This is a genomic window from Aliinostoc maniaoense (genome assembly GCF_058172895.1).
On record NZ_CP187952.1, the window covers coordinates 4,323,745 to 4,381,415 of the forward strand.

The following is a 57,671-nucleotide window of genomic DNA, read 5'->3' on the forward strand; positions in this document are numbered from 1 at the left end:
TAATCCTAATTAAATCAAATCCGAGGAGAATCTCATGAGTACAATTGCCCAAATTCAACCTCTAGATGTACCCAAGGCTATTATTCAGAGACGTTCCATTAAGACTTTTAAAACAGACCCCATAGCACCAGAATTACTAAAACAACTAGTAGAGTTGACTGTAGCTGCACCTAGTAGCTTTAACATGCAAGACTGGCGGATTATCTTAGTTCAAGACGAAGCGCAAAAAGCCGCCCTATCAGCTGCATCTTGGAATCAAAAGCAAGTCATTCAAGCACCAGTTACCTTTGTATTTGCTGCCGATCCCAAGGCTGGAGAAGGTGATTTGACACCAATATATGAAAAAGCTTTGCAAACTGGCGCATGGAATGAAGGCACAGTCCAATACTTTAAAAATTCTATTCCTCAATTCCAAGCAGGTTTGGGAGATAAACGCCGGGAATATGCGATTAAAGACGCGATGATTGCTGCTACTCATTTAGTGTTAGCCGCAGAGAGTTTGGGATTATCAACTTGCTTTTTGAATGGTTGGGTAGAAGAGCAAGTTAAAGAAGTAATTGGTGCAGCCAATAAGCCTGATTTAGCGATCGCAGTTTTAGTTCCTGTAGGTTATGCCGCCGAACCCCGCTTAGATCCTGGTCGCTTGCCATTAAACCACAACGTCTTTGTAGATAAAATTAATCACCCCTATCAAGGATAATTTGTCTTAAGTCCCCATTCCCTAATAATGAATATTGATTTTGGTTTAACTGCTGGCGATTACGCAAAACACCGAGCTGGTTTTCCTAGTTGTATTTTTGACAAACTTGCTGAATACAATATTGGTTTACCAGGACAAAATCTAGTTGACCTCGGTACAGGTACAGGAACATTAGCGCGGGGTTTTGCTGCTAGAGGTGCGAGCGTAATTGGCATTGACCCATCAGGCGCACTATTAGAACAAGCCAAGCAACTAGACCAAGCTGCTCAACTCAAGATAGATTATTACATTGGGACTGCGGAAAATACTGGTTTACCAGATGCCAGCATTGATGTAGTTACGGCTGGTCAGTGTTGGCATTGGTTTAACCGTCCTGTTGCGGTGCAAGAAATAGTTCGGATTCTCAAAGCTGAGGGGCAAATTGCGATCGCTCATTTTGATTGGATACCCATCAAAGGCAATGTAGCCGAAGCCACCGAGAAATTAATCCAAACGCATAATCCAACTTGGAAAATGGGTGGTGGTAGTGGTTTGTATCCCCAATGGTTGCGAGATATTGCCGAAGGCGGATTTCATGATCTTCAGACATTTTCTTATGATATTTTTGTCCCTTATACCCACGCAGATTGGCGCGGACGCATCCGTGCTAGCGCAGGTGTTGGCGCAAGTCTCACACCAGAAAAAGTAAAAGTTTTTGACCAAGAACTAGCAACATTATTGCAAGCACAATTCCCGACAACAATTTTGCAAGTTCACCACAGAGTTTGGGCAGTAGTCGGCAAATTAAAAAACAACAGGTAAGTACTTAAGTCCCTCATCAACCAGGAAACATCACCATGATTGACCTATATTATTGGACAACTCCCAACGGTCATAAAATCACCGTTTTTTTAGAAGAAGTTGGCTTACCTTATAAAATTATTCCTGTGAATATTGCTGCTGGCGACCAATTTAAGCCAGAATTTCTCAAAATTTCCCCTAATAATCGCATCCCAGCAATTGTTGACCATGAACCACAAGGAGGCGGTGAACCGATTTCTGTGTTTGAATCTGGTGCTATTTTGTTATACTTAGCAGAAAAAATTCAGAAATTAATACCGTCTGATATCAAAGACCGTGTAGAAGTTTTACAATGGCTATTCTGGCAAGTCGGAGGATTAGGGCCAATGGCTGGGCAAAATCACCACTTTAGCCTGTATGCACCTGAAAAAATTGAGTATGCTATTAACCGCTACGTTAATGAAACAGCACGTTTATATGGAGTGCTAGATAAACGATTAGCATATAGAGAATTTCTTGCTGGTGACTATTCTATTGCAGATATTGCCACCTATCCCTGGATAGTACCCCATCAACGTCAAAGCCAAAACTTAGATAATTTCCCTAACCTAAAACGTTGGTTTGAAGCCATTCAAATCCGTCCAGCAGTCATCCGCGCCTACCAGAAGGCAGAAACTTTCAAATAATTCGTAATTCGTAGTTGAATTAATTTACGCTTGATGACTTCTCACCAACCCCTGTCGGTATCCGAGAGGGGTTTCAATATCTTCAATTTGTCAAACTCACTGCAATTTACTGCTGAATTTGCTTGTATTATTCTACTTTTTGATTACTACACTTATATCTCTAGTATGGTTCAAAACCTGATGAATGATTGTTAAGGTTGCTAATGAAATTCATGACAAACACAATCATTATGACTTATACACAAACCAGCGATCCAACTATTCGCCAATATGTCCAAGCATGGCAAAAATTGGATACAGACGAACAGCTTGCTTTGTTTTGGTTTGTCTACACAGAAATGGGAGATGCAATTACACCAGCAGCCCCTAATGCCAGCACTGTTTCCCCAGAAATTGCCGAGGGTTTATTTAATCAAGTCAAAGGTTTAAACCATCAACAACAGTTACAGTTGCAACGGGACTTGATTAACCGTGTGGATAATCAAATTAGTCGTCAATATGGCTCATTAAGTGATACCACAAAATTACTATTTTGGTATCGTTTAGCCCAAGGAATGGAAAGTAGCACTATTGTGCCTATGCCATCTGAATACCAACTTGGTTCTGAGGCAAAAAATTTATTGGCTAAAATCAAAACATTGTCATTTCAACAGCAAATTACTGTCTTCCGTGATTATGTTTCCCCAATGGGTGCTGAGGCAAAATCCGGTGCTGAAATTTAAAGCAATTTAAAAAGGCGTAAAATCAACTTTATTTGAGATTACGCTATATTTGTGTAGGAGTGATTTATCAATTTCACCCCTACATAATTGCAAAAATGTCAATAATTAAATGACTTAAGTAGTAGCGTGGCAAGGCTAAAGTAGTTCATTAGATGTAGGTTGGTTTGAATGCAGTGAAACCCAACACCAATATCTATGTTGGGTTTCCTTACGTCAACCCAACCTTGTATATTGAGGGAAGTAGTCCAGTAGGGTGTATTAGGCGTAAGCCGTAACGCACCACAGGAATTGGTGCTAGGTGTTGTACTCTCGCTGCTAACACAACGGCAATATTGCAAAAGGAAAATCCACACTGCAATTTGCCTTCTCTACGTATCTGTTCAAAAATCAAATATGAGTACTATAGACTGAGTAAATATTTTTAATTGGGCAAACTAGTAAACCTCAAAAATAAATAAACACAGAGTAATAGTCAGAAGTTTTCCTCTGTGTTTACTAAGTTGCTCTTTGGGTCAGATGCACCCAAAACTCGTAACGCCCTTTGCTTCTTATCCCGATAGTTTAAATGAATTAATAAAATATTTCCTCTGTCTTGCGGATGGTTTAATTTTATTGATTATTCTCATAACGTCTATCTTTTTATAGTGTTTTATAATTGGCTATTTTTTTAACTTAAACGAAAGTATAGTTAATGGCTATGCGATTAATAAGAGAGTAGATTTAATTACCTGATAAAAAACAATTCTTCTTGAAAATACTGTAAAAAAAATACATTCATCTTCGCAAATAAATAACAATTATCAAGGAGGTTTTTATGACTTCTACAAATGTAAATCCTGTAGAGCAAGCCATATCAGATTTTAAGCAATTAGATATAGACGATCGCCTGGTAATATTTGGCTCATTATTTAGCAAAGTTTCTGATACAATCTCCACCAGCGATATAGATAAATTACCAACCCAAAAAGCTGCGGAATTAGTAGCACAAATTCAGCAAGTTTCCCCAGAAGAACAACTTTATGCCTTGCGTGATTTACTACCAGCTTCCAGAAATGATCAAAATGAAACCATGCTAGATCCCCATCCTAGTAAGGCAATGGTTGAACTAGCTCAAGGTGGCACAAAAATTCCCACTGGAGAGTATGGCGCACTTAATGCTGAGGGTAAATTAGCTTTTTGGTATTTTTTAGGACAAAGACTAGGCACTACCATTATTGACATCCCCCGCGACTATACCCCCTCAGAGCAAGCTAGGACAGTTTTGAACAATTTGCAATCATTAAATACTAATGATTTAGTATCTTTCTTGAAACAAGTACTGCAAACTACAGTCAAAGCATAAAGAATTTCAGTGTTGCTGAAGATCGGGGAACGAGGTACTTTACCTTTGTTCCCCCTTTTTTATCAGTATGAGTAGAGTTGTACTCAAAAGTTGTAAGTCTTATACCAAATATTGAACTGACTTTTCACGGGATATGGAAAACCCCTCTCCATAGAGCAAAGCTCTTCTCGTAGAGTACCTCTCTCCTGCAACTGTAGAGACGTTGCATGCAACGTCTCTACTTTGATTCTTGCTCCCCTTCCCTGGTAGGGAAGGGCAGGGTGGTTTCATATTAACTTTTGCACATAGCGTGAAAAGTCAGAAATATTGAAAAGACACATTCAGTAATTACGAATTACGAATTACGAATTAGTATTACGGCTTCGTTATCATGTATCAAGAACCGAATTATAAAGACGCAACTGTGACTAATCAAAATCGTTCTCAATGGGACTTAGGCAGATTTATTCAGACCTTGAGCTATTTTGAGGTAATTCCTTTCCTCAACTGCATACAGCGATTAATTCAAGGTCGTCCCCAGCAAAATCAGTATGTAGCTAATGGAGAAAAAAGTGTGGGTGTAATACTAGTAGCAGGCGCAACCGGTGGAGTAGGTAAACGAGTAGTCAAGCGGTTGTTAGCACAAGGTTATCAAGTCCGTGCCTTAGTGCGAGATATTGATAAAGCTAGGACAATTCTGGGTGATGAAGTTGATTTAGTAGAGGCGGATATCACTAAACCAGAAACTTTAACTCCTATAGTTATGAGTAATATTCAAGCCGTAATTTCCTGTACAGCCGTGCGTGTACAGCCAGTAGAAGGAGACACAGCTAATAGAGCTAAATACTACCAAGGTGTCAAATTTTACCAGCCTGAAATTGTAGGCGATACTCCAGAAAATGTAGAATATCAAGGAGTAAAAAATTTAGTTGATGCAGCTAAAAAATATCTACCCTCAGCCGACGAAAAACTTATATTTGATTTTACAAATCCCTCTACACAATTAAAAAATATCTGGGGTGCGCTCGATGATGTTGTGATGGGTGGTGTAAGTGCTAGTAATATGCAGTTATTAGATAAAACAGCTGTGTTTACTGGTAATGTTTCCACAGCCAACTCTGGCGGCTTTGCATCTGTAAGGACGAAAAATTTTGAGCCACCTTTGAATTTATCTGGTTATACAGGTGTGGAGTTACGTGTTAAAGGTGATGGGCAGCGTTATAAACTCTTTCTACGGACTGATAGCAAATGGGATGGATTAGGTTATAGCTATTCATTTGATACTTTAGCTAACACTTGGATTAATATCCGCATTCCTTTTACTGATTTTGTGCCAGTATTTCGAGCTAAAATAGTTAAAGATGCGCCAACAATTTCTGCAAATAGCATTGCTTCTTTGCAATTGATGTTAAGTAAGTTTGAATATGATGGGGCGTTAAATCCTCGTTTTTCACCGGGTATCTTTGCTTTAGAGTTGGCATCAATTAAAGCTTATGGTGGCACAACTACACCCCAATTTGTACTTGTGAGTTCCGCAGGTGTCACCCGTCCAGGTAGACCAGGAATTAATTTAGATGAAGAACCCCCAGCCGTAAGGTTAAATGATCAGTTAGGTGGAATTTTGACTTGGAAATTAAAAGGCGAAGATAGTTTAAGAGGTAGTGGGATTCCCTACACAATTATTAGACCTTGTGCCTTAACAGAAGAAGCAGGAGGTAAAGAGTTAATTTTTGAGCAAGGTGATAATATAAGGGGCAAAGTCAGCCGTGAAGATATAGCTGAGTTATGTGTACAAGCTTTACAACAAAATCATGCGTCTAATTTAACATTTGAGGTCAAAGAGGGAACGAATACTGCTAAAAATGTAAACTGGCAAAATTTATTCTCTAACTTAAAACCTGATCAATAAAATTATATTCTGAGGTTGGTTGACCATTAAAAATCAACAGTCAACAATAAAATGTTTCGTAGATTGTTTCTTGCTATATTGTTAGTCATAATTATTTGGCTGGGATTGCTATCAAATCCTGCTGTATCACAGCAAGTTGAATCTCGGCTGAATAATTTGCAATTTGATTTAAATCGTATTGAATCGCGGTTAGATCAAATAGAATCCAGATTGAATCAAAATCGACAGTCTCCATCCCCAAGAACACCAATTACAGTCCCTCAAGGTTCTAGAAGAACTCTTTCACAAACACAACGAGATCAGATGTTTGATAAGCTAGCAACTTTAGTAATTGAATTAAAGCAACAAGTTAATAAATTAGAAGCGCGAGTTTCTCAATTAGAATCACGTTAATTAATACGCGATCGCGGTATTATCTGCTATATCAAGGTTTTCAGGAATTGGATCAGGATGAATTGCCGCGATCGCCTACAATAAAGCCAAGGTATCACCCCACCTTCGATTATGGATGGGGAATGGCTTCACAATCAATATATATACCCAAATTTTTGAAGAAGTCGGGTATCTTCACCACAGGCAATCGCAAAGTGTAAAATTAATTTTGTCACCACACAACTCAGTTTCGTCACGAACCTAATAAGCTGGTTCAAAAACAATATCTACTAACAATTCTCAAAGCGCATAGTCCTTCATTTAAAAAATAAAGAGACACCATTATCAGGTGCCTCTTTGATGTGTGTATGACTATTACAAACCGTCAACAATTAACCATCAACAGTCAACAATTGAATATTAGAGAAAACAAATTCTTGAACGGATGTTTTCCCGGCTACTTCTGTACGAATTTCACGACGATTGAGAATGAAATAAGCTCCCACCTTTTCGTACTCATCGACAAAATTATTGACTCCGCCTTTTTGTTCCCCAGTTTGAGGATCATGGTACACAGAATCATAGGTATGAGATAAATAACCTTCCCCAGTCTCATGAACACTGAAGGTATTAATAGTCACAACAACGCCGTGAATGTGACGATGAACCAGAGTGACTATATTATTGTGAAGTTTATAGCGATCGCCTTCCGCCTTGCCACCCATCAAAATTTCCACAGCCCCACTTTCGTCTGTCGCACCATAACGAAATGTATTTGCACCGTGGGTTTCTTCAAAGGTGCGGCGTACACGGTGAATAGCAATTTCCCATGCTTGTCCGTGAATCGCTTTCTTGACTGACTCATCATCAACACCCAAAACTTCCGCCTTGAGTTCAGCGTTGATGATCACTTTACCTGTAATTACCTGCCCATCATATTTATAGGTAATATCTGCTGTATAACCGGGGAAATTCTTGTCCCAAGTATAACGGTTGTCATAAGCAGCCCGGAAAAGTTCCTGAGCAGAGAGTTGTGTAACTGTCATGTGCTTCTCCTAGCGCAATAATTAGTTATAGTCGCTTTTTAGTTGTGCTGGTATTAGCATAGAAGTAATTGTTGAGTCTCGCATAGACCCCAACTGGGTACACTTATGCCTATTTCTCTCCATGATGTATTTGATGCGATCGCCAATATCCATAGTGAGCAAGAATTAAAACAAACACTCATGGATAAAATTGCCGCATACTTTCGTGTGCAAAGTTGGGGTATCCATCTCATAGATAGCCAGACAAACAAAGATACCGATACCCCAAGCATTCCAGCCGTCTGCTTAGAAAGTAATCCTATCGGGCAATATGTAGTAGAACGTCACGCACCCACCCATGAACAATTGCTATTAACCCCAGAAGACTGGAAAGATTTATGTCCGCGCCATGACCACGGCCACGTTATGACAGGGCCAATTGTTTGCGATGGTAAACTTATAGGCACACTTAACTTTGCTCGTGATCAAGACCATCCCCCCTTCAACGCCAATGATTTAGCTGATCTCAGCGCACTTTGTATTCATTTATCTGCTAAACTTGCCACCCTGCGAACCACCCCGAAAACCTTTGCTACTTCATCATCTAATCCCTTAACCCCACGAGAATTACAAATTGCTGAACTAGTAGCCCAAGGATTAACTAACGCCGAAATCGCTCAAAGACTCTGGATTACCCAAAACTCAGTTAAGCAAGCTTTAAAAAGAATGTTCCGCAAACTAGGAGTTTCCGCCCGTGCTGAGATGGTAGCCCGATTGCAAGACTTGCTGATTCACAAATAAATTGCCAAACCCCAGATATTTTTTAGAGGCTGAAACGCCTTCTATGCAAGGAATTGGCGAGTTAAAACAGAAAATGCGATCGGAAATTTCAAAAAAAACTTCATTTGCCCCTTGACGAACCTAAAAATACTCGCTAATCTAGATAAGTGTCGAGGCGAGAGAGCTAAGACAACCGAACCGAGAAAAAAGAATACTTTGAAAGCGAAGAAGTAACCAATCCTCGTCAAAAAAATTGGATTTGGGACTTCCCAAAGACTTTTACAAAATTATAGCAAGGAATCTGAAAGACAAGCTTTCAGATAACAAACTCCGAAATTAACAAAACGGAGAGTTTGATCCTGGCTCAGGATGAACGCTGGCGGTATGCTTAACACATGCAAGTCGAACGGAATCTTAGGATTTAGTGGCGGACGGGTGAGTAACGCGTGAGAATCTAGCTTTAGGTCGGGGACAACCACTGGAAACGGTGGCTAATACCGGATGTGCCGGAAGGTGAAAGGCTTGCTGCCTAGAGATGAGCTCGCGTCTGATTAGCTAGTTGGTGTGGTAAGAGCGCACCAAGGCGACGATCAGTAGCTGGTCTGAGAGGATGATCAGCCACACTGGGACTGAGACACGGCCCAGACTCCTACGGGAGGCAGCAGTGGGGAATTTTCCGCAATGGGCGAAAGCCTGACGGAGCAATACCGCGTGAGGGAGGAAGGCTCTTGGGTTGTAAACCTCTTTTCTCAAGGAATAAGTTCTGAAGGTACTTGAGGAATAAGCATCGGCTAACTCCGTGCCAGCAGCCGCGGTAATACGGAGGATGCAAGCGTTATCCGGAATGATTGGGCGTAAAGGGTCCGCAGGTGGCACTGAAAGTCTGCTGTTAAAGAGTGAGGCTCAACCTCATAAGAGCAGTGGAAACTACAGAGCTAGAGTGCGTTCGGGGTAGCAGGAATTCCTGGTGTAGCGGTGAAATGCGTAGAGATCAGGAAGAACACCGGTGGCGAAAGCGTGCTACTAGGCCGTAACTGACACTGAGGGACGAAAGCTAGGGGAGCGAATGGGATTAGATACCCCAGTAGTCCTAGCCGTAAACGATGGATACTAGGCGTGGCTTGTATCGACCCGAGCCGTGCCGGAGCTAACGCGTTAAGTATCCCGCCTGGGGAGTACGCACGCAAGTGTGAAACTCAAAGGAATTGACGGGGGCCCGCACAAGCGGTGGAGTATGTGGTTTAATTCGATGCAACGCGAAGAACCTTACCAAGACTTGACATGTTGCGAATTTCCCTGAAAGGGGAAAGTGCCTTAGGGAGCGCAAACACAGGTGGTGCATGGCTGTCGTCAGCTCGTGTCGTGAGATGTTGGGTTAAGTCCCGCAACGAGCGCAACCCTCGTTTTTAGTTGCCAGCATTAAGTTGGGCACTCTAGAGAGACTGCCGGTGACAAACCGGAGGAAGGTGGGGATGACGTCAAGTCAGCATGCCCCTTACGTCTTGGGCTACACACGTACTACAATGCTACGAACAAAGGGCAGCGACACAGCGATGTGAAGCAAATCCATGAAATCGTAGCTCAGTTCAGATCGAAGGCTGCAACTCGCCTTCGTGAAGGAGGAATCGCTAGTAATTGCAGGTCAGCATACTGCAGTGAATTCGTTCCCGGGCCTTGTACACACCGCCCGTCACACCATGGAAGCTGGTCACGCCCGAAGTCATTACCTCAACTCTTCGGAGAGGGGGATGCCTAAGGTAGGACTGGTGACTGGGGTGAAGTCGTAACAAGGTAGCCGTACCGGAAGGTGTGGCTGGATCACCTCCTTTTTAGGGAGACCTAACCCATTACAGACTGAATGCAAGTATAGAAGTCGTAATGAGGTCATCCTAGGTCGTTCGAGATTGGTGAAAGCTTTCAAAGTATTACTATTCCGGTTTTAAGAAAGGAAAAGTCAGCAACTAACGGAAGTTAGACTGCTGGGTAAATCCAGCCAGAACCTTGAAAACTGCATAGAAACGCGATTATAGCAGGCAGACACAGACAAAACAATTCAAAATTAAAAATTCACTCATTCAAAATGAAGAAAAAGTTTTGGATAGAGGAATTGTTAGTGGACAGTTGGAAAGTGTTTGCAGGATAGAAACCAATGTAAAGTGGTCAAGCTAATAAGAGCGAACGGTGGATACCTAGGCACACAGAGGCGAAGAAGGACGTGGTTACCGACGAAAAGCTCCGGGGAGTTGGAAGCAAACATAGAGCCGGAGATATCCGAATGGGGAAACCCTAAATACTACCTGTTGAATATATAGACAGGAAAGAGCCAACCCAGCGAACTGAAACATCTTAGTAGCTGGAGGAAAAGAAATCAAAAGAGATTCCCTAAGTAGTGGTGAGCGAAAGGGGAAGAGCCTAAACCAAAGGATATATCTTTTGGGGTAGAGGGACAACGATATCGAATCTAGAGGTTAGACGAAGCAGCTAAATACTGCACCAGAGGAGGTGAAAGTCCTGTAGTCGAAAACTTAAGGATAGTAGTTGAATCCCGAGTAGCATGGGGCACGAGGAATCCCATGTGAATCAGCGAGGACCATCTCGTAAGGCTAAATACTACTGTGTGACCGATAGAGAACAAGTACCGCGAGGGAAAGGTGAAAAGAACCCCGGAAGGGGAGTGAAATAGAACATGAAACCGTGAGCTTACAAGCAGTGGGAGTCCGATTAAACGGATGACCGCGTGCCTGTTGAAGAATGAGCCGGCGAGTTATAGGTACTGGTAGGTTAAAGCGGTGTAGCTGGAGCCAAAGGGAAACCGAGTCTGAAGAGGGCGATAATCAGTATTTATAGACCCGAACCCTGGTGATCTAACCATGTCCAGGATGAAGCTTGGGTAAAACCAAGTGGAGGTCCGAACCGACCGATGTTGAAAAATCGGCGGATGAGGTGTGGTTAGGGGTGAAATGCCAATCGAACCAGGAGCTAGCTGGTTCTCCCCGAAATGTGTTGAGGCGCAGCGGTAATGAATATATCTAGGGGGTAAAGCACTGTTTCGGTGCGGGCTGGGAGACCGGTACCAAATCGAGACAAACTCAGAATACCTAGAGAACACATTGCCAGTGAGACAGTGGGGGATAAGCTTCATTGTCAAGAGGGAAACAGCCCAGACCACCAGCTAAGGTCCCCAAATCATCACTAAGTGAGAAAGGAGGTGAGACTGCAAAGACAACTAGGAGGTTTGCCTAGAAGCAGCCACCCTTGAAAGAGTGCGTAATAGCTCACTAGTCAAGCGGTCTTGCGCCGAAAATGAACGGGGCTAAGTGATGTACCGAAGCTGTGGGATTAACTAAACATTAATCGGTAGGGGAGCGTTCCGTGGTAGGAAGAAGCAGTAGCGGCGAGCAGCTGTGGACGAAACGGAAGTGAGAATGTCGGCTTGAGTAGCGCAAACATTGGTGAGAATCCAATGCCCCGAAACCCTAAGGGTTCCAGAGCCAGGTTCGTCCACTCTGGGTTAGTCGGGACCTAAGGCGAGGTCGAAAGGCGTAGTCGATGGACACAGGGTCAACAATCCCTGACTAATGTACTGGAGCATTGCTAGGGACGCATGAAAGATAGCCACACCCTGATTGGTTTGGGAGGAGTTTACGAACTCCGAGTGGGGAAGGATAGTGCCAAGAAAAGCTAGGAATGTGATGAAAGTAGATTACCCGTACCCGAAACCGACACAGGTAGGGAGGTTGAGAATACCAAGGGGCGCGAGATAACTCTCTCTAAGGAACTCGGCAAAATGGCCCCGTAACTTCGGAAGAAGGGGTGCCAGCGAGAGCTGGTCGCAGTGAAGAGATCCAGGCGACTGTTTACCAAAAACACAGGTCTCCGCGAACTCGAAAGAGGAAGTATGGGGGCTGACGCCTGCCCAGTGCCGGAAGGTTAAGGAAGTTGGTCAGTGGTAACATGAAGCTGACGACCGAAGCCCCGGTGAACGGCGGCCGTAACTATAACGGTCCTAAGGTAGCGAAATTCCTTGTCGGGTAAGTTCCGACCCGCACGAAAGGCGTAACGATCTGGATGGTGTCTCAGAGAGAGACTCGGCGAAATAGGAATGTCTGTGAAGATACGGACTGCCTGCACCTGGACAGAAAGACCCTATGAAGCTTTACTGTAGCCTGGAATTGTGTCCGGGCTTCGCTTGCGCAGGATAGGTGGGAGACGAAGAGATATTCCTTGTGGGGGATATGGAGTCAACGGTGAGATACCACTCTGGCGAAGCTAGGATTCTAACTTGCTACCGTTATCCGGTAGAAGGACAGTTTCAGGTGGGCAGTTTGACTGGGGCGGTCGCCTCCTAAAAGGTAACGGAGGCGCGCAAAGGTTCTCTCAGCACGCTTGGAAACCGTGCGGCGAGTGTAAAGGCATAAAGAGAGCTTGACTGCAAGACCGACAAGTCGAGCAGGTACGAAAGTAGGCCTTAGTGATCCGACGGCGCAGAATGGAATGGCCGTCGCTCAACGGATAAAAGTTACTCTAGGGATAACAGGCTGATCTCCCCCAAGAGTCCACATCGACGGGGAGGTTTGGCACCTCGATGTCGGCTCATCGCAACCTGGGGCGGAAGTACGTCCCAAGGGTTGGGCTGTTCGCCCATTAAAGCGGTACGTGAGCTGGGTTCAGAACGTCGTGAGACAGTTCGGTCCATATCCGGTGCAGGCGTAAGAACATTGAGAGGATTCCTCCTTAGTACGAGAGGACCGGGAGGAACGAACCGCTGGTGTACCAGTTATTGTACCAACAGTAGACGCTGGGTAGCCAAGTTCGGAGCGGATAACCGCTGAAAGCATCTAAGTGGGAAGCCCACCTCAAGATGAGTGTTCTCACTACGCAAAGTAGGTAAGGTCACGGGCAGAACACCCGTTCATAGGCTCTAAGTGGAAGTGCAGTAATGTATGTAGCTGAGGAGTCCTAACAGACCGAGGGCTTGACCTCATTATTCATTGGCAATTCGCGTTTCTTGCAGTCTTCAGGGTTTCTGAATGGGTGACAGTTGTTTGATAACTGATAACTGATAACTGCTCACTGTTCACTGTCTTTCCTGGTGCTTATGGCGCGGTGGAACCACACTGATCCCTTCCCGAACTCAGAGGTGAAACGCTGCTGCGGCTACGATAGTTGGAGGGTTGCCTCCTGCCACAATCGCTCAGTGCCAGGTTTTTATTGAAAATAAAACCTCCTAACTCACATCATTGTTAGGAGGTTTTATTTTATTTTGAATTGGGAAGAATCATCATATTTGCAATAATCCTTCTGGATTTACAGAGAGAAGCGATCGCCTTTGCAAACCTTCACGGTGTAAAATCTCGTTGGCTGCTAATAAGCCACTACTAACGGCGCGTTCCATTAAACCACAAGGAAAGGGCATTTTCACCCAGTCACCAGCAAATATTAAATTAGGGATATCTGTGCTAGTTTCTGGTCTGTTGGTATAACTATTGGGTGGATAACCAGAAAAGTTATGTTGATTTACCAATTCTCGATGTAATACCTGAGCTTGTTTTAACTCAGGAACTATTTCATAGAGTTCTTGTTCAAATGTGCTTAATAAAGCTTCTTGGGTGGGGAATTGTTTTTCCTTATAGCAGTAAGCGTGTAACTCAACTACACTACCACCTGTGCGTTGCGCCCAATCAATGAATTGTTGTTGAATGCGATGATACAGAGTGATGCTATCGGTTAATTGATAACCAGAGAGAGATGTAAAATTACTCTGTTGCCACTCAAAATCGCGGTCAAACCAAAAACGACACACTGCAAAAGGATCAGCAATACTGAGTTTTTCTACTTGCGATCGCGCATTTTCATCAACATTACCACTAATCTGCTTAAATAATTGTTGTACTCCCGGTACATCAGTAGCAAACACATAATAATCTGCGGTGATTGTTTGTGGTTGTGATGATTGAGAATTGGCTGCTACTAATTGCAATTCATGATCTTTTGTGTCTACAACTCGCAACTTTTGTAAATTCCGTTGAGCAGGCCCCTTTAAAAGTTTACCATCGGCTGCAAAGACTGCCCCATGACAAGGACAATGAAAATTACCATCGGCGGCTTTTTTGACAGTACAACCTTGGTGGGTACAAGTTAAAGAAATTGCTTCTTTACTTCCTGGTGTTAAAGCAAAAACTTCATCGGCTGCACCAAAATATTCTGTTTGTTGATCACTTGTAGCTGAATTACGTTGCACCCAAAAAGGTACAGCACTATGATTGCTACCTAAATAATATTTGATGCTATGAATCTTACCATTTTCAGTGACAATTTCGCTGACTGTTGCATCAGTAAAAATTGTACCTTGATGTTTTTGAATTGACTTAGCAATCGGTTGGACTAAACTTGTTCCCATATCATCTTTAGTACCATTAAAAGCCAAGCCTTCGGGGTTGCCAAAAAAATAGAAATGGAAGAACTGCATTAACTCTCCCACACTCATCACATCGGGGGCATTTAAACTCGATTTAGCAAAGGGGAGAAAATATAAATCATATAAACCTTGAGGAAATTCTGTAGCTACCCAATCAGCCACCGAGATATGATCAAAACGTTGATAGTTTTTCTCACGCTGAAATCCTGTGATAGCTTGGAATACTTGTAAATGCTTGATTTTAGTTAAATTAATTCCCCATTGAAACCGATTTGGAGAAGCGATCGCTAAGTCGATAATATTCCAAGGAAAGGCTGAACTACTAGGGCGAAATACTTCCGGTTGGTATTGATCACCACGATAAACAACGGCATAAAAATTTAAAGATTGAAAATTATCTTTGATGCCTAATTCTGTAACTATGCTGTTTAAATTATAATACTGGGGAAAAAATCCATGAAAGCCATGTTCCATCATAAAGGTTTCGCCAGCCGCTTCTATTTGCCAGCTAGCAATTTTTCCTCCCAATTGGGGAGATTTTTCTAATAGGGTGACAGTAAATCCCCTCTGGCTTAATTCATATGCACAAGCTAAACCCGCCAAACCCCCACCAATCACGACTACAGTTTTTGATTGGTTTAATGTCCTTGGTAAATTGATAGTATCCTGTTGAAATACTGCTGGTTTTGGCTTAGTAAACCGGGAGTAACCTGTGATTCCGGCAATTGTACCAAAACCAAACACCTTCAGTAAAGTGCGACGGGAGATAGTCAAAGATTCCAGCGAATTAAATGGTAGACTCATTGGTTCAAACATTAACTTTTGAGGGCGGAATTACTGGAAAGAAATGCTAACTGTAAATCAGTAGATTTCTAGAGGTTTCGTAAAATATACCCTGCGATCTCAAGCAGAATAGAGAACATTGTCAACCCCTGGTAGTAATTCAAAATACAAAAAATAAAATGCAAACTTTGGTATTCTAATGAATAAATTGAGTATCTGCAAACCTTGCTTTTTTGAATGAATTTTGCTGATTAGTAAATAATTGCCTAAAATTCTAGTAATTTGCTATTCGCTGTCTGATACCGAGTCAGTAATTGGCTACGTAATTGCTTATACTGAAGATTTGAGGGAAAATTAACTACAGTAACTTGTTGCTAATATGCGTGTTCCAATATTTGTAGTTTTGCTAGTAGGAATCTTGGTGAGGTGGGAACAGCTAGTGCTGGCGAACTCACCAAATGGGACTAATGCTGTAGAAATCAACGGGTACGCTAAATATGGAGGTTATGTAGAAGTACCAACAACCATTGAATTTTCCCAGAAAATTGTCCGAGATATTCAAATTCGATTTATTGATGAGCGGGGTAGGTTACTTGATGACCAAAGAAACCCAATTCGAGGACGTACACAAACAGATTTTCTTCTCGGTATTCTTCAACTCAAACCGGGAGCAGTATTTCAGGAAGAAGCACTAGCAACAGACTTGGAAAGATTGCGGACATTAGAATCTGTAGAGTTCGTTAGAGCCTTCCCCCAAGAAAACAACCTGGGCGTAACCATTGTTTATGATATTAAAGAAAGAAATTTCCCGACTTGGAATTTTGGTGCGGGGAGTAACAGCGATATTGGACTATACGGTCAAGTGCGTTATCGAGATGCCAATATTAGTGGTGTCAATGACCAATTAACTAGCACAGTTCAAGTTAGTGGTAAAGATGTGCAGTATTCTACTCAGTTTATCAGTCCCTATCGTACAACAGAACCAGACCGCTTTGGTTATAGTATCAAAATTTTCCGCGATCGCAAGTTATCCCCCGTGTTTGATGATGATATCAGACTAGCCAACGGCGACAGAACCAGGGAAGGTAGATTTGGCGGAAGTTTGAGTTTATTGCGCTCCTTTGATGAGTGGGATACGGCTTTAGGGCTGAACTACACGAGAATTAGCTTACGTAACCACAATTACGATGTCGTCTCAAAAGATGAATTAGGAAATTCCCTTTCTGTGAGTGGTACAGGCATTGATGACTTATTTACTGTATCTTTTAGTGTAAATCGAGATCGACGCGATCGCCCCAACAATCCCACAAAAGGTTCAATTCTCACCCTCAGCACCGCTCAAGCAATTCCTATAGGATTAGGCAAAATTTTCAGCAACCGACTACAGGGCAACTACGTCCAGTATTTACCAGTCAATTGGTTAGGCAATAATAAGTTTGCTGACACGCCTGAAATGGTAGCTGTCAACTTTCAACTGGGTACAATTCTGGGTGATTTCCCCCCTGCTGATGCTTTTAATTTAGGTGGCGCAAATTCTGTGCGTGGTTACGGTTACGGAGAACTTGCCAGTGGTCGCAGTTATGGTTTAGCGTCTGTAGAATATCGCTTTCCGATTATTGAGTCCATTGGCGGAGTTGTCTTTACAGACTTCGCCTCAGACTTTGGTTCTAGTAAAACCGTCATCGGAGAACCTGGAGTAGTCAGAGATAAACCCGGAAGCGGTTTTGGCTACGGTTTAGGCGTGCGCCTCAATTCTAACTTTGGCATATTACGCGGCGACTTAGGAGTTAGTGACCAAGGAGAAATAAGATTAGAATTTACCACCGGTCAAAAATTTTAGCCTGTTGAATTAATTACAAATTACGTAGCTTACTTCCGCGTAGCGGTATTACGAATTACGAATTACGAATTACGAATTAAAATGAAGTATTGGCGTGAAACTATAGCTGTAACTCGACGCATTTTAACTGAACTACTACGTCGCCGACGCAGTTTAATTTTTTGGAGTATCTTTCCTATTTCCGTCTTAATTCTCAGTGGATTCATTTTAGCAGAAAGAGCAGAATTACCCTTAGCCGATGCTTTTGCTTATGCTGCACCCTCAACCTTAGTAGGTGCGGCGTTATTTTTCAGTTGTTTAGGTGGAACTGTGTCTACTATAGTTGCAGAAAGAGAACAGCAAACTATTAAACGTTTGTTTCTTTCTCCCTTGAGTGGTACATCATATTTTTTAGGAATTTTTTTGGCTCATAGTTGCATTGGTATGGGACAAACTATTTTAATTTATACAATTGCGGCTTTTTGGGGTGCAACCTTCAGGGGAGCTATTTTATTAGGGCTAACAATAATTTTGATGAGTATTGCGGCTTACGTTGGTTTAGGATTTATTTTAGGCACACAATTAGCACGACGCATTGAAGATGTAAATGCTTTAGTTGCTGCTTTTGGTGTGCCTTTATTAATTTTAGGTGGGGCATTTTTACCTGCTAGTCTCTTCCCTAAAACTTTGGTAAATATTGCTAAATTTAACCCAATTTATCATATGAATGAGGCTCTTGTAGCTGTTTCATCCCAGGGTAAATTTATGAATGAAATCACATTGCATTTAGGATTTTTATTCATTTTCACTGTGGTGATGGTTTTAGGGGGCTGGTTATGTTACAGACGGATGTTAATTTTAGAAAGAAATTTATAAATATGCTCAAAATTTCTAATTTAAATAAGAGTTATAAAAATCGTCAAGTGCTGCATGATTTAAGTTTAGAAATTAATCAGGGAGAAGTTTACGGATTATTGGGTGCTAATGGTGCAGGAAAAACGACAATCATTAATATTATTTGTAATTTACTCAAAGCTGATAGTGGGGAAATTAAAATTAATCATCAACACATTTCGGACGATACTAAAAAGATAATTGGTATTGCACCCCAAGAGAATTTATTATATAAAAGTTTATCTTGTGAGGAAAACTTAAATTTTTTTGCAGATATTTATGGTTTAAACAAAGCAACACGCCAAAACCAGGTAAAAGCAGCACTGGCATCTGTAAATTTATTAGAAAGAGCCAAAAGTACTGTAGAAACATTAAGCGGAGGGATGCAACGGCGTTTAAATATTGCCTTGGCTTTAGTACATCAACCAAAGTTAGTAATTTTAGATGAGCCAACAACAGGATTAGATATTGCAGCTAGGTATGAAATTTGGGAGTTAATTAAAAATCTCAAAAATCAGAATATCACAGTTTTAATGACTACTCATTTATTAGATGAAGCTGAAAAGTTATGTGATAGAATAGGCATTCTTAAACAGGGTAAAATTATAGTTGAAGGTAGTTTAGGAGAGTTACGTAATTTAATTCCAGCCCAAGCAATTGTTGTCATCCAAACCCCAGAAGAACAAACTGCGATCGCACGCGCTCAAGAATATGGTTTTACTTATAGATATTATGGTAGTGAGTTAGCTTTTTGGCTACCAGAAACACTAGAATTAGCCGAAATTATTCATAAATTCTCTGGCATAGAGATAGAGTCAATTTCTCGCCGAAATGTAGGTTTAGAGCATATTTATCTAGAAATTAGTCAGGGGAATGCAGGAGTGTAATACCAATTCTCCAAAATAAACCTACACATAGACGGCAGGGGGCAGGGGGCAGGGGGCAGGGGGCAGGGAGCAGGGGGAAAAAGGGTTTTAGCCTTGTTTACTTTCGTTGACATAGTTTGGATTTATTCTGCCACCTACTTAATAGTGGTGCGTTACGGCTAGATATGATTTGCTCACACGCCCAAATCCTAATACAGCCGTAACACACCCTACTAAATAGTTATTTTATAAATAGGGTTTTAGGTTTCCAAAGTTGCTTGAGAAAACTTTTTGTGCAAATTGGTAGTTTGTTTTCCACTAGCGGCAGATACGGTGATCAGGTAATCAATTACTTCCTCCGAGAAGGGAACACGCAAATGAAATGTCCCATCTGGTTTGAGTGTGACAGGTTTACCAGCAATACTGACTGTTGCGCCTGGTTCAGTTGCGCCGTGGATAATTAACTCTGCATCAGCGACAAACCAAAAGTCTCCGTAGGGACGACTGAAGACATGAACATTGGCTGAACGGGCTATATTTATCCAACGTTCTCCATCGGTAAAGTAGCCAATTTCTACCATGTAATCACGATCGCTCTGGGGAATGGCAATATAGCGATCACGAATAATTTCTTCACATTCGTATTGCTGAATTAATTGAGGAGTTTGATAACTGAGGTCGATATTAGTCACATCATACAGTCTTAGTGCTAATTGAGAAATTCCAGCATCCTGTAGTATTTTTTGACGCGTTTCGGAAATTTCCCAGGAAATATAAGACCATTTAGGAGTGCGGGGGGTAAAGAAAATCTGACTGTCTTCGTCTGGTATGGAGTCATCTGCAATCAGGTTATCTGTGTAAGGAAGACTGAAGACGCGGACAATATCAGAACGGGCAATTGTTACCCAGCGATCGCCTGTTGTGATATAACCGATTTGCGCTAAATAATTGCGATCGCTTTCTGGAATCGATACATAACTATCTGTGATAGCTGGTTCATACTCATGCTGTTGGACTAAATAGGGATCTTGATAACTCAAGTCAAGTTCTGTCACATCATAGAGTCGCAATGCTAATTGTGACACACCATCATTTGCCATTTGCTGGCGATCGCTCTGGCACACATACCAAGACACATAAGCCCATTCAGGACTACGGGGTTTTAGTATAATGCTGCTCGGTTCTTCAGAATTTTGCAAGTTTCCAGACACTGCATCCACCGTTCCTAGATTTTCTAGTGTTGTCTGTGCGGTATTAGTTTCCTCTAATGTTTCTGGTGTAGAGGTATCTTGATTTTGATGCACAGCCCATGCTCCAATCCCTAAGCCCAAGGCTGCCGCACCACCTGCTAAACTTTCTAAATTAGTTGGGGGAGTATCTTGTGTCTCTTGCAATATCTCATGCTCAATCGGTTCAGCTTCATCTGCTACTGAGTTGAGAGCATCTTCAGGAATTTCGCCAAATGGGGGTGCAACAGTTGGTAAATCTTCCCCTTCTTCAGCAGATAGTTCCGGTGCAACTAACTCATTCTCAAATAGAGAGTCAATATCAATATTATTTACCTCTGGCTGAGTTTCCCTAGTCCATTCGCTCTCCTCATCTGCGATGTCTAAATTTTCAGGGGTGACATCTCCTAGATTGACAGGTACATCTGTAACTGCTGTTGTTGATAATTCTGCTGCACCTGGGGTTTCCGGCTTTTCCATCTCCAGATTAGGTGTAACTTCATTGGCCTGATGGGATGGCAGTTCTGTATTATCTACTAATTCTAGAGTTTCATTGGTCACATTTTCCGCTTGAGGAGTATCGACAATTTGCGGATAGGAAGTGTTGACAATTGTGGCTGGGGCTTCCATATCCCAGGGGGACTGCTCTAGCTCAGGCGGTAAGGGTAGAGGAGAAGAAGTTACTTTGTCTTTAATCTCTGAACTTTGGTTAGTGGTAGCATCTGCCGCCAAACTACTCTCTTCATCAACTGGAGTGGCTGGAGATCGCCGCATAAACCATAATAACGATCCACCGATAGCACCGATGGGTAACAACAACCACCACAGCAAATTACGTCCATCAGCCGGGGGATTTTCGGGAGGTGCTACTACAGAGGGCTGAGTGATATTTGTGACTGTAGATGTATTATTGCTATTTAAAAATGGGGTATTGGTAGCAGACGGTGTATTTGCCGTCAAAGAGTCAGGGGTGACTGCCGCCGTAGGAGAAGTAGTAGCGGCGGCTGTGGTTTCTGTGGTGGGAGCAGCCGTAGATCCTGGTGTAATTTCAGGGGTGCTGCTGGGATTATTTGCTGTGAGAAATACGGAGGATTCACCTTTAGCGATCGCTTCTGCTTCTGCTACTCTCGCCGCTTCTATTGCCTGCTGTCCTTGGGGTGCTAAAGCAAATCCTAGAAAAGCAGCTACAGCAGGGCTAGGATCTTTTTTATAAACGTAAACAAAAGGCTGAGAAAAAGGATACTTCGGATCATCTGGTAAAGTGTCATGTAACTTGATTACTCTCACCCCTGGGAGTTTTGACACTTGATTGGCTCTAGCGTAGCTAATCCCATCTTTACCGAGTTGTTTGACAATTTCTGTGGTGTTATCGTCTGCTATTTGGGTAGCAGTTGCACCTGTGGCGAACTTGGTCGCACGGAACACGGGATAGTTACTTAATGCTTCCCGTGTGCCGCTATTATCTGGCCGATCAATGACGCGAATCTTACCGTTTGCCTGTCCTACTTGTGACCATCTAGTAATTCTGCCTCGGAAAATTCTAGCAAATTCTCGATCGGTCAAGCTTCCTTTGAAGGGATTCTCTGCTCCTACAATGATCGCAATCTTTTCTCGATGCAATCGCACTTGCTCCAAACCTTGTGCTTTCTCTTGTGGAGTTAGACCCCGACCAATTGCTGCTATGTCAACTTGTCCATTTAAAAGAGACTGAATCGCCGCTTCTGTGCCATTGGCTGCTACTGTCACCTTTGTACCAGAGAAATTCTGCTCAAAACTCTGTTGTAAGTTTTGATTAAAGCCAGCAAAGCCACTAGAACCATCAATCCGCAATGTAGTGCCATCTGCCACCGTTTGTGGCAATGGGAAAGAGGGTGTTTCACTTGCCGATTGTGCCAGTACTGGGACTGACATCAAAAGGTTTGTTGCTAAGGGAGAGGTAGTTAAGGCTAGCAATAATGCCAGACCTACTATCCCATGATCTTGTTTTTCTTGTTGCCACATATGCTGCTTATCAAGGTACAGGAAACAGAAAGCCGACGAATCTGAATTGAGATTTTGATGTAGGAGGAGACGCGCTTATTATACATCTGCTGTCAATTTTGTTCTAAGTCACCCAAAAATAAATTTTGTATAAAAAAATACTTAATTTATACGGTTTTTGACTAATCCTATCTAAAATTTTTGCTGATATAGACAGTTAAATTAATTAGCACAATCTACAATTGGTGCAGGAAATTATAACAATTTTTATCATTTCTGGAATGTGCTTGCCATCTCAGAGCCATCAAAATGTATGAATAAGTCTCACATCGCGTTATAAATATATTTTTTATGTCCCAGAAACCTTGCTTTCTTGTGGCTTTGTATTTACGCAAGACAAAAATTTAAAGATGACTAACTAGGTAAATATTGCTAGATAGGATAGTCATTTTCCCTGATGGATTGATGAGCATCTGTGTGTAACAAAATAATAAATCAGACATTGAGTTTATTAACAAAAATCATACATTAATAACTATCAGGGTAATCTGGGCAATATATTCAGGTAGGTAGGGAATTTCTATAGTTATTGGCCAAAGTTTTTGATGTATGAGTTCTCGTTCCTGTCTGAGCATTTTAGTGATTGATGATTGTGCTGAAGATCGGGTGGCGATCGCTCGCTATTTGCACAATGACAAGCTTTACAATTACCAAATTTGGGAATTGGAGACGGGAAGTGAGGCGATAGAGTGGTGTCAACAGCAGATACCCGATGTGATTTTGTTGGATTATTTATTGCCAGATAGCAATGGACTAGAGTTACTTCAACAATTGCGGCAACATCTGAGTCTGAGCCAATGTGCCATGATCATGCTGACAGGACAAGGTGATGAAATGATTGCTGTGCAGGCAATGAAAAATGGCCTCCAGGATTATTTAGTCAAAAATTCTCTCACATCGAACATCTTACAAGGTGCAATTCATCATGCCAGAGAACGGATGCACCTAATGGAACGACTAGAACACAGTCAACAACAACAACAACTCATAGCGGCGATCGCCTTACGGATTCGTCAATCCCTGCAACTATCAGAAATTTTACCAGCGATCGCCACAGAAGTGCGTCAATTTCTCAAAGCCGACCGAGTAGTAGTTTATCGATTTCATCAGGATATGAGCGGCACAGTTGTCGCTGAGTCTGTACTTCCAGGCTGGAAAGTAGCTCTAGGGTGTCATATTCCAGACACCTGCTTTCAACAGGGTGCTGGTGCTGCGTATCATCAGGGTAAAAAACGGGCTATTGATGATATCTATCAAGCAGGCTTAACAAAATGTCATCTGCAACTATTAGAACAATTTGAAGTTAAAGCCAATCTCGTAGTACCAATTTTAGTGAAGCATCAATTATGGGGGTTATTGATAGCTCACCAATGTTCCTCCTCTCGTCATTGGCAATCAGTAGAGTTGGAGTTACTCGATCAACTAGGAGTGCAAATTGCGATCGCCATTCAGCAGGCAAGTGCTTATCAACAACTTCAGAAAGCATTACTAGAACGTCAACAAGCGCAAGAGAAACTGCAACAACTCAATCAAGAATTAGAAACCAGAATTAAACAACGCACAGCCGCACTCAAAGCCAGTGAAACTAGGTTGTTAGCCTTAAGTAATTTGCAACAGGCAATTTTGGATGGTACTGATTATGCAATTATTTCTACAGGAGAGGATCTGAAAATCCAAACTTTTAATGCAGCTGCTGAGAGGATGTTGGGCTACACAGCCGAGGAAGTGATTGGTTGCAGTAGTCCTGAGCTATTTCATGACTCAGTGGAAGTTGAAAAATGGTTAGCGACACTCTCCTTAGAACTAGGTAGGAAAATTGTCAACATTCAAGAATTTATTCTCATCAAAACCGAAGCAGGTAGTTATGAAGTGGAATGTACACACATTCGTAAAAATGGCTACCATTTCCCAGTATTGCTATCGGTGAAACGACTACAGAATGACCAAGGGGAAATAATCGGATTTGTCGGTATTGTCAAAGATATCACCCAACGCAAACAAGCCGAAGCAGCCTTACAAGAAAGCGAACGTCGCTATGCTACATTAGCAGCCGCAGCACCAGTAGCGATTTTCCGATTTGATCCGGTAGGTAACTGCACTTACGTCAATGCTCGCTGGAGTGAAATGACAGGTAGAGACGCAGAAACAGCATTGGGTAGAGGATGGCTAAAGGCATTACATCCAGAAGACCGTGATCAAATCATGATGGGTGTATCAAAAGCTATAGCGAATAAAACCAAGAAAAATAGTGAAGGCAGACATCTGCACCCAGATGGCACTATTACTTGGTTTTACAGCCAAATGCTGCCTGAAATGGACGCTGCTGGCAATGTACTAGGCTACATCGGTACTTTAACTGATATTACAGACCGTAAACAAGCAGAGGCAGCGTTACAAGAAAGTGAACGCCGCTATGCTACATTAGCGGCAGCAGCACCAGTAGCGATTTTCCGGTTTGATACCTTGGGTAACTGTACCTACGTCAATGCTGAGTGGAGCGTGATGACAGGTAGAACCGCAGAAACGGCATTAGGGATGGGATGGTTACAAGCTTTACACCCAGAAGACCGCGATCGCCTGATCAGGGAAAGGCTGGAAACAATACCTCACAATGGAGTGACTAAATTTGAGGGTAGGCATCTCCACACAGATGGCAGCATCACTTGGTTCTACAGTCAAGTAGTTCCCGAAATCGATGCTACTGGCAATGTACTCGGATACGTTGGGACTCTCACTGATATCACCGAACGGCGACAAGCAGAAGAACAGTTACGCCAAACCAATGAGCAACTAGCAACTACCAACGCTCAACTTGCTCGTGCTACCCGCCTCAAAGACGAATTTTTAGCTAGCATGAGTCATGAACTGCGAACCCCCCTCAATGCCATTTTGGGAATGTCTGAAGGACTCCAAGAGGAGATATTTGGTGATATTAATCACAGACAGAAAAATGCGATCGCTACTATAGAACGCAGTGGCAGACATTTACTAGAACTAATTAATGATATCCTTGACCTGTCTAAAATTGAATCTGGCAAACTCGAACTAGAAATTAGCAAAGTTCCCATCCGCAGTTTGTGTGAGAACAGTCTGATCTTTATCCGCCAGATGGCATTCAAAAAAAAGATTCAGATTACTAGTCTGATTCCCGATGATATCGGCAGCATTCAAGCAGATCATCGCCGTTTGCGGCAAGTACTGATCAATTTACTCAGCAATGCCGTCAAATTCACTCCAGAAGGCGGTAATATCACTTTGGCAGTTAATCGTCTAGCTAACCATCACAACGATCAAAACCCAGCTTGTCTAGACTGGATTGTTTTTTCTGTCAGTGATACTGGCATTGGTATCGCTCCTGAAAATTTCCATAAACTGTTTCAGCCCTTCAGTCAGGTTGATAGTAGTCTCAGTCGTCATTACAACGGCACAGGGTTGGGTCTATCTCTAGTCCGGCAGATTGTCGAACTACATGGAGGTCAAGTCACATTCACAAGTGAATTAGGTCAGGGTAGTCGTTTTATGGTGCAAATTCCGGCTCAAGCTCCCCCATTAGCTTGGGAAGTTCCCAAAGGTGAAGTTGTTGCTGTCTCTAGTTCACCAGATGACATGATAACTACTGGCTCTCCCCTGATTTTGTTAGCAGAAGATAATGAAGCCAATGTAGAGATGTTTACCATCTACCTAGAGAATTTAGGCTATCGCTACATCTTAGCCGCCAATGGAGAACAAGCAATTGCACTCACCAAACGCCATCATCCCGACTTAATTTTAATGGATATTCAAATGCCAAAAGTTGATGGTTTGGAAGCCATCAGACTGATTCGAGCCGACCAGGAATTTGCTAAATTACCAATTATCGCCTTAACTGCATTAGCTATGCCTGGAGACAAAGAAAAATGTTTAGCAGCAGGTGCTAATGAATACTTAACTAAGCCGATTTCTCCCAAGTTTCTCGTAGCCAAAATCCAACAATTTTTAGGATAAATGGTTAAGATAACAATGACAATCTGGTTTTGCAATTAATGACTCCATTAAGGAATTGAGTGCAGTTGCCGCTAACAACCCGCCACCAATTGTCCCTTCAATAGTGATATAAGGTAAGTTTTGTTGCATCAGTTGACGCTTGGCGGCTGGCGCGTGACTAAAACCAATCGGCATTGCCATCACTAGAGACGGTTGAATTTTTTGCTGCTGAATGAGGCTACAGACTGCTAGTAGCACTGAAGGCGCATAACCAATGACTAAAATACAGCCTTTGCTCACTTGTTCTAATCTTTGTCGCCATTCCTGATGCTGCCAAAATTCTAGTTCAGCTTCTGTGGCGGTGGAAACATGGGGGTTATCAATTAAAGTTGTGACTCGACAACCGAGATGCACTAATCTAGTTTGATCTACAGCTGCCGCAATGGTGGGGATATCAACAACAATCTCACAACCAGAACTCAAGGCTGCACGACTGGCTGCAATCGCATCTTGACTAAGGCGAATAAAGGACACTAAACTAACATCACCACAAGCTAAAACCAACTGAGAAATTAAATGTTGTTCAATCTCGGAACGGTTGGATAAGTCGGGAAGCAAGTTTTGCAAAGATTCTGCAAAAACTTCGGAATGGGTGTGAACTTGAGCATCTAAACCACTCCACAGTTTAGCCAAACTTCCCAAACCGGCTTGAGTTTCTACATCTAGTAACTTGACTTGTGCCAAAACTTCTGCTTGGATGATTTGACAATGGCGATCGCGTCCTAATAATCCTTCTAAAGCTGACGCTGTTTGGCGCAGTTGAGCAATTTGCTGTATAACGGCGCGATATTGTTGTTGCAACTGTGTCATTAAATGACTATTGGTGTCTGCTTCGGGTTCTACTGCCAAAATGTGGCGAATATGGTTGAGTTGAAACCCTTGTTGTTTCAGTGCCACAATTTTTTGCAGTCTGATCACATCTTTTTCAGTATAGAGGCGATAGTTACTTGGCGATCGCTCCGGCTGTGGCAACAAGCCTAACTCATGGTAATGTCGCACCATCCGGGGAGTAATGCCACCTCCCACTGCTGCTGTCAGTTCTTTAATCGTCAAGCAACCACCATTCATAACTTTACTTTTTAGTTCCCCACTATTGACATTAACATTAATGTCAAGGTTTAGGCTGAGGTAGTCGTCACTGATTCTACTCTCATGCTTTACCCCCAGCGTTGGCAGCAATTCACCACAGAACACTCAGACACTTTAGCCGCCCTACTTTGTGGGTTGCTGCTATTTTTGGGATGGTTCGCCTTGCATTTAGGTTGGCTGGGATGGGCTTTGCTACTATTACCGGCGGCTTATGTAACTGGGGGCTACGACAGCGCAAGGGAGGGACTAACGACGCTGATTAAGGAAAAAGAACTGGATGTAGATTTACTGATGATTGTGGCGGCTGTGGGTGCAGCTAGTTTAGGTTTGTGGCGGCGGGAATATCACTTAATTATTGATGGTGCAATTTTAATTTTGATCTTTGCTATCAGTGGTGCATTAGAAGGCTATGCAATGCGGCGAACTGAAAAGAGTATCCGTAGTTTGATGAGTTTGACACCAGATACAGCTAGGGTTTTACAACAGGGAGAAGAAACAACTATTCCCATTAGCCAGTTACAAGTCGGTGATGAAATTGTTGTCAAACCCGGTGAATTAATTCCTACAGATGGCATGATTGTTTCTGGTTACAGCACCGTTAATCAAGCTGCAATCACCGGGGAATCTTTACCGATAGAAAAGACAGTGGGAGATGAAGTCTTTGCGGGGACAATTAATGGTTATGGTGCATTGCAGTTGCAGTTACACAAACCAGCCGCCAGTAGTTTAATTCAGCGCGTGATTCGGTTGGTGGAACAAGCCCAAACAGAAGCCCCGCCTTCTCAGGAGTTTATTGAAAAGTTTGAAAGGGGATATGCTAAAGTTATCGTCATTGCTGGGGTATTACTAGCTACTTTACCGCCCTTTGTCTGGGGTTGGGACTGGGAAACTACAATTTATCGGGCTTTGACTTTTTTAGTGGTGGCTTCTCCCTGTGCTTTAATGGCGGCTATTATGCCCACATTATTATCGGGAATTGCCAATGGTGCAAGACAGGGGATTTTATTTAAAAATGGCGCACAGTTAGAAAAGATTGGTCAAGTCAGAGCGATCGCCTTTGATAAAACTGGTACTCTAACTACAGGACAAGTACAAGTATCCCAAATAATCACCACTGGTAAATACACCCAACAAGATGTACTCACAGCCGCCGCCGCTTTGGAATCTTCCTCTGAACACCCCATAGGAGAAGCTATCACCCAGGCGGCTAATGATTTAGACTGGGAAAGGGCTAGCGAGGTACAAGCTATACCAGGAAAAGGCATTTTTGGTACAGTTAACCATCAATCGGTAATTGTTGGAAATGGAACTTTTGTACAAGAGTATGTTCCCCAATTATCAGAGGAATTAGTACAAACAGCAGCATCCTTAGAACAAGAGGGTAATACTGTGGTTTGGGTGGCAAAAATGAGCGGCACAGAATATGAGATCATCGGTGCGATCGCTCTTGCAGATACAATCAGACCAGAAGCAGCTACTACTATTGCCCATCTGCGACAAATGGGAGTAGAACAAATTATCATGATTACTGGCGATAACCAACGCACCGCCCATAGTGTTGCCGCAAGCGTCGGCATTGATCAAGTATTTGCCGAATTGCTACCAGAAGATAAATTAGAGGTGATTCGCAACTTACAAAAAAAATATCACACAGTAGCAATGGTAGGTGATGGGATTAATGATGCACCTGCTTTAGCTCAAGCCTCTGTAGGTATTGCAATGGGTGTAGCAGGTAGCGATGTCGCCTTAGAAACCGCAGATATAGTATTAATGGCAGACAACCTAGAGAAAATGTCCACCGCGATCAAATTAGGCAGGCGATCGCAAAGTATAGTCAAACAAAATATAGTTTTTGCTTTAGGGTTTATTATCTTGCTGTTAGTTGGTAACTTTCTCGGCAATATTAACCTACCCATCGGTGTAATTGGTCACGAAGGTTCTACAGTATTAGTTACTCTCAGTGGTCTGAGATTGTTAAAGTAGTTGAATTGAGTAGCCATACCAATTCGCAATTCGCAATGGACTAACGTCCCGCTTCGCTAACGCAATTCGCAATTAAGAAAGTCATATACCATCTGGGTTTCAAGCTTTGCATCTGTTGCTGAATTTTGGAGAATTGGTATCAGTGGGGTGCATTAGGCTCAAGCCATAACGCACCTTTGATATTTAAAATTCGGCGTTGCATAATTGCGGGATGATTTATTCACGCAGTAGACGCTTTGCGGCTTCCCGCAGGGTGGCGCAAAGACGAGCCAGTGCGTTGGGCGGCTCTGCCGACTTGTAGCAACTGGCGTGCAGAGAGAATAAGGAGCTAAAATTCCAATACATTAAAATTCATCCCCTGATTCAGCAATGCTTAAAATTCTTCTAATAAATTCATCAATGCGTAAATTTCCGGCTCTTCTGTTGGTGAGAGTGATAACTGATGCTTTAACTCTAATAATTGAGTTTCTATAGCTTCAGCTACATAGTGCATTTGCGCTTCCTTAGCAATTTGTAGCTGTTTTTCTTTGACTCTAATTTTTCTAATCAGTTCGTTGACAGAATCAATTGCATGATAATCTTGAGAAATCATACCGTAATACCCTTTTAAAAATCTCCAGAACTAAGCAAAATTTATAGTTTGAGTGAAAACAGGTGTAAATCAAACTGTGCAGTAGTTCACCAAAGTCCTCGCGCCGTGGAAGCCCCTGGCTTTAGACATGGGGGTAAGGCGCAGGCGATTGAAATCGCCTTCACATTATCGCCTTGGGGTTGCTGCATTCGGTGTACCTTTGTTTTGTACTTTCAACGGGACAGTTACCGTTTCAAATTTGACAACCCTGTACGCATAATGGTGTGCTGCGATTGAGCCTCCCTTACGGGGTAATGTTAGCTTCGACAATGTTAGAGGTCGGTAACTATCCGAACGACACGAGTTTAACCCCTTTAAGCCTGTTTAATCGCTCAGTTCTAGAGCAAGGAACTAGCTACGCATTCCTTGGTAGGTCTTTAACTCTTGCCTCTAACGTAGTTCAGTTAAGAACTTAGTCTGGTCAGATCAGGGCTTTTTCAAGCCCCCGGCTTTAGCCGTGGGGTTTCTGACACCATTAGGTTGGTATTAATTTCGTTACTATTTACAAGTATTTTAGTAAAGTCTACGGTAAAATACTAGACGATGATTCATTAGTAAAGTATATTACTTCATTTGTTGTTACATTATCCTCTCCCATCACAATTTTGAATGTTGAATTGTTCAGCAGCGTTGAACATGGCACAAAATATAGTCAATGCCGATACCTTCTTAGTTTGTGGGCTGGGGAACTTGGGACAGTATTGTGTATCTGTCCTCAAAGAATTTGGGGTACAAGTCAACGCCATTGAAGCTGTCAACCCTCAACAATGGGAAATTCCTGGCTTACCTGACTTGATTGATGAGTTAATTATTGGAGATGCTCGCCAAGGCAAAATATTAGAACAGGCAAAAATTCGCCAGTGCCGAGCCATTTTGATTGTAACCAGTGATGAGCGCGTGAATATTGCTGTAGCTTTTGCGGCGCGATCGCTCAATCCTGATGTGCGTTTAGTTATTCGTTCCTCCCAAGATAACCTCAACGAGTTACTCAGGGACAGTTTGGGTAATTTTGTCGCCTTTGAAGCTACCCAGTTACCAGCCAAAAGCTTTGCTTTGGCAGCCTTGGGGAGTGAAACTACAGGCTTTTTTAGTTTAGATAATCATTTCCTGCAAGTTATGGAAGTCTGCATTGATGCTCGACATCGTTGGCGAAATTACTTACAACTGCATGAAATCAACACTAGTCATCGGCGCATTCTCACCCACAACCGAGCCGGAGAACCCTTAGCACAGACATTCTATGAATGGGATGCAGAGGCTAATATTTTGCCAGGTGACATCATTACTTATATTGAAGCCACGGAAAATTTAGTTTCTCACTCCCAAAAACCAGTCAAAAATATCAAGCAACTTTGGCGTACAACATTTAAAACTCTCACTTGGGCAAATCTGCGTTATCAAGTCACTCAGTTTTGGACAGAAAGTAGCCAAACACGCCGTGTAGTTTTAATGAGTTGTTTGGTAATGGTGAGTTTATTCTGGTGTAGCGCATTCCTCTACAAACTGCACTATCCCCAAATTACTTACCAGGAAGCCTTGAATATTTCTTTAATTCTCAGTCTTGGGGGTTATGGGGATATATTTGGCGGTAGAGAATTACCCTTTGCCATTCCTGGGTGGCTACATTTATTCAGCATTAGTCAGACTGTCGCTGGTACGGTGTTTGTGGGTATTCTCTACGCCGTCATGACAGAACGCATCTTAGCAGCCAGATTTCAATTTTCCCTACGTCGTTTACCTGTACCAAAATCTGATCATATAGTATTGATTGGTTTAGGCAGAGTGGGAAAACTAGTAGCGCACATCCTCCAAGAACTGAAACAACCCTTAGTAGGAGTGCATCCCCATGACTTAGACCCCAGTTTACTGCCACCGATGCCGTTAATTGTCGGCAATATCAAAAATGGCTTGAATAAAGTCAATATTAATACTGCCAAAAGTGTGATTATTGTCACTGATGATGAAGTGACAAACTTAGAAATCGCCTTAATGACTTATGCTGCCAACCCTAAAGCTTGTGTAGTTATTCGCACCGTTGATCCCCTTTTTAGTGAGAATATCGCCAGATTACTACCTTACGCCAGAGTTTTGGGGGTTTATGAACTAGCAGCCGAGGCATTTGTGGGGGCAGCCTTTGGGGAAAATATTCTCAATTTATTTCGCCTGAATAATCAAACTACATTAGTCACTGAATATCAAATTGAAGCTAATGATACCCTCAACGGACGAATAGTAGCGGAAATTGCGTACGGTTATGGAGTTGTGCCGATTCTTCATGCTAGAAATAGCCAACGTACTCCCAAATTTATGCCCTCTGATGATATCAGATTAGCGGTAGGCGATCGCTTAGTAGTTCTCGCCACCATTGAAGGACTGCAAAGGGTAGAACGAGGAACTATGCTCCCCCCTCAATGCTGGGTGAGGGTAGAAAAGGCTGTGTCACAACAAGCGATTTTTGAAGGGGCAGCATTAATTGCCCGCATTTCTGGCTGTGATATGTACCTAGCTAGAACCTTGATGAATCAATTACCAGCAACTTTACAGTATCCTCTCTACAAGCATCAAGCCCATCGCTTAGTGAATGAGTTAATGAAATGTCAAGTTTTAGCATCAGTGATCAATAGTTGATGGGCATTGGGCATATCAATTCAAAATTCAAAATTCAAAATTCAAAATTAAGGAATTTTGGGGCATGGGGCATGGGGGAGGCAGCCGCGTGGGCGGGTTTCCCGACTTGAGCGGACTGCCGTCATTGGGGAATGGCACGCTTGTTAAGCTGAAACCTCGTCAGGGTAGGGTGTGCTTGGTGTGCTTGGTGTGGGAGGTGTGGGATGGTGGAGAACAAATCTTTCCTCCCACACTCCCCTCTCTCCCCACACTCCCCCCTCCCTTGTCTCCTTGTCTACCTTGTCTCCCCCTGCTCCCTGCTCCCTGCTCCCTGCTCCCTGCTCCCTGCTCCCTGCTCCCTGCTCCCTGCTCCCTGCTCCTCTGCTGCTTCAGAATCAGCAGTGCTTAATTACGCGTCATTTAACGCTGCGATACCGGGTAGTACTTTGCCTTCGAGTAATTCTAAGCTTGCGCCGCCGCCGGTAGAGATATGGCTCATTTGATCAGCCAAACCTACCTTTTCTACAGCCGCTACGGAGTCACCGCCACCGATAATGGTGGTTGTGCCTGTTTTGCTGATTTCTGCTAAAGTATGAGCGATCGCTTCTGTACCTACAGCAAATTTATCAAACTCAAATACACCCATAGGCCCGTTCCAAATTACGGTTTTGCAATCAGCTAAAGCCTCTTGGAAAACTTTCACGGAGTCGGGGCCGATATCCAAACCCATGCCATCAGCTGGAATATTTTCAATGCTGACGGTGGTGGCGTTGGCATCGGGGGCAAATTTATCAGCAGATACGATATCTGTAGGTAGCAAGAAGGTAACACCCTTTTCCTTGGCTTTTGCTTCCAAAGACTTCGCTAGTTCTAGCTTGTCTTCTTCTACCAGAGACTTACCAACACTCAAACCACGGGCTTTGTAGAAGGTGAAAATCATCCCCCCACCAATGATGAGTTTGTCGCACTTCTCTAGCAGGGTTTCGATGACACCGATTTTGCTAGAAACCTTAGAACCGCCAATAATCGCAGCTAAAGGACGTTGGGGTTGTTCAATCGCGCTTTGCAAATACTGCAATTCCTTTTCAATCAAATAACCACCAACAGCCGGACTCAAATAATGAGTCACACCTTCAGTAGAAGCGTGGGCGCGGTGTGCTGTTCCGAAAGCATCATTGACATAAAAATCGGCATTAGCTGCCAGTTTTTTAGCAAATTCAGGATCGTTCTTTTCTTCTTCTTTATAAAAACGGACGTTTTCGAGCAGCAGAACTTGGCCATTTTGTAAAGCAGCCACTTTAGCGGCTGTTTCATCACCAATACAGTCATCAGTTTTAACGACTTCTTGGCCTAACAACTCAGACAGACGCTTTGCAACCGGGGTTAGGCGCAATTTGTCATCCACACCTTTGGGACGACCAAAATGGCTTGCTAGAATGACCTTAGCACCCTTCTGCGTTAAATCTTGAATGGTTGGTAGAGCAGCCCGAATGCGAGTATCATCGGTGATGTTACCTTGGTCATCCACAGGAACATTAAAGTCAACCCGCACAAAGGCGCGTTTACCGGAAATATCAGCCGCAGATAAACTTGCTAAAGTTTTTTTGGACACTACCAAACCCTCCTGATTGCCTTTTTGTTATCGTTTTGAATGTATCACCATCAAGATTTTACCGGAGTACGGGGTGCTGAGGAGAGATATATGTTCAAGACAGTGTTATTTCCAATTGATCAAAGTCGAGAAGCACGGGAAGCTGCTGATGTAGTGGCTAATGTCGTGCAGCAATATGGTAGCCGCCTAGTGCTATTGTCTGTAGTGGAAGAACCCCCCCCAGAGGAAGGTAAATCTGATCCGATGATGTCACCAGAGGCGGTTGCTAAACTCTTAGCCGATGCTCAAGCTTTATTTTCTGGGCAAGGTATTGCATCGGAAATTATGGAAAGGCAAGGTAAACCAGCCTTTACTATCTGTGATGTCGCCGATGAAATTGGGGCTAATTTAATCATTATGGGGTGTCGGGGACTAGGTTTAACTGAAGAGGGTGCAACGGATAGTGTGACTACTCGTGTGATTAACTTATCACCTTGTCCTGTGTTGATTGTGCCTTGAGAGTCGTTTAGCCGGTGTTGAGTGGTGCGTTGATGAAGTATCGCGCACCGCATTAAATTGTTTTGACGAATATTACTTACTTTGCTGGACGATTAACTCGAATTAATTTTCCTGTGAAAACTTCAATTACAGCGATCGTCTCATGAATGCGTATTGCCAGTTTTTCAACTTTTCTATCTTCTGTGCAAATAATAATACCAGCATGGTCAGGTGTTCGGTTGTGCAGCCTGATAAAATCACGCCGATTTTGTGTCAGAACTACTCTTTCATGATTTGTGGCAAAAGCTAACACTTCTGGGTCAGATATACCAGCATTTCCTGATTCTTGAACTGTCAAAACATCATGATTCCAAGTTCGGAGTAGTTGCACAACTGCTAAAGGGAATTATTCGTCAGCATAGAGATTAGCCATAGATTTAGATTTCTTGTGCCATAGCTTCATCTTGTTCGCGGAGTGCTGTTTCAATTTCATCAGCGTGTGCATCAGCATAAGCCCAGACATTGACTAAATCAGCAGCACTTAGATGAGGATACATATCAAAAATTTCAGCATCCGTTGTACCTTGACGACGTAAACTCACAAACATCCAAACAGGTAGGCGAGTGTTAGCAATACAAGCATCACCACCGCATACGCCTGGAGTTTTAGTGATTCCTAGTGAGCCGTTGCTGAGGGTTTTAGTTAATATTTGTATCGCTTGTGCTTTTTGTGTTGGGTTTAATGCTTGGAGCTTTATTGTTAATTCTTGGAGTGTCATAGTTAATCAACAAAATTAGTATGTGTAGGGTTTGTTACGGCTTACGCCTAACGCACCAAATGCCTTGTTGGTAGGTGCGTTACGCTGTCGCTAACACAACGGCAATATTGCAGGAGGAAAATCCACACTGCAATTTGCCTCCCCTACGTATCTAGCGCAGGCTACGCAAACAGAAATCAAATATGATTCCTATATTTACCCTGGGAAAGTGCCTAAATATTGCCTACCAACTTCATTTTTACTCCGCCTTGAGGAGCTAATAAAAAACCACGCCGGGCTGGAGGAACAGGTGCTGTTTCCTCTAATTTTAACTGATAATTTAATAGAATTGTCGCCAAAATTAATTTCATTTCAAACAAAGCAAATACTTGACCTATACATTGACGAGAACCTGCGCCAAAAGGCCAAAATTCATAAGATGAGTATTTACGATTAATGAACCTGTCCGGTTGAAATTCTTCCGGTTGGGGATATAAATCTTCTCGACGATGAGTTAGGTAAATACAAGGTGTAACATATGTCCCGGCAGGAACGTGATATTCTCTTAAATTAACAGAGGAAATAGTAATTCTAGGGAAAGTAAAAAGAACTACAGGATAAATCCGTAAAGTTTCTTGGCAAACTGCTGTTAGATAAGGAAGTTGAGAGATTTTGAGGGGGTCAGGATTATCTAAACTATGTAACTCATGTAACACTTTTTCATAAACTTCTGGTTGTTGATGAATCCAGTACAAAGCCCAAGCGATCGCAGTAGCAGTTGTTTCGTGGCCAGCGTTGAGTAAAGTTAAAAGGTTATCTTTTAATTCAACATCACTCATTGGCTCTCCATCTTCGTATTCTACTGCCATTAATAAACTTAGAACATCAGAGTTACTAGATTGCATTGTTTGGTGACGTTCTAATATTTCCGCCATGAGTAAATCATCAATCTGTTGTCGCACACGCACATATTTTCCCCAAGGACTCCAAGCTCCCAAATCTTTGCGTAGGGATGGAAACAATAAAATACTAGCACCGAGTGGTGAATTAGTTAAATTCATCCAAGTTGTCATTAAATTTTGCAGTTTTTCAAACCTTAATTCCTCATCAATTCCAAAGACTACTTTTAAGATAATCTTCAAAGTAATTTCTTCACTCAGATGACGAGCAATAAAAGTTTCACCCGGTTTGAGGTGGTGTGTGACTTGTTGGGTAATCTCACAAATTCTTTGCCCATAATCGAGCATCTTTTCGCCATAAAAAGGAGGCATGATGACCTTTCTTTGTTTTTTATGGCGTTCTCCATCTTGTAGAATTAGTGAATTGTCTCCAACTTCAGGTTTAAAGATTTCATTGGCATAACCAGGCGCATCAAGAACTTTATTTTTGGGGTTAAATAACTCTTGCAGATCCTGGGGATGACTAACAACTAAGGTTTCGATATTACCAAAGAAATTGGCTAAAAAAATGTCTCCATAATTTGCGGCACAACTATCTAAAAATTCTAATGGTTTTAGGGCTGATTCGATGGCTTGGAGAAATTTAGGAGTTTTCAGTTTCTCAATTTGTTTAGTTGTCACGTTGCTTTCCTCAAAATTCAAAATTCATTTATTTAGACATCTATTAGGAATTGGATTTGATTTATGAGAAAACCTAAGTAACCTGAGTTCAGGATAATCTCAAACTACGATTCTATCGTTGCCTAAAACTCGTATTCTTTCGTAGAACTAGCAGCGAAATCGTCTTAACCCGAACTGACGTTACTTAATTTAATATAGAATAAAATTCTACTTTCCGCCTGATGTGAATAATAGTAAGTCTGGATGATGATTTATCTTGTAGTTATCGCTTTCCCTCACTCACTCCGTCAAAACTATGCTTTGTCTTCGCTTTGCATAAATTTACGGTATGCACACAAGTTGTTTCATCGGCATTGTTAATGTATCGCCTGGCAATGGCAATGTATTGCCTGACAATGTCAATTTATAGCGATTCTCAGTTAAGTGAGGTACAAATATTGAAACGCAGAGGGGCGCAAAGGAAAGCGCAGAGGTACGCAGAGATTTATACATCACTAGACTAGGAAACGCTATAGTGATGAAGCTAACCGAATTTGACGCAAATTTTCACGACTCAATTCACATTAAACGTGCTTCGTGATTGGGGTTCAATGCGGCAAGTCAGTATGATCAGGACTGAAGTGCTGACTACGAACATAGAAAAAGGAGAAAGCGATCGCTCTCTCCCTATCTATATAATTGTTAAAGTTTTTCTGCGCCTGGTTTGCCGTTTTGTACCACAAAGGAAGCTAAGGTACTGATACTAGCGTTTTCGTCAAGAATGCTGGAAACTACACGATAATCACTTTGCCAATTATTTCTCGTCAATTTACAACGCACATAACCACGATTTGCACCATCAAAGAATTTTGTATGGGGATTAGCACCGACTGCGGCTTGTACTGGGGCAATAAAACTAGTGGGAAAATCGGAAGTGATGGAAGTACCGACAAACTCAGTACCTACGGTTGCTGATAGGGGATTATTAAAATCAGCTTTTAAATCAAATACCCAACTAGAATGAATATCGCCAGTAATTACCACTGGGTTAGATGGTTTGCGTTGTTCTAAAAAGTCTAACAACCGCTTCCGCGCCGCTACATAACCATCCCATTGATCAACGTTAAATACTTCTATACCAGGACGAGGATCAAAATCAAATTGAGCTAATATAAGTTGTTGGGCAATAACATTCCAGCGTGCTTGTGATTTGTCTAATCCTTGGAGTAACCAAGCCTCTTGTGCTGTGCCTGTCATCGTTGCGTTGGGATCTAAAGCTGCGGCACATAGGGGTTTGAGTCCATCACCACAAGGTTGGTCTGTACGGTACTGGCGAGTATCTAAGACGTTGAACTCTGCTAAATCGCCAAAGGTAAACCGCCGATACAGCTGCATATTAGCTCCTGTTGGCAGAGAAGATAAGCGCAAGGGCATATGCTCATAATACACTTGGTAAGCATTGGCTCGTCGCTGTTCAAAGGCGGTTGGAGTTTGATTATCTTCGGGGATTAAGTTGGCGTAGTTGTTATCTACTTCGTGGTCATCCCAAGTAACTACCCAAGGGAAATTGGCGTGAACCGCTTGTAAATTTACGTCGGTTCTATATAAAGCGTAACGGTTGCGGTAGTCAGTGAGGGTAATGATTTCTGCGCCGACGTGCTGCCTTGGTGCGCCAGCTTCCGGGCCATATTCATAGATGTAATCACCCAGATGCACAACTAAATCTAGGTCTTCTTTCGCCATGTGTTTATAGGCTGTATAAAAGCCATTTTGCCAATCTTGACAAGAAGCAAAAGCAAAGTTTAGTTGTGAAACTGCACTATAGCTAGCGGGTGCTGTACGGGTGCGACCGATGGGACTAACTTCACTCCCGACTTTAAATTGATACCAGTACCAACGGTTAGGCTCTAAACCTTTGACATCAATGTGAACAGAATGGCCGAGTTGTGGTGTTGCCAAAACTGTGCCTCTCTGCACAACCTGTCTCATGTTTTCATCCCGGGCAATTTGCCAACGCACAGGTACATTTACAGGAGGCATTCCGCCACCATTTAGGGGTTCTGGTGCAAGGCGAGTCCATAAAACTACGCTATCAGGTAGAGGATCACCAGAAGCAACGCCTAACTTAAAGGGATAGTCAGAAAATCTTCCCCGCGCCATGACAGGCTGTAATTGGTTAGTGACGGCTAACCCTGTAAAGAAACTTGCACCCAGTAAAAAATTACGCCGTTTGAGCAGGCGATCGCCGATAAATTCCATACTCATCCCTACTAAGATTGAAATATAGTTGGCAAGCTGTAACTTGACTTGCAAGCAAGCACAAAGAACTTATCAACTGACAATCAAAGGGGGATTAAGGAAATGTTAAGCGTCAGTGATTGAGTAGGAAACGGGGCAGGGAGCAGGGGGCAGGGGAGAGGGGTTTACAGCTATGCAATTTCAAGCTGTAATAGCTTATACCAATTCTCTATGAATTTCCACCAAATAAATGATGTAGAGACGTTGCATGCAACGTCTCTACAGTACAGAATAAAGTGCATCTTTATCAAGAAACGGTATTACTCAATTTTTAAATTAAAAGGTAAACGAGCATAAACTCCTTGGGGGTCGTTCATATTTTGCATAATTGCTAGTTCTTGTTGAATTTTTTGCAATTGAGTAGTTAGGAGAGTAGTTGGCTGTGGCTGTAGTTTCTGCACGCCGAAAACGGTGCTGGCTTCTTCAATGGTTCGCCCAAAAAAACGTTCTCCTAATGTGCCTTCTCTGGGATATTCTTTTAACTGCCAATCTTTACCGAGTTTGGCTTGTTTGGCTGCATATGCTAAGGCTGCATTCAAACCACCAATTTCATCGACTAAACCAATTTGTTTAGCTGCGACACCAGACCAAACTCTACCTTGAGCAATTTCTGCTACTTTTTGTTGTGGTAGTTTACGACCTTGGGCAACTTTATTGACGAATAAATTATAAATGCGGTTAACGCTACGTTGATAAATGGCTAATTCTTCGGGTGATTTGGGACGGGCAAAGGTTTGACTATCGGCATAACGGGCTGTTTTGACGGAATCCCAGGTAATACCGTTGTCATTGGCGAGTTTTTGACCGTTGAGTAAGACTCCAAAGACACCGATTGAACCTGTGATGGTGTTGGGTTCAGCAAAAATGCGGTTGGAGTCGCTGGCTATCCAGTAACCACCGGAGGCGGCGACATCTCCCATAGAGACAACAACGGGTTTAACTTGGCGGGTGAGTTTGACTTCTCGTTGGATGATTTCGGAGGCTGTGGCACTGCCGCCAGGACTGTTAATTCTTAAGACAACAGCCTTGACATTTTTATCTTGGCGGATTTTGTTGAAGATAGTAGCAAAGCGATCGCCTCCTATTTGTCCACTCTCACCTTTACCATCGACAATTTCACCTTCGGCATAGACTACAGCAATTTTATTTTTAGCGTTGCGTTCTGCGGGTAAGGATTTGTCAGGTACTTGTGCATACTCAGTTAAATCGATTTGGCGGAAGCTTTTATCATTTTTATCATTATTGGTTAATTTCTTTAATTTAGCCACAACCTCATCGGTGTAGGCTACTTGATCTACTAAGCCATTAGTTTTGGCAGTAGTAGCTTCTAATAATGCTTGATTATCTGCGATCGCTTGTAATTTTTGGGGGTTAATTTTCCGACTGTTGCCTACTGTCGTCCGCCATTCTCCCCAAATATCATCTAATAATTTCTGGGTTTGTTCGCGGTTTTCTGGGCTAAGTTTATTCAATACCAAAGGTTCAATTGCTCCTTTGAATTTGCCGACGCGGACAACCTGCACCCCAATACCATACTTTTGTAATGCACCGGCGAGAAACAATGGTTGACTACTCAAACCGTTAATTTCCATTGCTCCAAAGGGGTTCAAAACAACGGTATCAGCTACGGAAGCCAGATAATATTCCTTTTCTCCCAAGTCCACACCATAGGCGATAACTTTCTTCCCTGCCGCCCGAAATTGTGTTAAGGCTTGGCGAATTTCCTTGACGGAAGCAAACCCTAAGTTACTGATACCTGTGCTGTTTGTACCATCTAAGTAGATGCCCACTATGCGATCGTCATCTTTAGCTTTTTCAATGGTATCGAGGACGTTACGGAGTGTCATCCGCTCATCTACGACTCCCGATAAGGTATTTTGTAGCACTTCACTAGAACTAGGTTTTCTATCGGTGATGGTAGTTGATAAATCAAAAACTACAACTGACTTATCTTTAACTACGGGGCCAGGATCTTTGGAACTAGCAAGAGCGAACAGCAAAAATAACAACCCGAATGTACTAGCACCAGCAAAAATAACTAGTCCTAGTACAGTCCCTACAAAGCTAGCAATAGTTTGTTTTAAAAAGTTATTCATTAGTTTTTAGTAAATAATTAATAGTATAGTTAATTTCCCTTTTCCCTTTTCCCAATCCCCAATCCCCAATCACCTAATAAGATGTAAACTATTTGAGTGTTTTAACTCAGATAGGGTAGTGTTACCTGTACAGAATAATACAGTGGTAATTTCGGCAATTAATACCTCAGCTAAATCTTGGAGTGCTGTTTCTGATTCTACTGCGGCTTTGAGGAAAGGCATAGCTAAACCGGCGATATCTGCTCCGAGGGCGATCGCTTTAGCCACGTCTAAGCCATGACGTAAGCCACCGGAAGCAATTAAGGGAATTTGGGGCGCGATCGCTCTGATACTGGTAATACATTCTGCTGTGGGTATTCCCCAATCTGCAAAGGTGCGCCCTAAGCGTCGTTGTATCGCATTTTCTGCTCTTTCCCCTTCTACCTTTGCCCAAGAAGTTCCACCTGCACCAGCCACATCAATTGCTCTGACTCCGGCTGCTATCAGTTTCTCAGCGATGGGGGCAGAAATACCATTCCCTACCTCTTTCGCTATTACTGGTATTGCTATTTCACTGCATAATTTATTGATTTTGTCAAGCAATCCCCGAAAATTAGTATCACCTTTAGGTTGAATAAACTCTTGTAGGGGGTTGATATGTAAAATTAAAGCGTCTGCCTCTAACATCTCGATGATTTGCAGACATTGATCTAAGCCATATTTATAGTTGAGTTGCACTGCACCGACATTAGCTAATAAAAGAATATCCGGCGCATACTTACGAACCGCAAAAGTATCAGCCACTTGGGGTTTTTCTATTGCCACCCGTTGAGAACCCACACCCATAGCTAATTTATAGTTTTGGGCAAGTGCGGCTAAACGCTGGTTAATCATTTTCGCTTGTTCTGTTCCCCCAGTCATGGAGGAGATTAATAGCGGTGCGTTGAGAGGTTTACCTAAAAAAGTCGTACTGATATCAATATCGTGGCGATCTAATTCTGGTAAACAGCAATGGCTGAAACGATAGCGTTCTAGTCCGTTGGTGATTTCGTGACATTGTACATCTTCTTCTAAGCAGATACGGATGTGATCAGCTTTGCGTGATTGGGTAGGGATTGATGTATTGGTAGGGGCGTTCACAGGTGGGTATGATTGATAGCTGACGATTACTATTGTATGATTTCCTCCGCACTAGTATTTTATTGTGGGACGTAGGGCGGGCTTCTTCTTGACACGTTTGTAGTGAGAACTTTAGTTCTCAAATAAGGACTAAAGTCCTTACTACGAACTGAACCGGGAAAGGGAGCTTAAACATCTGGAAAGCTTAAATAAAAATTAAGGTTTTGAAGCCTCTCTCATTACAGGGTAGAAGTACTAGGCAGGAGTGAAAAATTCATGCACAATCCTTTCCTAGCTGAGTAAGAATTTACAGTAGGAAAAATTATTTTTCGCGTTCTTTAACTAACAAGTGATAAGTCATGGGTATTTACTCATTACTCATTACTCATTACTCATTACTCTTTCCCAAATATTGGAAGACCCCTCTTCCAAGGGGGTGTAGAATAATTTCATCATTAATTAAGCTAGTTTATGCTTAAGCAAATCTGAGATTCATCAACTTTTGTAATAACGGATGTCATTTACGGAATTAACTGCTAATAATATCTATGATGAGGTTAATAACTGCAACATATATTATTAAGTATTTTTGCGGCTGTGAAATTAGTTCATAGCAGCCGCCTGGATTGCGGAATGTTTGGTATTGCTTAGATAGGTTTCTCAGTAGCTGCTGTTTGTGAATTTTATTTAAGCAGTTAGTAGGTTGGAAAAATTGTAACTATTGCTTGAGTTAATTACATACTACGATTCCTAAAAACATGACAGATTCTCAAAACAACATCGCCATAGCCATTAGCTGGTGTTTAGCCTGGGGTAATGAACGTGAACCAGCCTTTAATTTAGATCCCCAGCAAATACGTGATGCTGTAATTAACAAAAAAGCATTACCAGAAAATCTACAACATATAATGAGACAAGTAGAAACACTACAAAGCATAGACGAAATTCCACCTACTGTTGACGATTTAAAAGCAAAATACCCTGATTTGTGGAATCAGGATACTCGAATTGGTTTAGTGTATGGTGGTGCGACTAAGATTAAGCAATATGTATTTGAGTCAGCCAAAATTCAAGAAATTCGCGGTGCATCTGGTTTATTAGATAGAATAAACATCATTGATTTACCTGCTTTTTTTAACCAGAGAAATCCTCAAGAGATTGCAGAAGAAGATAGAAACCGCTACAATATACAGTTTAATAAAATTAGAACTTGGTTAAACGATAATTTTCCAGCAAAGTCCGAATCAGAAAATTACAAATTATCTGATGCGCTAATTCCAGAGTTAATTATTTATTCTACAGGTGGTAATATCCTCGCTTTTTGTCCGGCTGCTTATGTCGATGACTTAGCAAATGCGATTGAAAAACGCTATACAGAAGAAACGTTAACAGCTAATTCTTGCGCTGTTGGTGATAAATTTAGATTGCTGGAACTACGGTTTGGTTTGTTACGAGATCCAATTGAAAACACATTATGGTTAGATTGGTATCATCGGGAATTTAACAAACCATTAGTTCAAGCTTATTTTGGTTATCCTAGTAATGAATCAGAAAGAATAGAAGCATTTAAAAGACGTAAGAGTTTTAATGAATTAACCACCAAATTAAATATCTTATTTAATCAGCGTCGTAGTGGTAATGATACAGCTAATCGTCCTAGTCGCCGCTATCCGCCGATGTTTGAAACCCATCCTTACTTAATGCGTGATGGTAGCGATCGCCGTTCTGCTATCATGCGAGTAGATCAACTACCAAGAGAAACCAATTTTTCAGAAGCATCGGTACGTAAGTATTTAGTAGGTGATAGAGCAAAAGTTGGTCGCCTAGAAGAGCCAAAATGGTATCGTGACACTAAACTAGAATGGCGTAGAAATAGAGTTGAAAGTTGGGTAGATAGATTTCAACTGTTTTTAAACCAAAATCCAAGTTTAAAAGCGAAATACTACGGTAGCATTCCAGAGGATTCACTAGAAATTGCTGGAACTTTAAGCGAAGTATCTAACGCCAGTAGTGGTTATATCGCCTATATTTACGCCGATGGTAATAATATGGGTGGTTATATCCAAAAAATTCTGACACCAGAAAAATATCAAGAATTTAGTCAAGATGTAGCTTTAGCAACCGAATATGCAGTTTACCAAGCATTAGCTGAAAACTTACATCCCCACAAACTACGTAACTTAAATGATGAAGAATCAAATTTAAAGAATGGTGAATTTATTCATCCTTTTGAAATACTTACCATTGGTGGTGATGATATTTTATTAATTGTTCCTGCTAATAAAGCTTTAGAAATATCTCAGATGATAGGCGAGAGATTTGAGAAGATTCTATTGCAAGAGATTCAAATTAATGAGATTCAATCTGACGATGGAGAAACTAAGGAAATTACTGGTAATTATCGCCTGACTCACACTAAAACATTTGAGCCGCATAAATATCAACGTTATAAACCCTTAACAGCAAAACGTTCTGACTGTGAACTAAGTACATCAATTGGTGTATTAATTACGGCTGTAAACACACCCATATACTACGCCAGAAATTTAGTAGAGCAATTATTGAAATCAGCTAAAGAACGCGCTAAAAAATTACAAAAAGCTGGATATTTTGGGGGAACAGTTGATTTTTTAACTCTCAAATCAGTTACAATGATTTCATCGAATGTTAAAGAATTTCGTGAAGAAGCATTAACTAAAAATATCCCACCCAAATTAAAATTATACGCTGCACCATACACTTTACATGAATTAGGAGGATTAATCACCTCTATTTCAGCTTTGAAAACAGCTAAGTTTCCCAAGTCACAACTTTATCAAATTCGCAGTTTATTAGAACGGGGTAAACACACAGCTATTCTTAACTATCGCTATTTTCGAGTGAGACTTAAACAAGGTAAAGAAGCATTACTTAGGGATTTTGAACAGGCTTGGTGTCTACCTAAAGATAAAGATAATAACGGCAACTTAGCTCCTTGGATGTATGATAACGGCAGACTTGATCCTAAACATCCTGAAGATCCATTTTATGAAACGATTTGGCGAGATATGGTAGATGTCTACGATTTTGTAGAAGTACCAGAAAATGAAACATCAGAAGTTGCATCTGTGGGGGTTGAGTTATGATTAAACTACAAGAATTATCCAACTCATTGCAAACTTACTCCATTACAGCAGTCATTGATACAGCTTTATGTATTGGTGCTGGTGGTTCTTCGGGTTCTCTTGCAGATAAACCAATTGTTCGCAACGCTGAAGATAATTTACTAATTCCAGGTTCTCAACTTAAAGGACGTTTGCGCCATGAGTGCGAAAAAATTGCTAGGGGTTTAAAGTGGCCTATTTGCTATTCTCCCAATCCTCAAACTATGTGTCCACAAAGAGCAGGTTTAACAGAGGATTTTGCTAGGGCAGAATATAAAATATCAGAATCAGAAGAGAATAAATATCATTGTTTGATTTGTCAAATTTTTGGTAATCCCGCTTTAACTTCCCGCATCATTTTAGATGACCTAATTTGTGAAGAAGAACCAGATAATTTACCAGAAGTTATACGTCCTGGTGTAACTATCAACCGCCGTCGCCGGACTGCGGAAGAAGACAAACTTTATTTTTTAGAAACATCACCAGCAAATATTCAATTGAGGTTTACAGGTAATATTTATTTATCGAATGCGCCTAGTTATGCAGCACCATTAATTTTAGCTGGATTGCGCCATATTAATGCTTTAGGTGGTAGTAAATCAGCAGGTTTAGGCTGGCTACATTGGGAATTACCTACTTTACCTGTAGAACAAGCAGCATGGGATTTTCTGGCTAAAGGATTTGAAAACAATGAAGAAAATTAATCTAGAAATTAAAGCACTATCCCCTTTAGCAATTGGTAGACAAAAACCAGGTGGAAATGTGAGTGAAGTTGAACAATATATTCCTGGTTCTGTAATTCGCGGTGCGGTTGCTAGTCAAATACTAAAGCGAACTAATCAATCAATTAGTGATGATGATGATTTTCATCAATTATTTCTAGGAGATAATCCAGCAATTTTTCAAAATGCTTACCCAGGAATTATCACTATTTATGGCGATTGTGTCTTTAAGCCTAATGTGCAAGTATTACCAGCTACTGTACTGAGTTCTAAGAGTAAATCTGGATTTAAAACAGGTGACTGTGAAAAGAATGGTGTTTTTGATACTTTAATAGACCGTTTTTGCGCTGAAAAGTATGCTCAAATCTATGATCCAAATTGCCCAACAGAACATTCAACTTATGGAAAAAGAGTTGATCATTTTAGCGGTTTTTATAGTGAACATGATGATGATTACTACACCCCTTCTGCAAATGCTCGTCTATTAACTAGAGTAGGTATTAATCGCCGCCGTGCAACTTCTGAAGAAAGGGTACTATATAGTATTGCGGTTTTAAATGAATCTCAAGAAAATAAACAAAGACCTGTCACATATACAGGTGTAGTTTTAGTAAATGATGATTTAGCTGTATCTTTACAACAGTTTATTCAAAATCATCACGATGATTTACGTTTAGGTGGTGCAGGTTCACGAGGCTTAGGTAAGGTGAAAATTACAGCTAAAGCACCTATTGATCTTAAATCAACAGTGATTCAACGCATAGACGAATTTAATCAGAAATTACGTCAACGCTGGAGTGAATGGGGCAAAATATTTGGTAATCCTTTAGAGACATTGCCAGAAAATCGTACTTATTTCACTGTGGATTTACAAGCAGATGCAATATTAACAGAAAAATGGCAGCGTACAACGGTAATTTCTCCAGAAATGCTACAGCAGTATACTGGTGTGAACGATTCATCTTTACATATTCACGCTGCTTACAGTAGTTATGATTATCGTTCAGGCTGGAATGCAGCTTGGGGTTTGATGAAAGATGTTGAGTTAGTTACAAACAAAGGAAGTGTCTATTTATTCAGCACAGAAAGTAAGAATCTCTGGCTACAAGCTTGGGAAGATTTAGAGGTTTATGGAATAGGCGATCGCACCTGCGAAGGCTTCGGACAAGTCCAAATTTGCAATGAATTTCATTTGATCTTCAGAGAGGAGGCTGTTTAGTTATGGTGGAACTAGATAATTTATTAAAAGAGCAACTGGCTTTAAGAGTTGAGAAATGTATCAGTAACCAAATGGATGAAGTTATCGAGAATATTAAAGATTTATCAGATAAATTCGCCATAGCCAATAAAGATAAAAAATCTCCTTTCAGAAATGTCTTAGCTGTTGCTGTTGATTCGAGTTCTTCAATTGAAATTATTAAAAATTACATTCGTTACCAAGTAGGAAGGAGTGGTTCAAGCCCCATTTGGACAACACCACATGGTAAAGATATATTTGCTAAATCTCTAGTAAATGCACTAGATGATCTGGAAAAAAATGCACAATCTATCTTAACAGAATTGAGAAGCAATATTCCTAAAGGTCATGGTTTGGAAGCACATTTAAATGACATTGATAATCAAACTCAACTACGCAAAAATGTTCATATTAAACTTGTGCAACTGTTTTTAGGATATTTAGCTAGAGAACATACAGCCTCAGTCGGTGAAATGAATTTACAAAAATAAAACATTTATCAAATTTTTAGGAGTGTTTAAAGATGTACCGCTTTGTTGTCTCAACTGTTGGCACAAGTTTACTCTCTAACCAAATTCGCCCCAAAGATCCAAAAAGTTGGAAGGGACTACTTGATAAAACTGCCAACTGGACAGAGGAGAGAATTAAACAACATGAGCCAGAAGTGATTAATATTATTCTAGACCTAAAAAACAGGGCTGAAGAAAAGTTAAAGAGCGGCAATATTTTAGAAATTAGAGATGCTAGTGCTGAACTAAATGGTATATATGGCTTGTATGGAGAAGATTTACAAAAAGGCAAGTCTGATGAACATTTATTGGTTTCTACTGATACTTATCAAGGTAGAGAATCATCTGAATTACTGAAAAATTTCTTAGAATCTCAGAAACTATATAACACAAAATTATTAATTCCTACAAATATTTCAACCGCTAATACAACTGTATTCACTCAAGGTATAGCCAAATTAATAACAGAAATAGATCTTAAAATAAATCACCCTAAAACTAAAGGTAAAACAATATGTTTTAATTTGGTGGGAGGATTTAAGGCTCTTCAAGGATATATGAATACAATTGGAATGTTTTATGCTGATGAGATTATTTATATTTTTGAAGGTAAAGAACAGGAATTAATTAAAATTCCTAAGCTTCCGCTTAAGATTGATATAAATGAAGTTGAACCTTACAAATTGCAACTAGCAATTATGGATGCAGAAATAATGCCTGCTTCTTGGGAGGAGGTGAACAAAGTTCCAGAAGAATGGAGAATTAAATTAGATCAAGAAATATTTTTATCACCTTGGGGACAAATCATTTGGAACAAAAGCAAGAATGAAATATTATCACAAGAAAATTTATTAAATTTCCAAAAATATAAATTAGATTATGCACAGTCTTTTAAAGATGATTATAAAAAAACTCGTAATCCAATTTATAAAATAAATTTACAAGAGAAGCTTGCTAGTATTGCAGGAATTTTGTGTAAGTATCGTGATGGAATCAGTGCCTTAAGAGAAGATGGGGGTATTAAACTTCGTAGGTATAAAAATACAGAGATTGAGCATTTTAATGTGAATGATAGTCTCAGAGTGAGCTGTAAAGTAATGGATGGAGGTAGGCTATTACTTCGTTACTATGGGACTCATGATCATGTTGAACGTAGTGAAGGTATTAGATAAAAGCTGGGATATATTTATGTTTGAAACTTTCAAAAATCGCTTACAAATCACAGGTAAACTTACAACAAAAACAGCATTACGCATTAGTGCAGGTCGTTCTAGTGAACCCATAGGCTCAGATTTACCTGTAATTAAAGACAGTTTGGGTAATCCATTAATACCAGGATCTAGCTTTAAAGGTGCAATGCGATCGCGCCTAGAAAGTTTCCTCCGTGGTATCAATCCAAATTTGGCTGCAAATCCAGCGATAGAAGCCGAATGGTCAATTACCAATGACCGCATGAATGGAGAAAATGGTATTAAGAAGGACGTTGAAAAAGAACTTGAAAAATATCCCCAAGCGGAACGAAGTGGAAAAAGGGATCAGTTATTCACAGAGAAAATTATTAGTGAAACAGATATAACCTCTCTGCTATTTGGTTCACCTTGGATAGCAAGCAAATTCCAAGTACGGGATTTAACAGTAGTCCCTGATACTTGGTTTGGACAATATCAAGAAAGAGACGGTGTAGCGATCGACAGAGACACCGAAACCGCCGCAGACGGGAAACTCTACGACTTTCAAGTTGTACCAGCAGGAACGCAGTTTCAATTTAAAGCGGTGGTAGAAAACGCCGAAGAATATGAACTGGGACTGTTGATGATTGGGTTACACCAGTTTGAGACAGAACAAATACCACTCGGAGGAGGGCGATCGCGTGGCTTAGGTGTCGTTAAACTAGATATTGAGAAAATGTATTGGCTTGATGTGAAGGATGACCCAGAAAAGTTATTAACTTACTTACAGGAATTAGTAAATAGTAATTTAGGAGAGCAACTACCAAGCTATCAAGATGTAAACGAGTCGAAAAAGCAAAAGTGGACGCAATCACTAATCAATCATTTAAGAGAAAATAAAGCTAATACTCTCACTACCGAAGTAACCCAAAATTCTTGAAGAGGTAAATATGGCTTTTAGTAATTTCAAAACCATTGGTGAAGTTCTCAAAGCATTTCAAGTCACTTACACCGAAGCAAATTTTATTAGTGAACTAGCTTTTAAGATTTCTGACTATTTCCGCGAAGATTTAGAACTGATGATGCGGGATGCTGTTGTAGATAACTCAGAATTTGCTATTTGTGAAAATCTAATTTATCCAGTTATCAAAGAAGTTTGGAAAACTTACCGCCATCATTTTATTCTCTGGAGTCATCAATCATTCAACTATGATGAAAAATTATCTGGTTTTCCTGAATATATTTTAGCTAAACGTTCTCCGTTAGGTAAAGTTGTCTTTGATAAACCATATTTCATTTTAGTTGAAGCTAAACAAGACAACTTTGAGACAGGTTGGGCGCAATGTCTAGCAGAAATGATTGCGGCTCAACGATTAAACGGAGAATCCCAAATAGTAATTTACGGTATTGTATCTAATGGTGCAATATGGCAATTTGGCAAAATAGAAGGAGAAAATTTTACTAAAAATATCACTCTTTACACTATATACGAATTAGATAAATTATTTTCGGTTGTAAATTTCATATTCCAACAGTGTAAAGTACAGCTAAATAATTTAGTAGCTGCTTAATCTTTATTATCAAATAAATCCAGTCATGCACAAAAGATTTGTTAATCACTGCACAATCGATTTAACTATCATACCTGATGGGCCGATTTTAATTAAGTCAGGAAAAGAAGGAGCAGACCCCACAAAACCTGATATGGAATTTGTCGAAACATATCACGGTGGGGGACGTTCAATTTATTTACCAGGAAGCAGCTTAAAAGGAGCAATTCGCGCTCATGCAGAACGCATAGTCAGGACTGTAGGAAGAGATAGACGCGATACTAGTTCTAGTTTACCTTGGGCGAATGACCCATTAAATGATAAATATGACTATCTCAATAATGTTACTTCAACCAGCGATATTTACAAACTTTCTTGTTTTACCGACCAAATGTTTGGTAATACTTCTATTGCTAGTCGTGTCAGAATTGAAGATGCTCACCCAGATAGTTCACAGCCTCCGAGAATTGAGGAACGTAATGGTGTAGCAATTGATAGAGTTTTTGGTTCTGTTGCAGTGGGGCCGTTTAATTATCAAGTCTGTACGGCTGGAGAATTTAAAACTAAAATCCACCTCAAGAATTTTACCTTAGCGCAACTAGGTTTAATTGGTTTAGTCTTGCGAGATTTAAATGATGGTTGGTTTGGTTTAGGCTTTGCCAAATCTCGCGGCTTGGGTACTGTGGAAGTGAAATTAAATCAAGCCGTTGTGCAGTATCCTGGTTGTATTTTATCAGAAGATAAACAAGAAATTCATGCCCTGGGTAGTGACAATAAATGGAGTAAGACTTTTCTTTTAGGTGTAGGAGAATTTTTACAAGCTGAAGACGCAAAATTATATGGTTTTGCTAAACCAGACCATCAAGATACACCAGTCGCCGCCCAAGCAATGGAATTAGGTTTTGGTGTCCAACTTGTTTGGCAAGAGGGAACAGTTAATGATTTATTTGAAAGATGTGTTAGGTCTTGGAGTCAGTTACTAGCGGGTGCTAAATGAAACCTTTTGTTGGCGTTAAAACGGCTAAATCAGTAGATGAATTACTAGATTTAATGAAAAAATTGGCTTCTGAATCTAGTTACTACTTTTTGCGTTGGACTCATAAAGTTAGTGGAATGATAGAAAAGCAGCCCACAAAAGCAGAACTGCAACAGATTATTGAAGGGCAAATGTTTAATTATCTGTGTGAACTGCGATGGAAGAAAAAAGACAAAGGCAGTTATGAAATGCTTTTGTTAACTATAGATGAAAATCATCATAGTTTTATGCCAATTAAAAAAATAAAAGACGAAGATAAAGAGAAAGAACCTTGGCGAATAGAACCGAATAATCCAGAAAAATTTCCATCTCACGCCTATCCTGCTTATGGCTATCGTCCTGATGAAACTCGTTTCCCTAAAGGGTTCGATTATTCCGAAACTTTAGATATTCGGCTAGGGAAAGATAATAAAAAACAACCAAAATTAGCGCAACGTTACTTTATTGACGCTGAAACATCCGCCGTACAATTTGTAGCTTTAACTCTAGAGGTACATTTAAGATGACAAGAACTCCTCCCCCACCACCAAGAAAACCGACTCCTAAACAGTCATCTAACCCAGAGCTTCCACCAAAGCCTTATGATTTCGTTTCCTTTCCCAAGGAACGTCCTAACTTACAGCGTCCGGTGGGACATGATAAATATTGGAGCGATCGCCTACATGGTACACTCTACCTTACCCTGAAAGTGCAGACATCTCTCCACATATCCACAGGGATAGTTGCAATGGGTAGCGACATCGGAAACAACCGCATCCCCCTAATTAAAACAATGGTGCAGGGTGTTGACCAAAAGCTATCAATTCAAGGTAGTTCTCTCAAAGGCTGCATTCGGTCTGTATATGAAGCGATTACCAATAGTACATTAGCTGTCATTACTTCGAGATATAGAGATAAAATTCCTACAGAACGCTTACCTTGTCGCAACAAAGAACAACTGTGTCCAGCTAGTCGGGTATTTGGTGCATTAGATTGGCAAGGTCTGCTAGATTTTAATGATGCTAAATGTGAAAGCATCGGCTTTACTACTGGATTTATGCCATCCTTATATCGTCCCAGACCAGACCAAAGTAGGGCATACTTTATTAAAGGTAAAGCCGCAGGACGTAAGTTTTATTACCATACTATCAAAGCCATAGATAAAGGACAAAATTCTGGTATTCCCGTCCAACAAGCTGGGAGGGAATATACTTTTAAAACACAATTACATTTCAAGAATTTACTACCAGAAGAATTAGGGACTTTATTAATTGTATTAGGACAAGATTCTAAATATCCCTTAGCTTTAAAAGTCGGTGGCGGTAAGCCTATTGGGATGGGAACAATGACAGTAACTATAGATAAAATTAAACAGCCGCAAAGTTTAAAACAGCGTTATTCATCCTATGAGATTAGCGAAGATGATGAACTTACAGGCGAGAAATTAGCACAATTTAAACAGAAACATATACAAGCTGCACACTCACGTTTAGTTCAAAAACAACAACTAGAAGAACTAACAAACGTGCTACGCTACCCCACCGATCGCGAACCACCATCAGGGATGTATTAATTATGACTATATCAGATGCACAGTGGGAAATTGCCCATAATCCAGAAAAATATAAAAAATTATTAACAGATTATCTTCCTAAAATTATCAGAACGGAAGCAGAAAATGAAGAAGCATTAGCAATTGTCCAAAAGCTGATGCACAAGGAACGCAGTCCTGAAGAAGATGAGCTATATCAATTATTGATTACCTTAATTGAAAAATTTGAACAAGAATATTATCAACTTAATGAGCAGACTAGTTCTCAATCTATGCTTTTGTTTCTTTTAGAACAGTCTGGCAAAACAACAGACGACTTAAATGTAGTGCTAGGATCAAAAAATTTAATAGAGCAAATTTTAAACGGACAACAAGAGATAACATCAGAACAAGCGCAAAAACTCGGAGATTTTTTCCATGTCGAACCGAGTTTATTTACATAAAACGCTACACTAACTACCAATAGTCAACAATACTTTAAAAATTATTGATTTATGATAACAACAAAAGCTAACTCTGAAATTATTACAGAAAGACAGTGGGAAATTGCCCATGCGATCGCTCTTACTTTAGTAAAAGATGATACTGATGTCAATGAGGTAGGAAAAGCCGTTGCTTATCTGCGTGGTTACATTCATCAACCAGATGCAACTTCTAGGTTTTTTAAATATCTCAAAACCTTGGTAAGCAATGGTAGACAAATAGGACACAGTAAAAAAACTACGGATTATTACATTAGTATCGATAAAGCCTGTAGCGATTATCTCAAAAGTATTAATGATGCTCACACCATCCTGCAAATTTTAGGATGGGTATCTCGCCTCATGCGTTATTACAAAGATGCTGGCATTCCCATTGGTGAAATTGCTACCCCCACTGCACCGCCTGAACAGTCAACACGTCAAGTAGAAATAGCGAGAGCTAGTAGTAGTCATAATTTTACAGTTGGTCAAGTAATTGAAGCAATAATTGCCGTTAAAAAAAATATTGATGTAACCTATGAAATTGTATTGACTAAGCAAAGATTAAGCAAAAAAGAACACAAGAAAGCACAAGATTTGGCAGAAGGAAAAAAAGTTAAGGTCGAAATTCTAGAGCTTAAAGAAGATGGGAGTATAAAGAAAATTAAATTAGTTGATTGATAGACAAAAATATCTATTTTGTTGTGGCTATCTTTGAGGTAAAGGTTGTATAAAATAGGGGAATGTAGCTGCTAAGTTTACATTTGGCGTGAACTTTGCGATCGCCTTTATATTATTCTATCCTCACGATGATGTTCAAATACAACCCATTAGAATGCTTACCGTCATCGGCAGAATTACCAGATTCAGACGATACACCAGTGGATAACGAACTGCAAATATTAATTCCCAATTTGTTGTTAGCCATCTTAGCGGCAATCTGGCAAAGTCGTGATGATTGGTTTTTCGGTATCAATATGGGTATATATCATACGCCGAATCAAGGTGCGATCGTTCCAGATGGATTTTTGAGTCTGGGTGTAGAACGTTTTGTGGGTGAAAATGGACGTTCCAGCTATGTTTTGTGGGAAGAAGAGGGTATCCCGCCAATTTTAGCTTTAGAAGTAGTTTCGCAAACTTACAACGGTGAATATGAACAGAAAAAAATCGATTATGCCGAATTAGGCATTTTGTATTATGTTATTTACGCACCAACCCGGCTACGGCGTAAGCGTCAACGTTTAGAAGTTTATCGCTTAGTGGAAGGTAAGTATATTTTACTGTCAGGGGATAAAATCTGGATGCCTGAAATTGGCTTAGGTATTGGACGCGAACGGGGAACTTATCAAGGTATGACACGAGAATGGCTGTTTTGGTACGATGAACAGGGTCAAAGATATCTCACACCAGAAGAAGCAAACTTTCAGCAACAACAACAATTGCAAGAACTTTTAAAGAAATTACAACAAAAAGGAATTGACCCCAACACACTTTAACAGTTAACAGTTAACAGTTAACAGTAAAATAGTTGGGTGTTCACTAGACCTCTTACAAGAGTCATCATTTTAGCGTCTTTCTTTGCGTCTTTGCGCCTTTGCGCGAAACACATCACTCAACCTTCAAAGCACGGCGCGCCAACTTAGCATAAGTCTTCACAGTTTCATAAGGCATTTGTAAATCATTCGCCACCACTTGCAAAGACTCGCCCATTTCTCGGCGTGCTAAGATAGTAGCCCACTTTGATGCTACCTCAGAAGCGCGATCGCCCCCCGTCCTTTTTCGCTGGGCTGTGAATATCTCCGTTAACTCCTCAATTCTACTTGCCAACAAACTTTCTACCTCTGGCACATCTACAACCACTTGCGATGACCAACCCAAGCGGGTTTGACCTAAACCAAATGTGGTTTTATGACCAGTACCACAATAAGGTGCTAACTGACCTAAAGCATAAAACAACTGATAGAATTGAGGATTTTCTGCTGCTTGTTTGACTAAAGTAAACTCTACTGAGCCTGTAAAACCTGTTACTGCACCTTTCTTACCTGCCAGTATTTTCATTGAGGCAATTTGGTGACGGCTAATCAATACATAATCATCTATCCAAGCGAGAAATGTATCTTGGTCAACTGGAATACCAGAAAAATCATTCCAACGCCGTAGATAACTATGGAAGACATTCATGGGAATAGGTAAGGGTAGATGATGACCTTTGCGACGAAAACTAGTAGGACTGATAAATCTTAAACTGAGATTGTCACCCTGTGCAGCATTCAGTAATTGATTATAAGTTGTCGGTGCATGAACCACATTACACCCTAGAATCTGTAAAGGTGCATTTCGCAAACTCACCTCAGCAGGGAGATTTTTCACCCACTCCGCCAACCATTGGACTACTCTACTTGATAACCCTGTCACATACCAATGATAGATTTGATTAGCAAAAATTTTTAACTGCTTACCACTACTGACTAACTCTCCATCTAACGCAGAGATAGTGAAGGGTTTTTCTGACTCGCCATCATGCAGATAAGCAGACAGTTCCGGGTTAGTTGAACGGACTTGGTCAAGAAACCAGGCGTGGAGTCCAATGGTGTACTGAGGGTATAAAGATACATCTACTTTTGTGGCTAACTCGAATTGCAATCCCACTATTTCTGTCTCTAGTGGCCAGTCAGAGTTAGAGCCTGGGTAATTGATTTTGTTCTTGGAGCGACGCACCATTTGCACGCAGGATAACTTAATTTGTTTTGTGACATAGACAAGATACTTCCTAATTATACAAGTTAAATTCCCCGTGCTAACATTGCTGCAAATAAAGGGATAAACGCAAACCCAATTAGCTCACCCCTGATGAGCCAAGAGAGTCGCTGTAATTGGGGTAATTCTACATGAGGAGGTTTATTCTCACGTAGGTTTTTTATCCAAGATAAAAAGGAAAAGGTAGGATATAAAGACAACAAACTCACTAGGATGAATATGCCCACCTTAGTGTAAAATACTGGACTGTTGAGGTAGTAATCTGAACCTTTGCCAAAGTAAATAACTCTCAAGATGCCTGTCACCAGAATCATGATAGCCGATAAACCATAAACGGCATCTGCTATCACCACTGTCCACGCTTGAGCTAGAGAGATATCTTTTTTTAGATTTTGACTTTCTACTACTAACGCCCCAAAGGCCAGCATGAAGCCGAGATAATGCAAATATGCTGTAATAGCACTTTCCCACATTGGTCTTCCTATCATGATATGTGTGTGCGACCATCAGCCGTTATTGAGAAGTGAGTTTGAATGTATCCCAACTTGTTAGCGATCGCTTTATGTACTATAACCAAATAACTATATATTAGTAAAGTAAGTTAACAATTGTCTCCTGACTGTTCACAAGTTATACCAATTCTCTATGAAGTTGCGCCAAATAAATGATGTAGAGACGTTGCATGCAACGTCTCTACAGTACAGAATAAAGTGCATCTATCGCTACGCCAGGCAAGCTACATCAAGAAACGGTATAAGGTGCAAACCTTACGAAGCTAGAAATATTTGACTATATTTTTAGTAACTATTACATCTAGACTTTAAGTATAGGTTTTTTAGCTATGGTCTGACGAATCGGTAACTCAACAACAAACTCCGTACCTTTACCTAGTTCAGATTGGCAATATATCTTGCCATTATGTTTATCAGTAACGATGCGATAGCTAATAGAAAGTCCTAACCCTGTACCTTTACCGACAACTTT

Annotated in this window: 42 protein-coding genes, 3 rRNA genes and 1 pseudogene (1 of these 46 running past the window's edge); 31 read left to right on the plus strand and 15 right to left on the minus strand. The window is 41.0% G+C overall.

What is annotated here, in order from left to right; all coding sequences use genetic code 11:
• The first annotated feature begins 34 nt into the window (after positions 1–34).
• The 7 genes from ACPZ3T_RS18730 (at position 35) to ACPZ3T_RS18760 (ending at position 6,511) form a co-directional block, all read left to right on the plus strand.
• Positions 35–700, plus strand: coding sequence for a nitroreductase family protein (locus ACPZ3T_RS18730; protein ID WP_490270976.1), 666 nt, complete (start codon positions 35–37; stop codon positions 698–700).
• Between the two features lie 27 nt (positions 701–727).
• Positions 728–1,501 (plus strand): class I SAM-dependent methyltransferase, encoded by a 774-nt coding sequence (locus tag ACPZ3T_RS18735; protein WP_490270977.1) that lies wholly within the window; start codon positions 728–730, stop codon positions 1,499–1,501.
• A 35-nt stretch (positions 1,502–1,536) separates the two neighbouring features.
• A complete protein-coding gene (locus ACPZ3T_RS18740) occupies positions 1,537–2,166 on the plus strand; it encodes a glutathione binding-like protein (protein WP_490270978.1) in 630 nt (209 codons plus the stop codon).
• 230 nt (positions 2,167–2,396) lie between these two features.
• Positions 2,397–2,888, plus strand: a complete 492-nt coding sequence (locus ACPZ3T_RS18745; protein WP_490277273.1) for an orange carotenoid protein N-terminal domain-containing protein — start codon at positions 2,397–2,399, stop codon at positions 2,886–2,888.
• Positions 2,889–3,702: 814 nt separating this feature from the next.
• Positions 3,703–4,230: an orange carotenoid protein N-terminal domain-containing protein gene (locus tag ACPZ3T_RS18750; protein WP_490270979.1), complete on the plus strand. Its 528-nt coding sequence runs from the start codon at positions 3,703–3,705 to the stop codon at positions 4,228–4,230.
• Positions 4,231–4,633: 403 nt separating this feature from the next.
• Complete coding sequence (locus tag ACPZ3T_RS18755; protein WP_490270980.1) at positions 4,634–6,118, plus strand: CIA30 family protein; 1,485 nt, start codon at positions 4,634–4,636, stop codon at positions 6,116–6,118.
• Between the two features lie 51 nt (positions 6,119–6,169).
• A complete protein-coding gene (locus ACPZ3T_RS18760) occupies positions 6,170–6,511 on the plus strand; it encodes a hypothetical protein (RefSeq protein WP_490270981.1) in 342 nt (113 codons plus the stop codon).
• A gap of 371 nt (positions 6,512–6,882) precedes the next feature.
• On the opposite strand, the gene ACPZ3T_RS18765 is transcribed toward ACPZ3T_RS18760, so the two are convergent.
• Positions 6,883–7,536: a DUF3386 domain-containing protein gene (locus ACPZ3T_RS18765; protein WP_490270982.1), complete on the minus strand. Its 654-nt coding sequence runs from the start codon at positions 7,534–7,536 to the stop codon at positions 6,883–6,885.
• Between the two features lie 105 nt (positions 7,537–7,641).
• On the opposite strand from ACPZ3T_RS18765, the gene ACPZ3T_RS18770 reads away from it, so the two are divergent.
• From ACPZ3T_RS18770 to rrf, 4 genes are all read left to right on the plus strand, one after another.
• Positions 7,642–8,316, plus strand: a complete 675-nt coding sequence (locus ACPZ3T_RS18770) for a LuxR C-terminal-related transcriptional regulator (RefSeq protein WP_490270983.1) — start codon at positions 7,642–7,644, stop codon at positions 8,314–8,316.
• Positions 8,317–8,636: 320 nt separating this feature from the next.
• Positions 8,637–10,124 (plus strand): 16S ribosomal RNA (locus ACPZ3T_RS18775).
• Between the two features lie 329 nt (positions 10,125–10,453).
• Positions 10,454–13,278: ribosomal RNA gene (locus ACPZ3T_RS18780) — 23S ribosomal RNA — on the plus strand.
• 105 nt (positions 13,279–13,383) lie between these two features.
• Positions 13,384–13,501 (plus strand): 5S ribosomal RNA (rrf, locus tag ACPZ3T_RS18785).
• The 16S, 23S and 5S rRNA genes sit together here, the layout of an rRNA operon.
• A 75-nt stretch (positions 13,502–13,576) precedes the next feature.
• Here the strand turns inward: rrf and ACPZ3T_RS18790 are convergent.
• The gene (locus ACPZ3T_RS18790) at positions 13,577–15,517 is read right to left on the minus strand and encodes an FAD-dependent oxidoreductase (RefSeq protein WP_490277274.1); all 1,941 of its coding nucleotides are present in this window, start codon (positions 15,515–15,517) and stop codon (positions 13,577–13,579) included.
• A gap of 358 nt (positions 15,518–15,875) precedes the next feature.
• Between ACPZ3T_RS18790 and ACPZ3T_RS18795 the strand changes: the two genes are divergently transcribed.
• From ACPZ3T_RS18795 to ACPZ3T_RS18805, 3 genes are all read left to right on the plus strand, one after another.
• Positions 15,876–17,336 (plus strand): BamA/TamA family outer membrane protein, encoded by a 1,461-nt coding sequence (locus ACPZ3T_RS18795; RefSeq protein ID WP_490270984.1) that lies wholly within the window; start codon positions 15,876–15,878, stop codon positions 17,334–17,336.
• 81 nt (positions 17,337–17,417) lie between these two features.
• Positions 17,418–18,191 (plus strand): ABC transporter permease, encoded by a 774-nt coding sequence (locus tag ACPZ3T_RS18800; RefSeq protein WP_490270985.1) that lies wholly within the window; start codon positions 17,418–17,420, stop codon positions 18,189–18,191.
• 2 nt (positions 18,192–18,193) lie between these two features.
• Positions 18,194–19,096 (plus strand): ABC transporter ATP-binding protein, encoded by a 903-nt coding sequence (locus tag ACPZ3T_RS18805; RefSeq protein ID WP_490270986.1) that lies wholly within the window; start codon positions 18,194–18,196, stop codon positions 19,094–19,096.
• 239 nt (positions 19,097–19,335) lie between these two features.
• Here ACPZ3T_RS18805 and ACPZ3T_RS18810 read toward each other — a convergent pair whose 3' ends face one another.
• Entirely contained in the window at positions 19,336–22,302 is a 2,967-nt protein-coding gene (locus tag ACPZ3T_RS18810) for a DUF4912 domain-containing protein (protein WP_490270987.1), read from the minus strand.
• 588 nt (positions 22,303–22,890) lie between these two features.
• On the opposite strand from ACPZ3T_RS18810, the gene ACPZ3T_RS18815 reads away from it, so the two are divergent.
• Complete coding sequence (locus ACPZ3T_RS18815) at positions 22,891–26,325, plus strand: PAS domain S-box protein (RefSeq protein ID WP_490270988.1); 3,435 nt, start codon at positions 22,891–22,893, stop codon at positions 26,323–26,325.
• Here ACPZ3T_RS18815 and ACPZ3T_RS18820 read toward each other — a convergent pair.
• Entirely contained in the window at positions 26,317–27,432 is a 1,116-nt protein-coding gene (locus ACPZ3T_RS18820; RefSeq protein WP_490270989.1) for a precorrin-8X methylmutase, read from the minus strand. The genes ACPZ3T_RS18815 and ACPZ3T_RS18820 overlap by 9 nt on opposite strands.
• Before the next feature lie 84 nt (positions 27,433–27,516).
• Here ACPZ3T_RS18820 and ACPZ3T_RS18825 point away from each other — a divergent pair, with 84 nt between their 5' ends.
• On the plus strand, positions 27,517–29,436 hold the full coding sequence (locus tag ACPZ3T_RS18825; protein WP_490270990.1) for a heavy metal translocating P-type ATPase: 1,920 nt from the start codon (positions 27,517–27,519) through the stop codon (positions 29,434–29,436).
• Between the two features lie 373 nt (positions 29,437–29,809).
• On the opposite strand, the gene ACPZ3T_RS18830 is transcribed toward ACPZ3T_RS18825, so the two are convergent.
• Entirely contained in the window at positions 29,810–30,028 is a 219-nt protein-coding gene (locus tag ACPZ3T_RS18830; protein ID WP_490270991.1) for a hypothetical protein, read from the minus strand.
• A 675-nt stretch (positions 30,029–30,703) separates the two neighbouring features.
• Between ACPZ3T_RS18830 and ACPZ3T_RS18835 the strand changes: the two genes are divergently transcribed.
• Positions 30,704–32,695 (plus strand): potassium channel family protein, encoded by a 1,992-nt coding sequence (locus ACPZ3T_RS18835; protein ID WP_490270992.1) that lies wholly within the window; start codon positions 30,704–30,706, stop codon positions 32,693–32,695.
• A 388-nt stretch (positions 32,696–33,083) separates the two neighbouring features.
• Here ACPZ3T_RS18835 and ACPZ3T_RS18840 read toward each other — a convergent pair whose 3' ends face one another.
• Complete coding sequence (locus ACPZ3T_RS18840; RefSeq protein WP_490270993.1) at positions 33,084–34,286, minus strand: phosphoglycerate kinase; 1,203 nt, start codon at positions 34,284–34,286, stop codon at positions 33,084–33,086.
• 90 nt (positions 34,287–34,376) lie between these two features.
• Here ACPZ3T_RS18840 and ACPZ3T_RS18845 point away from each other — a divergent pair, with 90 nt between their 5' ends.
• Positions 34,377–34,784 carry a universal stress protein gene (locus tag ACPZ3T_RS18845; RefSeq protein WP_490270994.1) on the plus strand — a complete coding sequence of 136 codons (408 nt, stop codon included), beginning with the start codon at positions 34,377–34,379 and terminating at the stop codon, positions 34,782–34,784.
• Positions 34,785–34,860: 76 nt separating this feature from the next.
• Here the strand turns inward: ACPZ3T_RS18845 and ACPZ3T_RS18850 are convergent.
• From ACPZ3T_RS18850 to fni, 6 genes and pseudogenes are all read right to left on the minus strand, one after another.
• Positions 34,861–35,157, minus strand: a pseudogene (locus ACPZ3T_RS18850) (DUF5615 family PIN-like protein); the annotation flags it as partial.
• A gap of 43 nt (positions 35,158–35,200) precedes the next feature.
• On the minus strand, positions 35,201–35,542 hold the full coding sequence (locus tag ACPZ3T_RS18855; RefSeq protein WP_490270995.1) for a DUF433 domain-containing protein: 342 nt from the start codon (positions 35,540–35,542) through the stop codon (positions 35,201–35,203).
• 212 nt (positions 35,543–35,754) lie between these two features.
• Positions 35,755–37,101 (minus strand): cytochrome P450, encoded by a 1,347-nt coding sequence (locus ACPZ3T_RS18860; protein ID WP_490270996.1) that lies wholly within the window; start codon positions 37,099–37,101, stop codon positions 35,755–35,757.
• Positions 37,102–37,782: 681 nt separating this feature from the next.
• A complete protein-coding gene (locus ACPZ3T_RS18865) occupies positions 37,783–39,339 on the minus strand; it encodes an alkaline phosphatase D family protein (RefSeq protein ID WP_490277275.1) in 1,557 nt (518 codons plus the stop codon).
• A 299-nt stretch (positions 39,340–39,638) separates the two neighbouring features.
• Positions 39,639–41,474, minus strand: a complete 1,836-nt coding sequence (sppA, locus tag ACPZ3T_RS18870; RefSeq protein WP_490270997.1) for a signal peptide peptidase SppA — start codon at positions 41,472–41,474, stop codon at positions 39,639–39,641.
• 69 nt (positions 41,475–41,543) lie between these two features.
• Positions 41,544–42,593: a type 2 isopentenyl-diphosphate Delta-isomerase gene (gene fni, locus ACPZ3T_RS18875; RefSeq protein ID WP_490270998.1), complete on the minus strand. Its 1,050-nt coding sequence runs from the start codon at positions 42,591–42,593 to the stop codon at positions 41,544–41,546.
• A 737-nt stretch (positions 42,594–43,330) separates the two neighbouring features.
• Between fni and cas10 the strand changes: the two genes are divergently transcribed.
• From cas10 to ACPZ3T_RS18940, 13 genes are all read left to right on the plus strand, one after another.
• Entirely contained in the window at positions 43,331–45,697 is a 2,367-nt protein-coding gene (gene cas10 / locus ACPZ3T_RS18880) for a type III-B CRISPR-associated protein Cas10/Cmr2 (RefSeq protein WP_490270999.1), read from the plus strand.
• Positions 45,694–46,419, plus strand: coding sequence for an RAMP superfamily CRISPR-associated protein (locus ACPZ3T_RS18885; RefSeq protein WP_490271000.1), 726 nt, complete (start codon positions 45,694–45,696; stop codon positions 46,417–46,419). The genes cas10 and ACPZ3T_RS18885 overlap by 4 nt, the downstream gene beginning before the upstream one ends.
• Positions 46,406–47,656 (plus strand): type III-D CRISPR-associated RAMP protein Csx10, encoded by a 1,251-nt coding sequence (gene csx10, locus ACPZ3T_RS18890; RefSeq protein WP_490271001.1) that lies wholly within the window; start codon positions 46,406–46,408, stop codon positions 47,654–47,656. The genes ACPZ3T_RS18885 and csx10 overlap by 14 nt, the downstream gene beginning before the upstream one ends.
• Positions 47,657–47,658: 2 nt before the next feature.
• Positions 47,659–48,165, plus strand: a complete 507-nt coding sequence (locus ACPZ3T_RS18895) for a hypothetical protein (protein ID WP_490271002.1) — start codon at positions 47,659–47,661, stop codon at positions 48,163–48,165.
• A gap of 32 nt (positions 48,166–48,197) precedes the next feature.
• Positions 48,198–49,355 carry a putative CRISPR-associated protein gene (locus ACPZ3T_RS18900; RefSeq protein ID WP_490271003.1) on the plus strand — a complete coding sequence of 386 codons (1,158 nt, stop codon included), beginning with the start codon at positions 48,198–48,200 and terminating at the stop codon, positions 49,353–49,355.
• A 16-nt stretch (positions 49,356–49,371) separates the two neighbouring features.
• Entirely contained in the window at positions 49,372–50,292 is a 921-nt protein-coding gene (gene csx7 / locus ACPZ3T_RS18905) for a type III CRISPR-associated RAMP protein Csx7 (protein WP_490277276.1), read from the plus strand.
• A 10-nt stretch (positions 50,293–50,302) separates the two neighbouring features.
• The gene (locus tag ACPZ3T_RS18910; RefSeq protein WP_490271004.1) at positions 50,303–50,923 is read left to right on the plus strand and encodes a hypothetical protein; all 621 of its coding nucleotides are present in this window, start codon (positions 50,303–50,305) and stop codon (positions 50,921–50,923) included.
• A 25-nt stretch (positions 50,924–50,948) separates the two neighbouring features.
• Entirely contained in the window at positions 50,949–51,899 is a 951-nt protein-coding gene (locus ACPZ3T_RS18915; RefSeq protein ID WP_490271005.1) for an RAMP superfamily CRISPR-associated protein, read from the plus strand.
• Positions 51,896–52,444, plus strand: coding sequence for a hypothetical protein (locus tag ACPZ3T_RS18920; RefSeq protein ID WP_490271006.1), 549 nt, complete (start codon positions 51,896–51,898; stop codon positions 52,442–52,444). Before ACPZ3T_RS18915 ends, ACPZ3T_RS18920 begins: the two co-directional genes overlap by 4 nt.
• On the plus strand, positions 52,441–53,490 hold the full coding sequence (locus ACPZ3T_RS18925) for an RAMP superfamily CRISPR-associated protein (protein WP_490271007.1): 1,050 nt from the start codon (positions 52,441–52,443) through the stop codon (positions 53,488–53,490). Before ACPZ3T_RS18920 ends, ACPZ3T_RS18925 begins: the two co-directional genes overlap by 4 nt.
• Before the next feature lie 2 nt (positions 53,491–53,492).
• Positions 53,493–53,912: a helix-turn-helix domain-containing protein gene (locus ACPZ3T_RS18930; RefSeq protein WP_490271008.1), complete on the plus strand. Its 420-nt coding sequence runs from the start codon at positions 53,493–53,495 to the stop codon at positions 53,910–53,912.
• Positions 53,913–53,963: 51 nt separating this feature from the next.
• Entirely contained in the window at positions 53,964–54,611 is a 648-nt protein-coding gene (locus tag ACPZ3T_RS18935; protein WP_490271009.1) for a hypothetical protein, read from the plus strand.
• 131 nt (positions 54,612–54,742) lie between these two features.
• Complete coding sequence (locus ACPZ3T_RS18940; protein ID WP_490277277.1) at positions 54,743–55,426, plus strand: Uma2 family endonuclease; 684 nt, start codon at positions 54,743–54,745, stop codon at positions 55,424–55,426.
• A 112-nt stretch (positions 55,427–55,538) separates the two neighbouring features.
• Here ACPZ3T_RS18940 and cas6 read toward each other — a convergent pair whose 3' ends face one another.
• The 3 genes from cas6 to ACPZ3T_RS18955 form a co-directional block, all read right to left on the minus strand.
• Positions 55,539–56,651 (minus strand): CRISPR-associated endoribonuclease Cas6, encoded by a 1,113-nt coding sequence (gene cas6 / locus ACPZ3T_RS18945; RefSeq protein ID WP_490271010.1) that lies wholly within the window; start codon positions 56,649–56,651, stop codon positions 55,539–55,541.
• 62 nt (positions 56,652–56,713) lie between these two features.
• Positions 56,714–57,160 (minus strand): DUF2214 family protein, encoded by a 447-nt coding sequence (locus ACPZ3T_RS18950; RefSeq protein ID WP_490271011.1) that lies wholly within the window; start codon positions 57,158–57,160, stop codon positions 56,714–56,716.
• 340 nt (positions 57,161–57,500) lie between these two features.
• A protein-coding gene (locus ACPZ3T_RS18955; RefSeq protein WP_490271012.1) for a GAF domain-containing sensor histidine kinase crosses the window boundary here: on the minus strand, positions 57,501–57,671 show its end. Its footprint extends 3,015 nt past the window's final position; 171 of the gene's 3,186 nt are visible here — the last part of the coding sequence; the start codon falls outside the window, past its right edge; its stop codon occupies positions 57,501–57,503.

Coding starts and splice junctions, on each gene's coding strand:
- ACPZ3T_RS18730 (WP_490270976.1), top strand. CDS start 35: ATGAGTACAATTGCCCAAATTCAACCTCTAGATGTACCCAAGGCTATT.
- ACPZ3T_RS18735 (WP_490270977.1), top strand. CDS start 728: ATGAATATTGATTTTGGTTTAACTGCTGGCGATTACGCAAAACACCGA.
- ACPZ3T_RS18740 (WP_490270978.1), top strand. CDS start 1,537: ATGATTGACCTATATTATTGGACAACTCCCAACGGTCATAAAATCACC.
- ACPZ3T_RS18745 (WP_490277273.1), top strand. CDS start 2,397: ATGACTTATACACAAACCAGCGATCCAACTATTCGCCAATATGTCCAA.
- ACPZ3T_RS18750 (WP_490270979.1), top strand. CDS start 3,703: ATGACTTCTACAAATGTAAATCCTGTAGAGCAAGCCATATCAGATTTT.
- ACPZ3T_RS18760 (WP_490270981.1), top strand. CDS start 6,170: ATGTTTCGTAGATTGTTTCTTGCTATATTGTTAGTCATAATTATTTGG.
- ACPZ3T_RS18765 (WP_490270982.1), bottom strand. CDS start 7,536: ATGACAGTTACACAACTCTCTGCTCAGGAACTTTTCCGGGCTGCTTAT.
- ACPZ3T_RS18770 (WP_490270983.1), top strand. CDS start 7,642: ATGCCTATTTCTCTCCATGATGTATTTGATGCGATCGCCAATATCCAT.
- ACPZ3T_RS18790 (WP_490277274.1), bottom strand. CDS start 15,517: ATGAGTCTACCATTTAATTCGCTGGAATCTTTGACTATCTCCCGTCGC.
- ACPZ3T_RS18795 (WP_490270984.1), top strand. CDS start 15,876: ATGCGTGTTCCAATATTTGTAGTTTTGCTAGTAGGAATCTTGGTGAGG.
- ACPZ3T_RS18800 (WP_490270985.1), top strand. CDS start 17,418: ATGAAGTATTGGCGTGAAACTATAGCTGTAACTCGACGCATTTTAACT.
- ACPZ3T_RS18805 (WP_490270986.1), top strand. CDS start 18,194: ATGCTCAAAATTTCTAATTTAAATAAGAGTTATAAAAATCGTCAAGTG.
- ACPZ3T_RS18810 (WP_490270987.1), bottom strand. CDS start 22,302: ATGTGGCAACAAGAAAAACAAGATCATGGGATAGTAGGTCTGGCATTA.
- ACPZ3T_RS18815 (WP_490270988.1), top strand. CDS start 22,891: ATGAGTTCTCGTTCCTGTCTGAGCATTTTAGTGATTGATGATTGTGCT.
- ACPZ3T_RS18820 (WP_490270989.1), bottom strand. CDS start 27,432: ATGAATGGTGGTTGCTTGACGATTAAAGAACTGACAGCAGCAGTGGGA.
- ACPZ3T_RS18825 (WP_490270990.1), top strand. CDS start 27,517: ATGCTTTACCCCCAGCGTTGGCAGCAATTCACCACAGAACACTCAGAC.
- ACPZ3T_RS18830 (WP_490270991.1), bottom strand. CDS start 30,028: ATGATTTCTCAAGATTATCATGCAATTGATTCTGTCAACGAACTGATT.
- ACPZ3T_RS18835 (WP_490270992.1), top strand. CDS start 30,704: ATGGCACAAAATATAGTCAATGCCGATACCTTCTTAGTTTGTGGGCTG.
- ACPZ3T_RS18845 (WP_490270994.1), top strand. CDS start 34,377: ATGTTCAAGACAGTGTTATTTCCAATTGATCAAAGTCGAGAAGCACGG.
- ACPZ3T_RS18855 (WP_490270995.1), bottom strand. CDS start 35,542: ATGACACTCCAAGAATTAACAATAAAGCTCCAAGCATTAAACCCAACA.
- ACPZ3T_RS18865 (WP_490277275.1), bottom strand. CDS start 39,339: ATGGAATTTATCGGCGATCGCCTGCTCAAACGGCGTAATTTTTTACTG.
- sppA (WP_490270997.1), bottom strand. CDS start 41,474: ATGAATAACTTTTTAAAACAAACTATTGCTAGCTTTGTAGGGACTGTA.
- cas10 (WP_490270999.1), top strand. CDS start 43,331: ATGACAGATTCTCAAAACAACATCGCCATAGCCATTAGCTGGTGTTTA.
- ACPZ3T_RS18885 (WP_490271000.1), top strand. CDS start 45,694: ATGATTAAACTACAAGAATTATCCAACTCATTGCAAACTTACTCCATT.
- csx10 (WP_490271001.1), top strand. CDS start 46,406: ATGAAGAAAATTAATCTAGAAATTAAAGCACTATCCCCTTTAGCAATT.
- ACPZ3T_RS18895 (WP_490271002.1), top strand. CDS start 47,659: ATGGTGGAACTAGATAATTTATTAAAAGAGCAACTGGCTTTAAGAGTT.
- ACPZ3T_RS18900 (WP_490271003.1), top strand. CDS start 48,198: ATGTACCGCTTTGTTGTCTCAACTGTTGGCACAAGTTTACTCTCTAAC.
- csx7 (WP_490277276.1), top strand. CDS start 49,372: ATGTTTGAAACTTTCAAAAATCGCTTACAAATCACAGGTAAACTTACA.
- ACPZ3T_RS18910 (WP_490271004.1), top strand. CDS start 50,303: ATGGCTTTTAGTAATTTCAAAACCATTGGTGAAGTTCTCAAAGCATTT.
- ACPZ3T_RS18915 (WP_490271005.1), top strand. CDS start 50,949: ATGCACAAAAGATTTGTTAATCACTGCACAATCGATTTAACTATCATA.
- ACPZ3T_RS18920 (WP_490271006.1), top strand. CDS start 51,896: ATGAAACCTTTTGTTGGCGTTAAAACGGCTAAATCAGTAGATGAATTA.
- ACPZ3T_RS18925 (WP_490271007.1), top strand. CDS start 52,441: ATGACAAGAACTCCTCCCCCACCACCAAGAAAACCGACTCCTAAACAG.
- ACPZ3T_RS18930 (WP_490271008.1), top strand. CDS start 53,493: ATGACTATATCAGATGCACAGTGGGAAATTGCCCATAATCCAGAAAAA.
- ACPZ3T_RS18935 (WP_490271009.1), top strand. CDS start 53,964: ATGATAACAACAAAAGCTAACTCTGAAATTATTACAGAAAGACAGTGG.
- ACPZ3T_RS18940 (WP_490277277.1), top strand. CDS start 54,743: ATGTTCAAATACAACCCATTAGAATGCTTACCGTCATCGGCAGAATTA.
- cas6 (WP_490271010.1), bottom strand. CDS start 56,651: ATGGTGCGTCGCTCCAAGAACAAAATCAATTACCCAGGCTCTAACTCT.
- ACPZ3T_RS18950 (WP_490271011.1), bottom strand. CDS start 57,160: ATGTGGGAAAGTGCTATTACAGCATATTTGCATTATCTCGGCTTCATG.